This is a genomic window from Pseudomonas sp. ESBL9, from assembly GCF_036668715.1.
Taxonomy (GTDB): Bacteria; Pseudomonadota; Gammaproteobacteria; order Pseudomonadales; family Pseudomonadaceae; genus Aquipseudomonas; species Aquipseudomonas lundensis.
Genome location: NZ_JAZEVV010000007.1, coordinates 112235 through 167456 on the forward strand (window position 1 = coordinate 112235; position 55222 = coordinate 167456).

The window sequence follows — 55222 nt, forward strand, 5'->3', positions numbered from 1 at the left end:
GCCATCCAATGATTGTTGAACTTTTCAAAGGTATCCGTTGGTCTTGGTTGTGTTTCGTTGTGTTCGCTTTCGAGCGTTTGCTTGGTTAAACTTGCGCCCTCAATATTTTTGCAAAAGGTCTCGCCCCATGACGATCGCCGCCAATAAGGCTGTCTCCATCGACTATACCCTGACCAACGACGCTGGTGAGGTCATCGACAGCTCCGCCGGTGGCGCGCCGCTGGTTTACCTGCAAGGCGCAGGTAACATCATTCCAGGTCTGGAAAAGGCCCTGGAAGGCAAAGCAGTCGGTGACGAGCTGGAAATTTCCGTAGAGCCTGAAGACGCGTACGGCGAGTACTCCGCCGAGCTGGTCAGCACGTTGAGCAGCAGCATGTTCGAAGGCGTTGACCAACTGGAAGTGGGCATGCAGTTCCACGCTTCGGCGCCGGACGGCCAGATGCAAATCGTGACCATCCGTGATCTGGACGGCGACGACGTGACGGTTGACGGTAACCACCCGTTGGCTGGCCAGCGTCTGAACTTCAAAGTGAAAGTTGTTGCTGTTCGTGACGCGAGCGAAGAAGAAGTTGCTCACGGCCACGTTCACGGCGAAGGCGGTCATCAGCACTGATGACGGCTGCTACGCTCTGTTGAGCGAGCCAGAGAAGGGCGCCTGCGGGCGCCTTTTTTCATCTGTACAGCCTACGGCGATCGGCATCCGGAGCGATTGCCTGAACCCGATCCCGAGATTTTGGAGTCCGTCATGAGTGCTTTTCACGACCTTACCCTGGACGCCCTCGACGGCAATGAATTGCCCCTGGCCGGCCTTAAGGGCCGCGTCGTGCTGGTGGTGAACGTGGCTTCCAAGTGCGGCTTGACGCCCCAGTACGCAGCGCTGGAAAACCTGTATCAGCAATACCACGAGCAAGGCTTCAGTGTGCTGGGCGTGCCCTGCAATCAGTTTGCCGGGCAGGAGCCGGGCACCGGGGAAGACATTCAGGCGTTCTGCAGCCTGAACTACGGGGTGACTTTCCCGATGAGCAGCAAGCTTGACGTCAATGGCCCGGAACGTCACCAGCTCTATCGCTTGCTGGCAGGCGAAGGCGCCGAGTTCCCGGGCGAGATCACCTGGAACTTCGAAAAATTCCTGATGGGCAAGGACGGTCGGGTGTTGGCGCGGTTTTCCCCGCGTACGCCACCGGATGACCCCACGGTTATTCAGGCGATTGAAAAAGCGCTGGCTTAAGGCTTTTTCACCGCGACGGGAACCGGCACCGCCTGGGTGCCGGTCTGGCCGTGACACGCGCTGTACAGCAACCCCTCAAACTGCCTGATGATGGCGGGCCAGCCCTGACGGCTGGCATGCTGGCGCGCATTCAGGCGCACCGTACGCAGGGTTTCCGGGTTTTCCAGCAGCCAGCACGCGGCTTGCGTCCACGCATGTTCATCCCCGGTCATGGCCAGCACGCCGTTATAGCCCTGGCGGATGTGCAAGCCCGCAGCGGCTTCGTCATACGCCACCACGCCCAGCCCCGATGCCAGGGCTTCGAGTACGACGTTGCCAAAGGTTTCGGTCATGCTCGGAAACAAAAACACATCCCCACTGGCGTAATGTTCGGCCAGCGCCTCCCCGCACTGCATGCCACAAAAGATCGCTTCGGGCAGCGACGCTTCGAGGTGAGCCCGTTTGGGACCGTCTCCGACGATGATCAATTTGAAACGTCGCGAAGGGTATCGCGCTTCCAATGCCTGCAAACCCCGCTTGAGCGCGTCAAGATTCTTTTCCGGGGCCAGCCGTCCCACGTGCAGCAACGCGATGTCGTCCTCACGCAGCCCCCAGCTTTGACGCAAGGCCTGTTGGCGCCTGGACGGGTTGAAGCGTCGGCTGTCGACCCCCCGACTAAGCAGGTGCAGACGCTCAAAGTGCCTGCGCTCCAGCTCAAGACGCTGGCTGGTGCTGGGCACCAGCGTCAGCGCACAACGGTTATGAAACCAGCGTAAATAATGAGTCAGGGCACGCGTGATGAAACCCCAGCCGTACGGATGGGTGTACTGCTGGAAGTTGGTGTGAAAACCGCTGACCACGGCAATTCCCAAACGCCTGGCTACCCGCAACGCACACAGGCCCAACGGCCCTTCCGTGGCGATGTACACCACGTCCGGCCGCTGTAGCTGCCAGCGTTTGCTCAAGCGCCGGGTAGAGGTCATGCCCCATTGCAAGCCGGGGTAGCGAGGGATTGGCCAGCCGCGGCACAGCATCAAATGCTCATTGCTGCGCTGAGTGCCGTCCACGTGTTGCCGCGGGCGTATCAGCTCTACGTGGTGATTCAGCGCCCGTAGCCCTTCATACAGATGGCCAAGGGTATGGGCCACGCCGTTGATTTCGGGTGGGAAGGTTTCAGTGATGAGGGCGATGCGAAGGGCAGTGGTCATGACTCCAGTGTCGGGTGGAGCCATGACGTCGATGTTTCACGGTGATGATGGATTGATGAATCTGTCAGCGGCTCTGGAGCGCATCTTCCCCGCGTTCACGCACCCAGAACAGCGTGGCGCCGGCCACGGCGGCGGGCATCATCAGCAGGTTGACCACCGGGATCAACAACACCAGGTAAACAATCCCGCCAAAACTCATGCTCTGCCAGCGCTTTTCACGCAGCCAGGCCAGCATCTCGTTCCAGCCCAGCTTGTGGTTGTCCGCCGGGTAGTCGATGTATTGGATGGCCATCATCCAGATCCCGAATACCAACCACAGGGGCGCGGCGATCAGGTTCAACACCGGGATAAACGACAGGACCATCAACGCCAGGGCGCGAGGCAGGAAATACCCCAATTTGCGCATTTCACGGGCCAGCGTACGCGGCACCATGGCGATCAGTTCGCCCCAACTGAAGGCCGGAAAATCATCGCTGCCGCGCACCACGACTTCGACTTTTTCAGACAAAAAACCATTGAACGGGGCGGCAATAATGTTCGCCAGCAGGGTGAAAGTAAAAAACACCATCAGCGCCACCAGCACCACGAACAACGGCCAGAGCACGTAATTGAGAAAACTCAGCCAGTCGGGCAGCGAGGGCATCAACGTATCGACCCAGAGGCTGAACTGATGGCCGGCAAAATAGATCAGGCCGACGAACAGCAGCAGATTGATCAGCAGGGGCAACAGCACAAACACGCGCAGGCCAGGGCTAAGTACCAGCGTGAGGCCTTCGCGCAAGTACTGCGGGCCAGAAAGAACAGGGGCGGGCATAGTGGGCTCCGGGCAGTGGGAAACCGGGCGACCTTAGCGGCTTTATAGACGCCGCGAAAGCCTTGGTTCGGGATCGACAATAACTGTTACAAAGGCGCCTTGAGGACGCCGGCGATCTCATTGAGACCTGCTATGAGCTGGATTGTTAAACCGTATTTCCTTAATCTCTGCCACCTCGATACGCTGCACCCACAATTTTTCAGGATCGACGCGTTTCAGGTCTAGCCTGTATACCTTCGCGATCCCTTTTTATTCCAGCCGTTCTAGCGGCGTTCCGACCCGGTGTGATGCGGGCGGTCATAGGAGTGAGTCATGTCTGAAGTACGTCATTCGCGAGTGATTATTCTGGGTTCCGGCCCTGCCGGTTACAGCGCTGCTGTCTATGCGGCCCGCGCCAACCTCAAGCCACTGCTGATTACGGGCATGCAGGCGGGCGGTCAATTGACCACGACCACCGAAGTCGATAACTGGCCAGGTGATGTTCACGGCCTGACCGGCCCGGCGTTGATGGAGCGTATGCGCGAACACGCCGAGCGTTTCGAAACCGAGATCGTGTTCGACCACATCAACGAAGTGGACCTCAAGAACAAACCGTTCACCCTCAAAGGCGACAGCGGCACGTTCACCTGTGACGCCCTGATCATCGCCACCGGCGCCAGCGCCCGTTATCTGGGCCTGCCGTCCGAAGAGGCGTTCATGGGCAAAGGCGTTTCGGCGTGTGCGACCTGCGATGGTTTCTTCTACCGCAACAAGCCGGTCGCCGTGGTGGGCGGTGGTAACACCGCTGTGGAAGAAGCGCTGTACCTGGCCAATATCGCCAGCAAGGTGATACTGATCCACCGTCGTGAAACCTTCCGCGCCGAGAAGATCCTGATCGACAAGCTCAACGCCCGTGTGGCCGAAGGCAAGATCGAACTCAAACTGAACGCGACCCTGGACGAAGTGCTGGGCGACAACATGGGTGTGACCGGCGCGCGCCTGAAAAACAACGATGGCAGCTTTGATGAAATCAAGGTCGACGGCGTGTTCATCGCCATTGGCCACACCCCGAACACCGCGTTGTTCGAAGGTCAGCTGGCACTCAAGGATGGCTACATGGTTGTGCAGGGCGGCCGCGAAGGCAACGCCACCGCGACCAGCATCGAAGGTGTGTTTGCGGCCGGCGACGTGGCGGACCATGTGTACCGCCAGGCCATCACATCGGCCGGTGCGGGCTGCATGGCAGCACTGGACACCGAGCGCTACCTGGACGGCCTGCAGAACGCCGAGTTCTGATAGCCGCCTGAACGACAGGGCTCAGTGGGGCTTTAATCCCCGCTGCCCGGTTTACATCAATGCCCGCCTCTCACGATGCGGGCATTTTTGGTTGTACCCGTTAAGACCAATCGTTCATGTGTTGTCCGACGCCTGCCGCTCGGCCCGATACACCGCAGCGAAAATCTCGGTGATGTCATGCCGCGGGTATTGCTTTCTCAGGGTGCGCACCTTGGCGCTGAGCCGCACCAAGGTGTTGCTGGGCTTGGCCCGTTGCTCCACGGGTAGGGGTTGCGACCAGTCGATCATGGCCTGAGGCAGGGCGCGGCGGCCGGTTTTGTCGATGCGTTTGATTTCCCACTCGACCAGGCGATTGGGCAGGGTCCAGAAGGTCATGACGTGGTAGACGTACCAGAAAAATGCGTACACCCAGCCCACTTCTTTCTCACGCAAACGCCGGTGCAGGCCGGCCCGGGCATTACGGAAAGTGTGCAGTCCTTCATGGGGCGGATCGTTTGGGCCTTGCAGCCCCAGCGGGTCTTGCATGGCCTTGAGGTCATCCAGTTCGTATGCCATATAAGCGCGCACGGCCTCCCAATGGGCGATGCCCAGTTGCGACCCTGCACACTGGAATTCCAGAGTGACCCATTCACCCTCATGTTCAAAACCCATGCCCATGCCGTACTGGCGAGTGGCGCCGTATTGCGTGGCACTGTGCGACTCAATCACCCATGCGCAGAGTGATTCCCAAGGTACAAACAATGGCTCGTTATCCCCTGCGAGCGTAAAACAGACTTCGCGTCGTTGCCGATTGAAGCGGGTAGGGATGACTTCGGTGAAGTGTTTATGGGCTTTGAGCCAGACGTAGAGACACATGGCAGTCATGAAAAGCCACATCATTATGGCTATGGGCCAGCTAAAGTAGAAAACGTCCTCTATCACTTCCCTGATCAAATCGGGAGAAAAGTCGTTCAGGACTGCCAAAAATCCGCTAATCACCGGGAAACCAAAAGCGACGATACAGGCGCACGTAAATGGAGCTCCCAACCATGTTTGATACGAGAACACGTTGGGGTTACCGCCCCCAAAGTCTAAATACACATCGTTGATGTCACTGATATACGGGCAGTACGGATGGGCATCTGTAGGAAGAGGTAACGGTGCCAGGTATGTCTTGCGACCCGTCAGGAAAGGTTCGATATCACCTGCTCGTGGCGGAGTGGGTGTAGGCGAGTCTTTTTTCGCTATGTGTTTTTTGGCCATGTCCCTATTCCTTTCCACCCGACGCTGGCCGCTCGGCGCGATAGACCGCAGCGAAAATCTCGGTGATGTCATGCCGCGGGTATTGCTTTCTCAGGGTGCGCACCTTGGCGCTGAGCCGCACCAAGGTGTTGCTGGGCTTGGCCCGTTGCTCCACTGGCACGGGTTGCGACCAGTCGATCATGACCTGAGGCAGAGCGCGGCGGCCGGTTTTGTCGATGCGCTTGATTTCCCACTCGACCAGGCGATTGGGCAGGGTCCAGAAGGTCATGACGTGGTAGACGTACCAGAAAAATGCGTACACCCAGCCCACCTCTTTCTCACGCAAACGCCGGTGCAGGCCGGCCCGGGCATTGCGGAAAGTATGCAGCCCTTCATGGGGCGGATCGTTTGGGCCTTGCAACCCCTGCGGGTCCTGAATGGCATTGAAGTCATCCAGTTCGTATGCCATATAAGCGCGCACGGCTTCCCAATGGGCGATGCCCAGTTGCGATCCCGCACACTGGAATTCCATGCATAACCATTCGCCCTTATGTTCAAACCCCATGCCCATGCCGTACTGGCGGGTGGCGCCGTATTGCGTGGCACTGTGCGACTGAATCACCCACGCGCAGAGTGATTCCCAAGGCACAAACAACGGCTCCGTTTCCCCTTCGGGCGTAAAACAGACTTCGCGCCGTTGCCGGTTGAAGCGTGTGGGGATGATTTCGGTGAAGAGCTTGTGGGCCTTGAGCCAGACGAAAAGGCACGTGGCACTTGTGAAAAGCCACATCATTACGGCAATGGGCCAGCTAAAGTAGAAAACGTCCTCTATCACTTCCCTGATCAAATCGGGAGAAAAGTCGTTCAGGACTGCCAAAAATCCGCTAATCATCGGGAAACCAAAAGCGATAATACAGGCACACGTAAATGGTGCTCCCAACGACATCTGGTACGAGAACACTTGCGGGTTACCGCCGCCAAAGTCTAAATACACATCGTTGATGTCACTGATATACGGGCAGTACGGATGGGCATCAGTAGGAAGAGGTAACGGTGCCAGGTATGTCTTGCGACCCGTCAGGAAAGGTTCGATATCACCTGCTCGTGGCGGAGTGGGTGTAGGCGAGTCTTTTTTCGCGATGTTTTTTTGGGCCATGTCCCTATTCCTTTCCACCCGACGCTGGCCGCTCGGCCCGATACACGTGCGCGAAAATCTCGGTGATGTCATGCCGCGGGTATTGCTTTATCAAGGTGCGCACCTTGGCGCTGAGCCGCACCAAGGTGTTGCTGGGCTTGGCCCGTTGCTCCACTGGCACGGGTTGCGACCAGTCGATCATGGCCTGAGGCAGGGCGCGGCGGCCGGTTTTGTCGATGCGCTTGATTTCCCATTCGACCAGGCGATTGGGCAGGGTCCAGAAGGTCATGACGTGGTAGACGTACCAGAAAAATGCGTACACCCAGCCCACCTCTTTCTCACGCAAACGCCGGTGCAGGCCGGCCCGGGCATTGCGGAAGGTGTGCAGCCCTTCATGGGGCGGATCGTTTGGGCCTTGCAGCCCCAGCGGGTCCTGAATGGCATTGAAGTCATCCAGTTCGTATGCCATATAAGCGCGCACGGCCTCCCAATGGGCGATGCCCAGTTGCGACCCGGCACACTGGATTTCCTGACAGATCCATTCCCCCTCATGTTCAAAGCCCATGCCCATGCCGTACTGGCGGTTGACGCCGTATTGCGTGGCGCTGTGCGACTGAATCACCCACGCGCAGAGTGATTCCCAAGGCACAAACAACGGCTCGGTAGCTCCGTCGGGCATGAAACAGACTTCGCGCCGTTGCCGGTTGAAGCGGGTGGGGATGATTTCGGTGAAGAGCTTGTGGGCCTTGAGCCAGACGATAAGGCAGATGGCGGTTGAGAAAAGCCAACTCATTATGGCTATGGGCCAGCTAGTGAAGAAAACGTCCTCTATCAGTTCCCTGACCAGCTCGGGAGAAAAGTCGAGTAGTGCTGCTACAAAGCCGCTAATCATCGGGAAACCAAAAGCGACGAAACAGGAGCTCGAAAACGGCGCTCCTAGCCACAACTGATACGAGAACACATTGGGTTTACCGCCCCCAAAGTCTAAATACACATCGTTGATGTCGCTGATATACGGGCAGTACGGATGGGCATCCGTAGGAAGAGGTAATGGTGCCAGGTATGTCTTGCGACCCGTCAGGAAAGGTTCGATATCACCTGCCCGGCGTAACGCTTCAGGCACAGAGCTCAAATGCGGTTTTTTTGGGGATTTACGCATCAGGAATTTCCTTTAATGCCAGAACGTCGACAGCTAACAAGGTCAGCGCAGGGGAGGGTAACGGATGGGCGGCTGAGGGATAGTGGCCTTCCTCAAAGGGGTTAAAGTGGATAAAGTGCGAGCGCACGACCGGTTGGCCCTGTTCATCCAAAGACTTCAGCTGAAGTTCAAGTAACAGCTCTTCATGCAACTTGTCGTTAATGCGTTCAGGAGGATTCGGATAGCTCAGGTTTAACCTTAGCCCCGGCGTATTCTGTGCGCCGGTTTCCACACGAAACAGCCCGGCCTGTACCGGTTCACTGAGTTCTTGCGCGTACTTTTTGGGGCGTCTGCCCCCGTCCAATACCGTGATAAAACGCCGGGCCCCGACCTTTAACCCATGATGAGGCTGCCCACCTAACGGCGCTTCAAAGTCTTGCAGGCTTAAACCCGGCAGATTGATGGTGATCTCCCCGACGTGAGTGGCCGGGAACCAGCCTGCCGAATACGAGCGTTCCGGGCGGCGCTCGACCTGAACAAAGGGCGCTTGCAGCAACGCTTGAAGGTGACTTTGAAAGCCGGCGAGGCTGAGGTTTTTTCGTTTGTCTGTTTCCAGCCCCCACGGTGTGCTTTGTAGCCACTGGTCGTGAGCGCTGGTGTTGTAGCGGTTGAACAGCCAGGTCCCGGCCAGCTCAAGCAGGGTGAATAGTCCTCCTACAAGACTGAAGCGGTAAAACACATGAGAAAGGCGAGCTCCGGATGTTATCCAAGCGGCCGCTCGGGCTGGGCCTTTAGTTGCCCTAGATGCGTCGAGTATCGAGCCAACACTGTTAAAGAGACCATATGCATTAGTGGCGCCTAATCCGCTGGCGCTGATTAGCTGTATCACGGCACCGTTTTGAGCGTCTCGGTTACCGCTTCGTACGGCTTCTACCCAATTGCCTTGGTAAGTCCTGTAACTAATTACTGCTGAGATAAGGCCAAAAATATACGTCCAAGTGCCCAAACCAGCATGAAACTTTCCCAAATTTACTTGTAAGTGACTTGCAGAGGTCATTCTTAAACCGGCTTTCAAGTTTTCAATTTGAGCTTTCAGTGCGGTATCAAAAATCCCTTGAGCAGCAGCAAAGCCACTTGCACCGGTCGCTGCCAGAGAGCTTATAAGTGGCATAAACTTACGATCTTTCCGAGCAACACCCATTGCCTCTTTAGTCACCTGAAGAAAGTTCACCAACTGCGTGAAAAACAACAACAGCGCCGCCCCGTCCCCCAGCACATTCATCACCGGCGCACGGCGAATGCCTTCTTTAAAGTTGCTCATTAAACTTGCGACTTGGCGATGGCCTTCCGGGGCGAAAATGACGGTCATGCCTGCACGCCCGGGTGCCGAGCCGAAGAGCCTGACATGTTCGTCGGGCAGTTCCGGGATGGGGCTGATGCTGGCGGCCAGTCGGGCCTCTCCTTGGGTCAGTTGCCCGCGCAGGGTGTTGATTTCGTGCAGTAGCTGTTGGGATTTGAGCGAGCGATGGCCGTCAACGCGGTTGACCTGCTGACGCTTATGCTTGAGTTTCAACAGCCTTTCGCGCTGGTCCAGCACCTCTTTCAGGGTTTCGCGCAGGCTGTCCCGCTCGGCCGGGGTGGCAAAGTGAAAGGTTGCGCCTTCCGTTTTGGCCGCCTGTAAAATGCGCAGGGTCAATGCCTGGGGCAGGTCGCGAAACAATTGGTCGAGGTCCGGCATGGTGTTGCCTTTGACAATGCCGTCAAAACGGGCAACCAGGGATTCCAGCCCGCGGTTCAGGGCCGGGCTCCAGGCGTGTTGTGCGGCATGGGCCACGTTGCGCGTGCTTTCCGGTAGCTCGTCCAGCGCTGGCAGGCGACCGCGTTCCAGGGTGTCCAGACGCGCCAGTTGCTCGGGCAAGTTGTTGTACACGGCCACGCTGCTGGCAAGTAAAAAGGCGTATTGAACCCACAACGCCGTTTGTTCGCTAATGGGCAGGGTGTAGTACAACCGGAGAACGAATTGCGGGTTGCCTTCGAGGTAGGCCAGCAATTGGTCGCACGCTTCATCGCTGCGGCAAATATCTTTCAGGCAGGCGTATTCAAGCGAGAACGCGTGACCCACTTGCCCCGCCTGTTGGGCATCGAAGTACCAGGCGGCGTTGTGAAAGGCGCCGCGGGTTATCAGGGCCACCCGGTCAGCGGTGATGCTGTCCAGCACACGGTTCCAGCGCTCAAGCCCGTCACGATGTGCCTGCAGCTCGCGATCCATGGCGGGGCGGTCGATGAGTTCGTTCACGCCCCGCTGGCCGAACCGTGCGCCAAACAGGATGTCTTGGGTATCACGGCTGCGTTGTTTACCCAGGGTTATCAACGCGTCGAAATGGGCCTCGACAAACGCAGCAGGTGCTACGCGAAAATGCGCTCGCGTGTAATAACAGCGATCGATATCTTCAACGGCTCGGACCGCGAGCAATTGTAGGTCTGGCACATACGCTTGATACAGCGCTGCCTCCATCTCAGCCTCACGCCTCAGGGCTTCAAGGTCTGTTGGAGTCGATGTTTTGGGGGACGGCGTCATCAGTCCGCCACGATTGAGGTACTCGTGCAGCGCTTTGCCCGTCACCGCGCGCTCAGGCTCAGGCAGTTTTTTGAAATCCTCCAGCAGTGCCTGGATGGCCGGGTCATCGAGGGTGGCCGCGAATGTTTGCCAGTCCGACTCGGCCAACCAGGTGAGGGACTCGATGTAACACCCCAATAGGTAATTCCGCTCGTTGTGACCCTTTTGCGCGCCACCGTTGGCCCAGTCAGTGACCCAGCCTACGACTTCATCCTGATAATTGGCCAAGTCACGTAAAACGCCCAGGGTGTCATCCAGTACTAAATAGAGAATGTCATGGTGGTACTCCGGCGCCACGCTGCTGGCCAGGGTGCCCATGGATACCTGTTGGAAGCGTCGGGGCTGTTCCCACAGATAAGGCTGGCGCTCGTGTTCAGGGGTTGCGGCCAACTGGCGCTGGCGTTCGGCAAAAGCCGCGTGTTCGGCCAGCGTCGCGGTCTGGTCAAGGTGCTGCTGGTGATAGTCCACATATTCAGTGGCCACTTCGGCCAGCCATTGCTCGGCCATTTGCGGGGTCAGCAAGTGCGTACCGCCTGTTTGGCAGTTCGTCAGGCCGGGATGCACCGCTTGCATAAAATGAGTGCGTTCTTCGGCCGAGTTGAGTACTTGCTGGCATTTTCTGGCTGTCCACTGCGTCTCGGCATACGTGACATACAAGGTGCTGTGCCTGGACACAATTAAATGAGGCGGGCCGATTGACGTCTGCCGCTCGTCTTCTGTGACGGTTGTGCTTTTTAGCAGCAACTGCGTGAGCAGGCCGTCAAGCAACCGGTATTCGGATAATTCGCCTGTGGCACTGTCGATCACATACAGCCAGCCGTCACGGGGCAAACGTATCCCGAGCGGGCGGCTGCTCAGGCGGTACGGCATGGACAGGGCAGTGGCCGGGTCCAGCGCCGGGTTGTCTACCAAACCGTAGCGCAGTGGCACCAGTTGCAGGGTGGGCTTGCTAAGCGGACATACGCCGAGCGCGACCTTGGCGTCCAGTCGGCTTCGGTTGATGTTGTTGGGGTTTCGGCGAGGGATGCTATTGGCCATGTCTGAGGCTCCCGCAGGTGTGACGCCCGCGACGGTTAAAAGTCAGCCTCACTCAAGACTTATGCCAGCCTCCCCGCCGCCCTTGTAAACCGGCACTTTGCGCCGCAAGCCCGGTGGATCCCGGTGTTGTATGTCCGTGAATGTGCGCAAGTTGTTGCGCAATGCTGCGCAAGTTGTTGCCCGATATGCCAGAAGGCGTTGTTTGCGCGGGCTGTAGCCTTGAGGTCGGGGCTTATCCGAAAGTCGCTGCGCAGCTTTCTGCGCAAATTGGCCTGTTTTGCCAAAACAGCGCTGGCACGCCGTTTTCTGTCCCTGCGCCGAGCGGTAAACACCCTCATCGGTGTCAGCGAACTTTGGGTGTATCATGTCGCGCAAACGCCCCAGCCGTGACGAATCCTGCCGATGCCCGATGTAACCAGCCCTGTTTTTCCTTCCGAACTGATTGCCCGGTTTGCGGCCGTGCAGCAGCATTTTCGTCAGGTCATCGTGCCGTTGTGGCAAGGCCCCGGCTGGAATGCCGAACTGGCGTTGCCCTATGAAGCGTTGAGCGCCGCCCATCAACCCCTGGCGCCTCAGCGTTACCGCGCCATGGCCTGCGCCCGCCAGTTGTATGTGTTCGCCAGCCTGATCGGTGACCCGGCCTTCCCGGGCGCGGCCGAGCGGGCAGCGGCGCTGTTTCGCTCGTTGCAGCAGCACTTTCATGACGCCGAGCACGGGGGCTGGTTCTACAGCATCGACCCGCACGGCGCGCCGCAGGATCAGCGCAAAGACCTCTACACCCATGCGTTCATCATTTTTGCCTGTGCTCATTACTGGGCCAAGGTGCGTGAGCCGCTGGTTGAATCGGTGCTCAATGCCGCGCTACAGGTCGTGGCCGAGCGGTTCAGCGATGGCGAAGGGTTGTACGAAGCCAGCCTGGACCGGGACTGGTCCTCGCTGGGCAGCGGGCCACTGCAAAATCCGTTGATGCACCTGGCCGAGGGGTTTCTGGCCACGCTCTCGGTGCGTGACGATGCGCCCACCCGCCGTGCATTGCTGGCGCTGGCCGAGGGCATGCAAACACGTTTTATCGCCCCCGAGCACGGTGTGATGCTGGAAAAACCCCGTGGCGCGGCAGACAACTGGTTCGAGCCCGGGCATCAATTCGAATGGTATTTCCTGCTGCACTCGTCGACGTTGCTGCGCACCACGGCGCTGCACGGCTCGCTGGATCGCGCGTTCAGTTATGCCGAACAGGTCGGGGTGGATGCGCAGACAGGCGCGGTGTGCGGCATGTTGGGCAGTGATGGCCAATTGCGAGATGGTACTCAGCGAATCTGGGCACAGGCCGAGTATGTGCGGGCGCTGACATTGCGCAAGAATTGCCTTGAGCGTCTGCCACGCCAGTTGCAGGCGATGCAGCAGCATTTCTTGCACCACGGGGGCTGGTACGAGTGCCTGGATCCGCAAGGGCATGTCAGCCGCGCCGACATGCCGTCAACAACGCCCTATCACCTGGCCACGTGTTACAGCGGCCTGGCGCAGTACTTCGCGTCAGTCGGCCCGATTTAAGCCTTGCGCGTCAGTGGCCGGGCGGTGAATTTCACCCCGGCCAGACCGTGAGCGATCAGCGCGCGAATGTTGCCGTGATCGCTGCCCTCGGGGGTCGCCAGGACTGATCGGTAATGCTCGCCAAACGCCAGCAAAGTCTCCTGATCGCTCAAGCCTTCGAGCAACGCCAGCCCCACTGTTTTGCACGAACCCTCGTTTTGCCCGGCCGCGTTTTCCACGTCGCCGTTGGTGAATGCCTGCGGCTGGTAATCGTAGTGCTCGGCGATGAACGCCAGGGTATCGGCAAAAACGTGTTCGCCGCTGTTCAGGCTGGCGCGCAGGGTGTTCAGGTCAGTCATGCTTTTTTCCTTGGGCAAACGCCGCCGCCTGTTCGGCAGAGGCTTCTTTCTGGTACTGGGCTTTCCACTCGGCGTAGGGCATGCCGTAAACCACTTCACGGGCGTCATCGAGGCTCAGCTCGATCTGGCGCTCATCGGCCGCGGCCTTATACCACTTGGACAGGCAATTGCGGCAAAACCCCGACAGGTTCATCAGGTCAATGTTTTGCACGTCCTTGCGGCTGTCGAGGTGGGCGACGAGGCGGCGAAAGGCGGCGGCTTCGAGTTCAAGGCGTTGCTGGTCAGTCATGTTGGGCTCCGGGCGTAAGGGCAGGGCAGCTTAGCGGCTGGCGGCCAGGGTGATCGATACCGATTCGGCAAAACGCAGGGCGTGCGGTTTGTCGACTTCGACCTCGGCATACAACACCGCCGTATTGGCCATCACCAGATCCAGTAATTCCTGGGTCAGCCGCTCCAGCAGGGCGAAGCGGTTTTCTTCAACGTGGGCAATCACCGCCTTGGTGATGGTGCGGTAGTTGAGCGCGTGATCGATGTCGTTATCGCGCACGGCCTCTTGCGCCGCGTACAGGATGGTGAGGTTGATCAACACATCCTGTTTGTTGCGGATTTCGTCTTCATTGATCCCGATGAAGGTGCGCAGGCACAGGTCTTTGACGCGAATACGGGCCATTCCTGGCTGAAGTTGTGGCATTACGGCTTGCTCCGTCCAATCAGTTGCAAGAACTCCATGCGGGTGCTCGGTTCACGAAACGCGCCTAGCATGACCGACGTGTTCATGGTGGAATTCTGTTTTTCGACGCCGCGCATCATCATGCACATGTGCTTGGCTTCAATGACCACCGCCACGCCCGCTGCCTGGGTGATGCTTTGAATGGCATCGGCGATTTCCCGCGTCAGGTTTTCCTGAATCTGCAGGCGCCTGGCGAACATGTCGACGATGCGGGCGACTTTCGACAGGCCGAGCACCTTGCCGGTCGGGATATACGCCACGTGGGCCTTGCCGATGAAGGGCAGCAAGTGGTGTTCACACAACGAGTACAGCTCGATGTCGGCGACGATCACCATCTCATCGCTGTCAGAGGCGAAAAGGGCACCGTTGACGATTTCCTCAAGGCTCTGGCCATAGCCGTGACACAGGTATTGCATCGCCTTGGCGGCGCGTTTCGGGGTGTCGAGCAAGCCTTCGCGGTCAGGGTTTTCACCGAGACCCACCAGGATCTCGCGGTAATGCTCAGGCAACGATGTGCTCATGAAAATACTTCCTCGCGGACGGCTTATTTAAGATGCCGACCGCCGTTAACGGTCAGGGTGGTGCCGGTGACGTAGGGGTTGTCCAGCAGATAACGCAAGCTTTGGTAGATGACCTGCGGGCCGGGTTCTATGCCCAGCGCAGATTTGGCCAGCGCCTTTGTACGGTATGCCGCGTCGTCGTCCGGGTTGAACATCAACAGCGCCGGTGCGATGCCGTTGACTTTGATGCGTGGCGCCAGTTTAGCCGCGAATGACACGGTCAGGCTGTCGAGACCGGCTTTGGTCGCGCAATAGGCTATGTGCTTGCTGCTGCCCTTGCGCGTGACATCGTCGCTGATATGCACGATGTCCGCCGGATTAGAGCGCTCCAGCAGTTCACTGCAATGCAGGTTGATCAGGTAGGGCGCAAGCATGTGGACGCTGAACATCTGCGTGAAATCACTGGTTTGTGTGTCAGTTTTTTCGGGAAGCCAGGCCGAAGCGTTATGCACGATGGCACGCAGGGTGTCGGTGTGCTGTTTGAGTTGTTCGATAAACCCGAGGATGCCGTGCTCGGTCGAAAAATCCGCCTGAAGTGCCGTCGCCCCCAGATCCCTTAGCGTCTGCACGCCGGGTTTTTCAGTGCGGTAGCTGAAGATGACGTCGTAACCGTCGGCCAGTAATTGCTGCGCGCAGTGCAGGCCAATGCGCTGGCCAGCGCCCGTGATCAAAATGGGGGCAGAGTGAGAAGGCATGGCAGGCTCGGGTCAGAAGAACAGGAGAGTGCAGCGGCGTAATGGCAAAACTATACCAGCGTCCACTGGACCACGGCCATGCCCGGGCGGACTCTCCTGTTTTGAGGGGGCGACTCAGCGGCTCTGCGGTGCGGCGGCGGTGCGCAGGCGTTTCTCAGGCGTGCTGTGCAGCCAGCCCGCCAGCAGGTGGGTCGACAGCGGAATAAACCAATACACCATCAACGGCGTCAGGGCCAATGTGCTGACCAACACGCGAGTCACCAGCCCCAGCTCGCCCAGCCACGGGCTCAGCACAACGTTGAACAGCAGCGATACCGGGAAAAAGGCGAGCCAGATGGCGATCGCTTGCTTCCAGCGGGGCGGACGTTGCCCGGCTGCGCCAAACCAGCCATCGATGCCTTTGACGCGGTGCTCGTGGGGATGGGCAAACAGATCGCTGCCGCGCAGCAACCAGGATTTGCGCGAAACAGAATGTTCCCACGCGTTTAGGGTTGCTTCGTCGACAAAGCGGAAAATGATTTGGAATTCGTCGTCGCCGGGCGGCGGGGCCAGTACGCCCGACCCCAGATAACCGGGGAAGTCCGTGGCCAATTGTTCGCCTTCGTGTAGCCACGCGATCAGTTCCTGATAACGCCCTTGGGCGACACGGCGTGCAACCATCAAGGTGACTGGGGAGGTAGACATTGTGTATCTCCATCAAACGGATGCGGCCCGGGTAGGGCAGGCATTAAGGGCAGCGCCGGGATGGTGGGCTGCAAGGCCATCAAGCAAGGATTGTTCCCAAATCCGGGTCACACGCCATTTTGAACAGCCGTGAATGCGCGTTAGACTCGCTTCTTTACCGTGAACGTGGCCCATTCCATGCCCGTGATTATTGATCGTGCGCCTGCAGTCTTGCCTGCGGCCGAGCCAGACATCGAAGGTCTTTACCCGATCCGCGAGGTCGCCCGCCTGACCGGCATTAACCCGGTCACGCTGCGTGCCTGGGAGCGACGTTATGGCTTGATCGAGCCAAAACGCACCGAAAGTGGGCATCGGCTGTATTCCATGACCGATATTGAGACAGTGCGTCAGGTTCAAGGCTGGATTGAACGGGGCGTTGCTGTCAGCAAAGTGGGTGAGTTGCTGGCCCGTCGGGCCGAGGTTGACCGCCCTGAGTCCACCCCGCAGGCGGATGAATACGCGCAGTGGCAATCACGCATCAGTGAGGCGCTCAGTGCCTTTGATGAGCGCGAGTTAGAGCGACTCTACGGGCAGATTTTTTCCAGCTATCCGCCGCAGATTGTGTTCAACGATGTGTTTATGCCGCTTTGGCAGCTTTTGTTGCGTCAGCAAGACGAGTTTGGTCGTACCAGCGAGTGGCTGCTGCTCGACAGTTTTCTGCGCGGCCGTGTGCTGCAACGTCTGAACATGCAAGGCGCAACCGAGCATGCGCAGTGTGTCGTGCTGGTGGGTTTGCCAGAGCTGTGCCATGAGCTGCAATTACGGGTGACAGGCTTGTTGCTGGCGCGCAGTGACCGGGCGATCCGCGTGTTGGCTGTCGGGCAGCCGCTGAATGAACTGTCGTTGATTTGCGAAAAGGTCAATCCCCAGGCCCTGGTCCTGTTGGGTACACGTGCGCTGAGCCCTTCGCGGATCGAGCGTTTATTGCGTGTGGTACACGGCGTGAGTTGCGCGGTGTGGCTGGCGGGTGAAGCGTGCGAGTTGGCACACGACCATTTGCTGGACTCATCCATCGGTTGTCTGGGGTGTGAACCCGGCGTGATGAGTCAACGACTGGATGCGTATCTCAAAGGCGCCTGAGGCTAGGCATGCAAGGCGGGATGGGCGAGACGATGCTGTTGCAGGATGAACTGGCGCAGGCGTTCTGTTTCACCTGCATCGCGCTGGCTTAAACGGTAAGCGTATTGCCCCAGCTCGGTCTTGCGCTCCAGCGTGCCGCGCACGGCAATGCGCTCATAGCCGGTGGGGCTGAACCATTGGCAAAACTGGCGTGGCGGGCGACTGTCATTGCGCACATCAATCAGCATGCCCTTGAACGACACCTCACTGACCCACAGTTGGCCACTGCGCCCGCGAATATTCTCCAATGCAACCGGTTCAGCGAGCGTGAAACGCCACGGGCGAATCAGCGGCCCCTCTTCAAAAATGCTCGGCGCCCCCAATTGCAAGTGCTGCGCATGGAATTCATCTTCAACCAGACGCAGCGGGAAACTCATTTGCTGATTGGCGATTTGAGCCTGCAGCGTCACTTGCTCATGGGCGGCCAGGCGCGTGAGCAGATCGCGAATTTGTGCAACACCGTTGAGCGTCAGGCTCGACGACGCATCCCGCTGATTGAGCAGCGGGTTTTGATGCATGTTTTGAATGAAATCCAACTCGTCCTGAGTCAGAAGGGCGTCGTGTGACATGGTGAAACTCAGAAGCGGGCCATTAAAAAGTTGTAACTGTTTACAACAGACCATCGATTCTACATTTTGTTGATACCGCTCGTCGCCTTGAGGGTTTGCAGTTCCTGCCGGACCGCCGCTAACTCGGCTTCCAGTTGCGCTACACGCTGCTCAGCTTTTACTTGTTGAGAGACATCCTTCTGCACGCCAATGAAATACGTCAGCTGATCGCTTTCGTTGAAAACCGGGGTGATCGACAGCTCGTTCCAGAAGTGCGTGCCATCTTTGCGGTAATTGCGCAGCCGCTGACGGACCGGCTCGCCACGGGCCATGGCATCGCGGATCACTTGCAGCGCGACCTGGTCCCGATCACCGGCCTGCAAAAACCGGCAATCCTGGTACAAAACCTCGTCACTGCTGTACCCCGTGAGTGTTTCAAAGGCTTTGTTCGCGTAAATCAGGATGGTGTCGTCCCCTTCAAGCTCGGCTACCACAATGCCGTCTTGGGACGCGTCAACCATGCGTTGCAGCAAACGTGCGTTGATCATCAAGCCGCTCTTCTGAAAGTGAGTGAATGGTTTGCGGACAAATGCGCCTGCAGGCCCTATGCATTCTAAGACAAAGGTACGGGCTGTCCACGTGCCATCACCGAAACGTGGCGTCACCTGCTAATATCCCAGCCTTTTAGTCAGTGACAGGATCAGATTGATGAAAGTCGCCATCCTTTGTGGCTCGGTGTATGGCACCGCAGAAGAAGTTGCCCGTCATGCCAAACAATTGCTGACCGATGCCGGGTGCGAGGTTTTGCTCAATCCTCGCGCAACCCTGGCCGATATCCAGGCATTTGCCCCCGAAGCCTTGTTGGCGGTGACCTCGACCACCGGCATGGGCGAGCTGCCGGACAATCTGGCGCCGTTATACAGCACCATCCGTGACCAACTGCCCGCGGCCTGGCGCGGCTTGCCGGGTGGCGTGATCGCGCTCGGTGATGAAAGCTATGGCGATACCTACTGCGGTGGCGGTCAACTGATGAGCGAGTTGTTCGCGGAACTGGGATTGCGTGAAGTGCAGCCGATGTTGCGCCTGGATGCCAGCGAAACCGTGACCCCGGAAAGTGACTGCGAGCCGTGGGTCGAAGCCTTCATCAAAGCACTGACCCAGTAACCGGCCGTTCGCGCAGCAGCTCCAGCCAGGCTTGCGCTGCGCGAGACAAATACGCCCCTTCGCGCCAGATGAACGCAATGTCCCATCGCAGATCTTCAGGCGCGATGAGTTTTAGCCTCACCACGCCGGGGCGAACCAGCCCGCGTGCCACCACACTGGGCAGCAACACCACGCCCTGACCGGCGGCCACCAGCGCCACCAGAAAGTCCGACTGCCCGCTGCGGCCCCCCTCCTTGGGGGTAAAACCCAATTGCTGACAGGCCTGCAGTAACCGATCGTTCAATACAAAACTGCGCTGATACAGCAAGAACGGGGTTTCAGACAGCTGCTCCAGTCGCACGCTGCCGTCTTCAGCCAGCGGATGATCGGCAGGCAACAGCGCGTCCAGTGGCTCATCGCAAAACGGTTGATAGGCAAAGGTCGGGTTTTTCGGCGTCAAACTGCCGCCCAACTCCAGCTCGCCGCTCAACACGGCCTGCTCAACCACCAGGCTGCCGCCTTCGAGCAATTGCACCTGAATATTGGGATACCGACGCCGGTATTCGGCAAACAGGCTGGCGAATAGCGCATCGCTGCCCAACAGCGGCAAGCCCAGGCGCAACTCGCCGCGGGTCAGCTGACTCAAGTCGTCCAGTTCGCTCAACAACTCTTGTTGCAGACGCAACATCCCCTCAGCCCGTTGCAATACCACCGTGCCCGCTGCGGTCAGCCGCACGTGCGAACCGAGGCGGTCAAACAGCGGCGTGCCAAGGTTGTGTTCAAGCTGCGCCACCTGCTTGCTCACTGCCGATTGGCTGATGTGCAAGGTATGGGCAGCCGGTGTGAAGCCTCCGGCGCGCGCAACTTCAACGAATGTGCGCAATTGTTTGAATTCCATTTTTCAAATTCCTGTTTGGAATGGCTGCCAGTCTAACAATTCGTTTTCGGGATGGAAGGGGCGTCTTTACACTGAAAGCCTGTTTGGGATGGACACAAAATGAAACGCTTCGATGTAAAACGCTTGGGCCGTCTAGTCAGCGAAATCGCCGTATTGCTGGCTATTTATTTTCTCGGTTGCCAGATTTCGGTGTGGTTACACCTGCCCATTCCGGGTGGGGTAGTAGGCATGGCGCTGTTGCTGCTGGCGTTTGCGCTGGGTTGGGTCAAACCGGCCGCGCTGCAACTGGGCGCGGGTGTGCTGATGGCTGAAATGCTGCTGTTTTTTATTCCGGCGTTGATGAGCCTGCTCGACTACGGCGCGTTGGTACGGGACGAAGGCTGGCGAATTTTGTTGGTGATCGGGATCAGCACCTTGTTGGTGATGGTCGTCACGGCGTTCACCGTCGAGGCCGTGTGCCGCTGGAGGTTGCGCCATGAAGTTTGAATGGATGCCGATGTTCTGGCTGCTGCTGACCTTGGCGACCTATGGCTTGAGTCGCTGGTTGTATCGGCGCACAGGGCGCTACCTGCTGTCGCCACTGATCCTTGTGCCCGCGTTGCTGCTGGCCGTGGCGGTGCCTCTGCACACGGCGTACGCCGAGTACGCCAGCAACACCCATTGGCTGATGCTCGTGCTGGGGCCGGTCACGGTGGCCTTTGCTGTACCGATCTGGCAACAGCGGCTCTTGCTGGCCAAGCACTGGGTAGCGTTGCTGCTGGGGATGCTGGCGGGGAGTGCGGCGTCCATCGCCAGCTCGTTCTGGCTGGCCAGGGCGCTGGCGCTGGACACCTCGTTGACCCTGTCGCTGGTGCCACGCTCCATCACCACGCCCTTTGCCATGCCACTGGCGCAAGATCTGGGCGGCGTACCTGAGCTGACCGCAGTCTTCGTCATGTTTACCGGCGTATTTGGCGCCTTGCTCGGGGGCATCCTGCTTAAGTGGTTGCCGCTGCACAGCAGTTTGGCGCGCGGTGCGTTGTTCGGGATCGGTGCCCATGGCGCGGGCGTGAGCCGTGCCCGTGAGGTCGGCAGCGAAGAAGGCTCCGTCGCGGGGCTGGTCATGGTGCTGACCGGTATTCTCAATCTCTTTGCGGCACCGCTGTTGGCGATGGTGTTGTAGTCACCACGCTCATTGCCTGCCGGGCACTGCTGCGCCCGCCCCTCAAATCCCGCTCATAAAAAAGGCCGCTGTAAAGACAGCGGCCAAGGAAGACGTTCGATCAAGGAGCTACAAATCAACGTCAAGGTGAACCTGGATTGCCCATGACCTGTAAGGCTTGGGACTGAATTCGGTCGGCAGAATCGTCGCGACTCAATGCCCGTGGGGCTCTGGCAGTGCGCCTGAAACCGGGGGCAAGAATACGGCGTGGGCAGAGCGGGAGTAAGTCTGCTTTCAGACAATCTCTGTTACAACTTCGGCAATAGTGAAATGCCTGATGCGGCTCTCTAGCCCGCATCTCTTGGGACTCTTCGCGACTATCCCGTCAATAACTATGTAGTGCATAGCCCCGTGTCAGATCGCATTTAATAAGCCATCGAAAGGTTTCTGCCTGCTTTCCAATTTCAGCATGAGGCTGAAGGGCGGGTAGTTATAAAAGGAGTTTTACCTTGAACACGATTGATAAAAATACTGCTGACGTCGACTTCACTCTCAAGCCGAGCCCAGAAATCGATGCGCGCGTACGTGAATTTCTGAATGACAGGCTTGAGGCGCACGGTACAGACAGTCAGCAGGTATACATCACCACCGTCAGCAATGCCGCCGAGCCAGTCGTGACGTTTAGCCAGGACCTGAATGCCCTGGGCAATGACACGCTGGAGTGGGGCAACGTCCAGATCCACGACACCGCAGTGACCGGGTGCTTCTCGAAGCATTGGGTCTATGACGACGCTTTTCGCGTGAGCAGCCCGTCTGTCCGTGAAGTGGAAGTGTTTATGCAAGAGCTGTTGGCGCATGCCAAAGAACACTGGAACAGCTGATATTCCCTTTCATAACCCCGCCGTTTGCTGAAACCTGAGGTGTTGGCAGCACATCATGCTGTCAGGAGGAAGGCACTGTGGGAGGTCTTTACAGGAATGACGACGTGAATAACGTTATTGATGACATAAAAGATCCGCAATTGTTGAACGCCTTAAATGATCGCATCCGGACCTTTTTGAACAAGCAGCTTGAAGGGTACGGTCTGGATTGCGGTGAGGTGTACATCAACATCGTGGACGATCCGGTCACGCTTGAACTGGTCTCCAGCGAATCACTGCACGAAGTCGGTTTGGCGTGTTTGATGCAAGACCGTGAGCCCACCTACGTCCAGGGGCTGACTCAGGCTTTCTCCAAGCCCTGGACGTTTGATGAAGCCGATCGCATCCGCAAGCCTTCGTTGTATGACATCGAAAAAATCATGCGCAAACTGCTGGATGAAGCCAAATATCAGTGGAGCAGGTAAGCCCTGCGGGTATCAGCCCTGCTGATAGCCCATACGCCAACTGATGGCCTGGCTGGCAGCCAATACACGGCTGGCAGCTGGGCCTTGTTGATCGGGATGGAACAGCGACGCCGGGCCCACCACCGTCAACACGGCGGCGACCTTGCCGGTCGCATCAAACACCGGCGCCGATAATGCATCGACGCCAGGCATCAACAAACCGTGAACCACGTGCAGGCCGCGTTCACGAATCTTCTCGCACAACTGCTCGTAGGCTTCAGGTGCTTGCAGCGGGTGCAGGTGCTCACTGCTGAGCTCCAGTGCGCGCAACTCTCGGGTTTCGCGGTCGGGCAGGAACGCATTGAACACCAGACCCGTCGACGAGCTTAAAAGCGGCAAGACCGACCCTAATTGCGTCACCACTGTGACGGCGCGCACCGCCGGTTCAATGTGGACGACCGTTGCCCCCTGATTGCCCCATACCGCCAAAAAACAGGTCTCGTTCAAGTCATCGCGCAACTCGGACAAGGGCGCTGCGGCGACCTTCACGACGTCCATGCTGTTCAGCGCGGCCAGACCGACCCGCAAGGCTTCACGCCCCAGACCATAGTGGTTGGTGACGCGATTCTGCTCGGCAAATCCACTGGCAATCAGGGCCTGCAAATAGCGATGCACTTTGCTCGCGGGCATCTGCACGTGCTCAGCCAGACGCGACAGCGAGGTGGAGGGCGACAACTCGGCCAGTGCCTTGAGAATGTCCGTCCCGACTTCAGCGGAACGTACTTTTTGCTTGCCTGTGGTGTCGGCGCTGGGGCTGGGCTTGTCCATGGAATGGCTTACATCTCGGGATGAATGGGCGTCTTTATAGCTTGACGCTAATCGGCAATCAAATTACGTTATGCGTAATTGAATTACGATAAAAATAATGCAGTGGTGCGCGCACTGATTCAGCGCTGAGCGCAGTTAACTGCTTTCTCCACTCTGGAGGCTCCATGACCCTCGAACTGTCCTCGTCGACCCTTGAGTATCAATCCGGGTTCGGCAACGAATTCTGCAGCGAGGCACTGCCCGGCGCCTTGCCGGTTGGCCAGAACTCCCCGCAAAAAGCCCCTTACGGCCTGTACGCCGAATTGTTGTCGGGCACCGCCTTCACCATGACCCGCAGCGAAGCGCGCCGCACGTGGATGTACCGCATCCAGCCGTCGGCCAATCACCCCGCGTTCAGCAAACTTGAGCGGCAACTGGCTGGCGCCACGCTGGGCCCGGTGACACCGAACCGCTTGCGTTGGAACCCGCTACCGATCCCGGATGCGTCGACTGATTTCATCGACGGCCTGGTGGCAATGGCTGCCAACAGCACGGCAGACCAGCCTTCAGGCATCAGCATTTATAACTACTGCGCCAACAGCTCGATGCAGCGGGTGTTTTTTAACGCGGATGGTGAACTGTTGATCGTGCCTGAGCTGGGCCGCCTGCGGATTGCCACTGAGTTGGGGCGTCTGGACCTGGCGCCGCTGGAGATTGCGGTCATTCCGCGCGGCATGAAATTCCGCGTTGAGCTGCTGGATGCGCAGGCGCGCGGTTATGTGGCTGAAAACCACGGCGCGCCGTTGCGCCTCCCGGACCTGGGGCCAATCGGCAGCAATGGCCTGGCCAATCCGCGAGACTTCCTGAGCCCGGTGGCGCACTACGAAGACCGTCAGCAACCGACCCAACTGGTGCAAAAATTCCTTGGCGAACTCTGGGGCTGTGAACTGGATCATTCGCCCCTGAACGTGGTCGCTTGGCACGGTAACAACGTGCCGTACAAATACGACCTGCGCCGTTTCAATACCATTGGCACGGTCAGTTTCGACCATCCCGACCCGTCGATTTTCACGGTATTGACCTCGCCCACCAGTGTTCCGGGCCTGGCCAACCTGGACTTCGTGATCTTCCCGCCCCGCTGGATGGTGGCTGAAAATACGTTCCGGCCACCGTGGTTTCATCGCAACCTGATGAATGAATTCATGGGCTTGATTCAGGGCAGCTACGACGCCAAGGCGCAAGGGTTCCTGCCCGGCGGCGCATCGTTGCACAGTTGCATGAGCGCCCACGGCCCGGATGGCGAAACCTGCAGCAAAGCCATTGCGGTCGACCTGCAACCGAGCAAGATCGACAACACCATGGCCTTCATGTTCGAGACCAGCCAAGTGTTGCGTGCGACCCGGTACGCCCTGGAATGCCCGCAACTGCAAACTCAATACGACGCGTGCTGGGCCTCCTTGCCCGTCACCTTCACCCCGAACCGGAGATAAGCATGACCCAGTCCACTCTTGCCCGTAGCTGGATCGCCTCTGCCAACGGGCACAGCGATTTCCCGTTGCAGAACTTGCCCTTGGGCGTGTTCAGCCTCGCCGGTTCGACACCCCGCAGCGGTGTTGCCATCGGCGACCACATTCTGGATCTGGAAGCGGGGCTGGCGGCCGGTCTGTTCGAAGGCCAGGCCAAGGTGGCTGTCGAAGCGACACTGGGCGGCACATTGAATGCCCTCTTCGCATTGGGCCGCCGTGCCCGGGTCGCGCTGCGCGAGCGTTTGATCGAACTGTTCGTTGAAGGCAGCACGCTGCGCGCAAAGATCGAAGCGCAGAGCACCACCCTGTTACCACTGGCTGCCGATTGCACAATGCACCTGCCAGCCCGAGTCGGTGATTACACCGATTTTTACGTGGGCATCGAACATGCGAAAAACGTCGGCAAGTTGTTCCGTCCCGATAACCCGCTGTTGCCCAACTATAAATACGTACCGATTGGTTACCACGGTCGGGCGTCCACCCTCCGCGCGTCGGGCACCGAGGTGCGTCGCCCTAAAGGTCAGACCCTGCCAGCAGGCCAGACCGAGCCGAGTTTTGGCCCGTGTGCCCGTCTGGACTACGAGTTGGAGCTGGGTATCTGGATCGGCCAGGGCAATGAGATGGGAGATGCCATTCCTGTCAGTGAGGCGGGCGAGCATATTGCCGGTTTTTGTCTGCTTAACGACTGGTCGGCCCGGGACATTCAGGCGTGGGAATATCAACCGCTGGGCCCATTCCTGTCGAAAAGCTTCATTACCTCAATTTCACCCTGGGTGGTGACGGCCGAAGCGCTGGAGCCATTCCGTCGTGCCCAGCCCCAACGCCCGGAGGGAGATCCACAGCCGCTGGCGTACCTGCTGGATGAGCAGGATCAGGCCACTGGCGCGCTCGACATCGAACTGGAAGTGCTGCTGCTGACACAGGCCATGCGCGAACAAAACCTGGAACCTCATCGCCTGGGGCTGAGCAATACCCTGAACATGTACTGGACGGCCGCGCAGTTGGTGACGCACCACAGCGTCAACGGTTGCCAACTGCAAGCCGGTGACCTGTTTGGTTCGGGCACGTTGTCGGGGCCTGAACGCTCGCAATTGGGCAGCCTGCTGGAACTCACCGAGGGCGGAAAACACCCGGTCGAATTGGCCTCCGGCGAAGTGCGTAAATTCCTTGAAGACGGCGACGAAATCATTCTGCGTGCCCGTTGCACCCGTGATGGTTTTGCCCCGATCGGGTTTGGCGAATGCCGTGGCAAGGTGATCGCGGCGCGTTAAGGAGCGAGTCATGGAACTCTTTACCTACTATCGCTCGACGTCCTCGTATCGGGTGCGTATCGCGCTGGCGCTCAAGGGGCTGGATTATCAGTCGGTCGCGGTCAACCTGATCGCGGCCGGGGGCGGTGAGCATCGCCAGCCACACTACCTGAAGCTCAACCCGCAAGGCCGTGTACCGGCTTTGCGAACGGATGATGGCGATGTGCTGACCCAGTCCCCGGCCATCATCGAATACCTCGAAGAGCGTTATCCGCAGCCGCCGCTGCTTTCTGACAACCTGATCACCCGTGCACATGAGCGCGGCGTGGCGAGTGTGATCGGGTGCGATATTCACCCGTTGCACAACGTCAGTGTGCTCAATCAACTGCGTGCCTTGGGGCAGGGCGAAGGCCATGTCACGCAGTGGATCGGCCACTGGATTTCTTCAGGTTTAGCCACCATTGAGCAGTTGATTGGCGACAGCGGTTTTTGTTTTGGCCCGCAGCCGGGCCTGGCAGATGTGTACCTGATTCCTCAGTTGTATGCGGCCGAGCGTTTTAGCGTGTCGCTGGCAGGTTATCCACGCATCGCGCGCGTGGCGCAACTGGCCGCGCAACATCCTGCGTTCATCAACGCGCACCCGTCACGGCAGCCCGATACCCCGGCTTGAGCCCAGCAACATATGCCCGAAACCGCACAGGTGGTTCGGGCTTATGCCTGCGCACTTCAACGACTTTTCAGGCGACGCCTATACTGGCGATTACCTGTCACCTCTCGAGGGCCGGAACATGTTTGCTCTCATGCAAAGCGCTCGTCTGGAGTCGCTTCATCTCAGTGTCGACCCGGTCACCGGGCTCAAAGCGGTGATTGCCATTCACAACAGTCAATTCGGGCCTGCACTGGGCGGTTGCCGTTATCTGGCTTACCCCGATGACGAAAGTGCGATCAATGATGCGATCCGCCTGGCCCAAGACATGAGCTACAAGGCGGTACTGGCCGGACTGGCAGCGGGCGGCGGCCAGGCCGTCATCATGCGCGCCCCGCATGTTGAAAGCCGTGCGGCCCTGTTTGAGGCATTCGGCCGTTGTGTCGAGCAACTGGACGGACGCTACATCACGGCCATCGACAGCGGAACGTCAACGGCCGACATGGACTGCATCGCCCAATACACCCAACACGTCACCAGCACCACTGCGGCGGGCGATCCCTCGCCTCATGCCGCGATGGGGGTGTTCGCGGGCATTCGCAGCACGGCGTCATGGCGACTGGGCAGCGATAACCTGGAAGGGTTGCGGGTAGCGATTCAGGGGTTGGGCAAGGTCGGATTCGCGCTCGCTGAACAACTGCACGCAGCAGGCGCCGAGTTGCTGGTCAGCGACACCGACGCGGGCAAAGTGCGACTGGCGATGGAGCAATTGGGTGCGCACCCCATTGCCCCGGAAGCCTTGCTCAGCACCCCGTGCGACATACTCGCGCCCTGTGGTCTGGGCGGCGTGCTCAACTGGCACAGCGTGGCGCAATTGCGCTGTTCGGCCGTGGCGGGGTGCGCCAACAACCAGCTGACCAACTTGCAGGTGGGCGACCAACTGGAGCGCCGGGGCATTCTGTATGCGCCGGACTACGTGATCAATTCGGGCGGTTTGATCTTCATGGCGTTGACCCATCAAGGGGCGCAACCTGAAGCCATCAACCAGCAACTGCTGCGCATCAGCGAGCGACTGACTGGCATTTATGCCCACGCACAAGCCGAAAAGCGCTCACCGGCAAGGGTGTCGGATGAACTGGCGAAAAAAATGTTGTACGGCGAATAACCTGTAGCGCATGCCTCGGGGCTCGATTGATTGCCCGCATGCCGGTCGGTCACAAGGTCGGGCTCTGCTCGCTGGCCAGAGCCCGGTGACGGCTGCAGGTGTTTACTCGCTGTCAGTCAGCAGCTCAGACAGGGCGTCCGGCTGGCTCTTGAAGGCCTTGGCAAAGATATCGCGATTTTTCGCCATGTAGATGCCTGCTTCTTCGACTTGCTGCTCGTTCAGGGACGGCACAGCTTTTTGCAACACTTCAGCCAGTAACTCTGCCAGCTCCAGCATTTTGTCATGACGGTCAGCTTCGGCTTTATCCATGAACAAACGCTCCAGATCTCGGCTGCTGCGGTATACCACTTCGACGGCCATTTACCACCTCATATGCCTTCACGATAAGTTGTCTTGCTATTACTGTATTTATATACAGCTAAAAGGATAAGCCAATCGCCAGCATTTGAATAGCGGCTTTTTTACTCTAGCTGCAATTGGGGTGTGAAGCGCAGGGCGGACGTGTCTAATGGCGCCCGGCCACCTTCTCATTCGCGGTGCTGGCCTTTTTTCTGCATGCAAAAAGTGTCATGAGCATCGCGGATTATCCGTTCGAGTCGTTTCAAGGAGCTGCATCGTGAGAGTGAACAAAGCCGAAAAACTACGGCGCCAGGTCCATGAACTGGCCGAGTCGATGGGCAACCTGTTTGTCGAAACCTTCCATTATTTGGCGCTGTTCGCCATAGGCGCGGTCACGGCCTGGGCCGCCGTGATGGAATTTTTGCAAATGGTGGAAAAGGGCAATATCAGCATTGACGACATCTTGTTGTTGTTCATCTACCTCGAACTGGGCGCCATGGTCGGGATTTATTTCAAGACCAACCACATGCCGGTGCGCTTCCTGATCTACGTGGCGATCACGGCGTTGACCCGTTTGCTGATTTCCAACGTGTCGCACCACAACCCGCCAGACATGGGCGTTGTGTATTTGACGGGCGCCATTTTGTTGCTGGCGTTTGCGATCCTGGTGGTGCGATATGCGTCTTCGCAGTTCCCGTCCGTGAAGATCGAGAACCCGCATCGCAAGACAGGCGCAGGCTCGGGCGAGCACCCTGAAGTGGAGAAGGGCGAGCTGTAACGCCACGTTCGGCACACAAAAAAGGGCGGGTCTACCGAAGTAGACCCGCCCTTTTTTAGTGCGTCCTTTTGGCTAAATCAGCTGATTTTGTCGAGTTCTTTTTCTTTCTCCAAAAACTCTTCTTCCAGCAAATCGTCAGCGCTTTCTTTGGGTTCTTTTTCTTCAAACCCTTCAACCGCCAGTTTTGGCGAATGCTTGCCACGCAGTTTGCCGAACAGATGTTCCAGCGCGTTCTCCAGTTTTGCTGCAGCGCCTTCCACGGCTTGCGTCAGCGAATCGGCGTCCTGGGAAACGGAAATCGGTTGATGGCCTTTTGGCCGTGCTTCCATCTTGCAGCGTTTGTCCTTAGGACCGGACTTGCCACCATTCTCATCACTCAGATGCACTTCGACCCGAGTCAGGTCCTCCAAGTGGCGTTCGAGCGTAACCTCAACAGTTGCTTGTACCCATTCCTGAGTGCGTTTGTCGCTGTCGATGTGTTTATCGGAAAAGACGTTAATTTGCATAATGCTTCCCTTATTTCAGCTTGCTCGAGTGAGTTGTGACGGCCTCGAGTGGACAAAGGTTCATCGTCATCGCTCAGTGACAGTGTTTGAGCCGATGAGCAAATATTTCAAGCACTATTTTCAGCAAACGTTGCGCACTGTGATCGGCGTCAGTCTTTGGCAGCAATAGAGGCCCGGGCAGCCGGGCCTTTAACGATTTGAATCAAAATGCGACAGATGTCTGCAGGTACACGGTACGCGGTTCTCCCACGTACTTGCCCTTGTTGTTGTCGTCGAACGAGCGGGTGAAATACTCGTGGTTCAGGATGTTTTTGACCCCGACGGCGACGTTGAGGTCCGCCAGTTGTGGACCGAAGTCGTAGCCCACGCGGCTGCTGAACACCATGTAGCCAGGGATCTTTCCGGTGCTGCCGTCAGCGCTTTCAGCGCGTGTATTGGCATTGTCCGCAAACTGATCGGTCTGGTAGCTGCTGTCGAGGTTGGCTTTCCACGGCCCTTGCGTATAACCGATGCCCAAGGTGCCTTTGTTTTTGGAGGAGAAGGGCACACGATTGCCTTTGTTAGGCCCCTCTTCGCGGATAGTCGCATCCACGTAGGCATAGGTGGCATAGACATCAAACCCGCTGAGTATCGGGCTCACGCCCTCCAGCGCGTAATTGAGACTCGCCTCGATGCCCTGATGCCGCGTCTTGCCCCGGGCAATGACGGTGTCGGTGGTCTGGTTGCTGTCGTACTGGTTATTGAAATTGATGAGAAACGCGCCGATCTCCGCCCGCAGGTTGCCATTGTCATAACGGGTGCCGAGTTCCCACGTACGGGCTTTTTCCGGTTTGACCTCGCCGCCGCTGACCCGGTTTGGCATCTGGCTGTATTGCACACTGCCAAACGAGCCTTCGGTGTTGGCGTAAAGATTCCAGCTGTCGTTGACGTGATACAACACGTTCAGTGCGGGCAGCGGCGTGTTGTAGTCGCCTTTGTATTTAACGTGGGTCAGCAGGTTGGTCTGCTGCTGTTCAATCATTTCGTAGCGAATACCGGGTGTGAACGTCCATTTGCCGATGTCGATCTTGTCATCGATGAAAAACGCGTGAGACTCGGTCTCACCCCGTGTGTCACGGTCATTGCGGCTGTTGGTGGTCGGTAATTGATTGGCAGCAATCGGGGTGCGATAGCGCAGTTCATGCCCGGCTTCGTTGATATAGCGATAGCCGACGCCGACTTCATGGGTGGTGTTGCCCAGATCGAACCCCTGGGAGAAGCGTGTTTCGATCCCGCGCACCCAGTACTCACGGGGTGACAGTGACAGGAAGGTGCCCTGGTCCAGATAGCCGCTGCGCAGGGTTTTGGTGAAGAAGCTGTTGACCGTGAATTCGCGACGCGCTTGCTGATAGCGGTAACCGACGTTGACCAGCGTGCGACGGCCCCAGAATTTGTCGTTGGGGCGTGTCGACTGATACGGATCCGCTTTGTAGGCCGCTGTACTCAAACCGCCCGGCATGTCGGCTTCGCCGTCGTAGTATTGCGCCATCGCGTGCAGGCTGTTGGCGTCATCGATTTGGTAATTGCCTTTGAGGATCAGGTCATCGATGCGGGTGTCGCTGTGTTCGCGCCAGTCGCCGCCGCGCGTGCCGGAGTAGAGCAGCGCACCGCCCAAGCCATTGTCGGCCGTGCCGCCCGCCAGCACGTTACCGGTGGTCTTGAAGCCGTCGTGGCTGGACGACGGGCTGGTCTCGGTCTGAAAGCCGGCCTTCACCGTGGGCGCGTCGGGAATGGCGCGGGTCACGAAATTGACGATCCCGCCCACGTTTTGCGGGCCGTAGCGCACTGCGCCGCCACCCCGAACCACGTCGACCGCGTCCATATTGCCCATGCTCACTGGGGCAAACGACAACTGTGGCTGGCCATAGGGCGCGAACGGCACGGGAATGCCGTCCATCAACACGGTGGAGCGGGTGGCCAGACGCGGGTTGAGGCCGCGAATGCCGAAGTTCATGGCCATGTCATGGCTGCCGGTGCCGTTGTTTTCGGGCGCGTTGACGCCCGGGATGCGGTTGAGCACGTCCCGCGCCGAGGTGGCGCCCTGGCGCTCGAAGTCTTCGCGGCGAATCACGTCCCGGGCGCCAGGGTGTTCGAACACATCGGTTTGAGCCGCTTCGCCCAACCAGTCGCCGACCACTGTGGAGGCGCCCAGCTCGATGCTTGCGGGCACTGCGGGCGTGCTTGCCGGTTGCAGGCTGAACGCACCTTCACCCTCCGCGCGGGCTTGCAGGCCAGTGCCTTCGAGCAGGGTGTGCAACCCTTGTTCGGTGCTGAAGTCACCGTCGAGGCCACGGCTTTGCAGGCCGCTGGCAGTGGCCGAACCGAATGAAATCAGCACACCGGCTTCGCGACCAAACTGGTTCAGTGCGGCCTCCAGGGAAGAAGGCGCAATGTGATAGGTCCTGGCGTCGGCCAGCGCAGGGGGCAGTGCGCCCAGGCTGAGGCTGGCGCCCAGCACCAGGCGGGCCAGTGGAGAAAGACGTGAAGGCTGAACAGGCATGACGGGTTTCCGAGAAGGTAAAAGGTTAGGGGGCTTACCTGCTCTGTCACGCGAGATGTGAAATCGGCTCACGGCGGCCCATAAAAAATAGCGGCTTAAACGTTGGACTCAACCGTCACCCAATAACGGGTAAACCGCTTGACCCGCACGGGCAGACTGACGTGCAGCAGATCGAGCACGCGTTCAGTGTCGTCAATCGGGTAGGTGCCGGAAATCAGCAGGTTGGCGACTTTGGGATCGCAATGGAGCTGGCCGCGACGGTATCGGCTCAGTTCGGCGATAAAGTCTTCCAGGCGCATGTGCGCGGCCACCAAAATGCCATCGGCCCACGCGCCGCTGCCCGCGTCGAGTGCGTGTGGGGTGCTCCATGCCTGATGGGTAAAGCTCACCTGCTGGTGCGCTTCGAGTTGCAACGGGCTGCCGGGGTAAGCCTGTGGCGCCAGTTGCACGCGCCCTTCAAACACGGCGATGTGGGTGCGGTCGCGGAATTGGCGCAGGTTGAAACGCGCCTTGTCCGGCTGCAACACACCGTGAGCCGTGTGCACGTGCAAGGGGCGCGCCTCTTGAGCGACGGTCATTTGCACCTCGCCGTCGAGCAAGCGAATCAGCCGTTGTTGTGCATCGAATCTCACGTCCACCGAACTGCCGGTGTTCAGGCGGATCTGGCTGCCGTCGTGCAGGTTCACAGTGCGCCGTTGGCCGATCGGGCTGCTGTAATCGGCCAGCAGCGGGGTCAGCGGCAGTTGCTCGCGCAGGCCGTAGGTCATGGCCGCCCCGGCGCCCAACAGCAGCAACAGTTTCAGGGCCTGACGCCGGGTACGGGTCTGCGGGGCGTTCAAGGCCGCGTGGGCGAGGGGCGACGATAACCCGCGCAGGCGCTGGTTGACTCGCTGAATGTGGTCCCACGCCCGCTGGTGTTCAGCATGGGCGTCGAGCCACTGTTGCCACGCGCGCTGGCGCCGCGGGCTCAGCGCGCCGCCTTGCATTTCCACCAGCCAGCTCACGGCCTGTTCAGCGACCTGTGGTGCGATCTCTGGCGGGGTGTTGAAGACGCCGTTCATAGCGCGAAATAGCAGCGCATGGCGGCTTTGTTCAAATGACGTTTGACGGTCGCAATCGAAATGCCCAGTTGCGCAGCGATGTCGGCGTAGCTGAGGCCATCGACTTGTGCGAGTAAAAAGGCACGCTTGACCGGGGACGGCAGGCCGTCGAGCAATTGGTCCAGCTCCATCAGGGTTTGCAGGATGATGGCGCGCTCTTCTTCACTGGGCGCCAGCGCTTGCGGTTGCTCGGCCAGGGCCAGCAGATAAGCACGCTCAAGGTCTTGGCGACGGTAATGATTGAACAGCACGCGCTTGGCGACGGTGGTCAAAAACGCCCGTGGCTGCGCGATGTCCGGCGTCTCCCGTGCCGTGAGCAATCGCATGAACGTGTCTTGTGCCAGGTCGGCGGCGCCTTGCGGGCAGCCGAGCTTGTGCCGCAGCCATCCCGTGAGCCAGCGGTGGTGGTCCAGATACAGGCCTTCAATGGTATTTGACTGCGACAACCACCACCCCGAGTGCACCGAACGCGCTTTAGAGAACAAGAATTGTTCGCATTGTAGGGGTGAGCCCTTGTCTTGAGCAATCACTGACGATCTTCAGGCAGATGCGCAGGCCGTCATCTGCTTTTGCATATGAGAATATTTATCATTAGTATCGCTTTTCTTTAGCCCACCTTCGACGCCCATGAATCCTCCCCAACATCAGGAAGGCCCTGACAGCGAATCGCGCCATGGACGTGCGCATTTCCTTCAGGTGTTTCTCTCCCAGCGCCCGCAAATGGAAGCCTTGGTCAGTCGTCGCGTGGGCTGTCGGGCCACGGCGGCGGATCTGGTGCAGGATTTGTTCGTGCGGTTTTGGCGTCGTCCGCTGGTGCAGGTCGAAGAATTGGGCACCTATTTATTGCGTTGCGCGGGCAATATCGCCATTGACCATTTGCGCAGCGAAGGCTCGCGCGGGCGGATCAATCAGCACTGGCAGCAAGACGCTGACACCCACGGCTGCGAGCCGCAGGCTGCGTTGGAGGCGGGCAATGATTTGCGTCAAGTCGAGGCTGCCTTGCGCGGTTTGCCGGAACGCACGCGGCATATCTTTTTGCTCAACCGCATTCATGGCCGCACCTATGCCGAGATCGCCAAGGTCATGGGCGTGTCCCAAAGCGCCGTGGAAAAACATATGATGCGCGCCCTTGAGGCCTGCAAGGCCAGCTTGCGTGAGCCGCCGACCGGGAAAGCACCGTGATGAACCGTTCGACGATTGAGGTAACGCCCGAGCAAGAGCGCACCGCGCTGGCATGGTTGAGCGTATTGCACGACCAGCCCGACAGCGGCGATCAGGCCACCTTCAGCCGCTGGCTGCACGCCGACCCCGCCCATGCCGAGGCCTACGCACACGCCCAGGTGGTGTGGGAGTTGAGCGAAGTGGCGGGCAGCCGGTTGGCCGAAGAAGAGGCGCTGGTTATGCAGCGCTACCTGTCGGCCATGAACGTCTCGAAACGCAACCGCGTTTGGCAATGGTCCAGTGGCATGGCCGTCGCGGCGTGCCTGCTGCTGATGCTCGGGGTGTTCGCCGGGTGGCAACCGGCGCGCTGGATCGACGACCTGGGCGCCGATTATGTCAGTGCGCCAGGTCAGGTTCGGACCCTGACACTGGCGGACCAATCCCGGGTCACGCTGGATGCCGACAGTGCCATTGCGGTGAACTTCAGCGGCGGCGAGCGGCATGTGCAATTGCGACGTGGCGTGGCGTTTTTTCAGGTCAGCCACACGGGCGAGCCTTTTGTCGTGGACGCCCAGAACGGCGAAGCGCGAGTGCTGGGCACCGAATTTGAAGTGCGCAGACACCCTCAAGGCGCGCAAGTGACGGTGCTGTCCGGGCGCGTCGGCGTGAAGGCCGATCCGCACGCGCCGCAGCAGATTCTCAGCGCCGATCAGCAAGTGGCGTATGACGGCGGGGTGTCGGGTGCTGTGCAAGGGGTCGACAGCAATGCTCGGCTGGGCTGGCGATCAGGCTGGCTGACCTATTCGAAAACCCCGCTGGTGGACGTGGTGGCCGATCTCAAGCGCTACTTCCCGGGCCAGATCGTACTGTTGAATACCGAGTTGGGGCAGCGACGTATCAGCGGCAGCTTCCCCAGCCATGACCCCCAGGCCGTGCTCAATTCGCTGCAAGGTGTGCTGGGGTTTGAACAGCACACCGTGTTCGGTCGATTGATCGTGTTGCGATGACACGGCCCTCCCCTTGGCCCTCTCCCCGTCAGAGGGCCAGGGGGAGGAGAAAACGGCGCAATTATTTTTCTGTCCGGGGGTGAGGTAAACCCCGCGCCCATCCGTGTAGTGCTTGAAAATGCGAAAAATTCGCATTACGTAACAGGTCGGTACACAGGTCATGAGCATGAAGTCCCAGGCAAGGTCAGCGCATCGCGGTTCGATTACACAGGGGTTGGGCGCTTCGGCGCTGTTGATGGTCGGTCTGGCCTTAACCCCATTGAGTGTGGCCAACGCGGCTGACACCCCGGTGCAGCACAGCGCGACGCAATTTGCGTTCAACCTGCCCGCAGAACCCTTGCCGCAAGCCTTGAATGACTTCAGCCGCGTGACCGGCCTGAGCGTGGTGTACACCGACGAAGCGCCCTATGGCCTGCAAGCGCCCGCCATCAACGGCCGCATGAGTGCCGAGCAGGCGCTGCAACAATTGCTCGCCCAGTCGGGCTTCAATGCGCGTCGCACCGACGCCAATACCTTCGCCCTTGAGCCTGCGCCCACGGCCGGGGCCTTGAATCTGGGGGCGACCAGCATCACGTCGCTGGCCATGGACGACTCCAGTTACCAGCCGCCAGCCGTGACCTCGGTCATGCGCGGGCAGGGCGACAGCATGGAGATCCCGCAAACCGTCAACGTGGTGGCCGCGCAGGTGATCCGCGACCAGGCGCCGCGCAATCTGGATGACGCGCTGAACAACATAAGCGGTATCACCCAGGGCAACACGCTGGGCAGCACTCAGGACTCGGTGATGAAACGCGGGTTTGGCGACAATCGCGACGGCTCGATCATGCGCGACGGCATGCCGCTGGTGCAGGGCCGGGCGCTCAATGCCACGGCTGAGCGGGTCGAAGTGCTCAAGGGCCCGGCGTCGTTGCTGTATGGCATTCAAGACCCCGGCGGTGTGGTCAACGTGGTGAGCAAAAAGCCGCAACTGGCGCAGTTCAACGCGCTGACCGTGCGCGGCTCGACCTACGGTTCGGGCAAAAACGGCAGCGGCGGCCGTTTTGACAGCACCGGCGCACTGGGCGAGTCGGGGCTGGCGTATCGGATGATCGTTGACCACGAAGACGAAGATTACTGGCGCAATTTCGGCACTCACCGTGAAACGCTGATCGCGCCTTCGCTGGCGTGGTATGGGGACACCACGCAGGTGTTGCTGGCGTACGAGCACCGCGAATTCCTGTCGCCGTTTGACCGTGGAACGGCCATCAACCCGGCCACCAACCACCCGTTGGACATCCCCGCCACCCGCCGTCTGGATGAGCCTTTCAACAACATGGAAGGGCGCTCGGACCTGTACCGGCTGGAAGTCGACCACACCCTCAACGACAACTGGAGCGCCCATGTTGGCTACAGCTGGAACCGCGAAACCTACGACGCCAGTCAGGTGCGGGTCACGGCGGTTAACCCGAAGACCGGTACGCTGACGCGCAAAATGGACGGCACCCAGGGCGCAATCACCACCGACCGCTTTGCCACGGTCAGCCTGCAAGGCAAGGTGCAGGCGGCGGGCATGCAGCACGATCTGGTAGCCGGGCTGGACGACGAGTACCGCAAAATTTATCGCGCCGACCTGATCCGCCAGAACAGCCAGTACCCTTTCAGCTACCTCAACCCGGTATACGGCAAGGAGGTGGCGGGCACTACCGTCAGCGACAGCGACAGCAATCAGACCGATTTGCTGCGCAGCGACTCGCTGTTCCTGCAGGACTCGATTCACCTCACCGATCAATGGATTTTCGTCGCGGGCGGGCGCTTCCAGAAATACGACCAACTGGCAGGCAAGGGTCGCCCCTTCACCGCCAACACCGACACCAACGGCCAGACCTGGGTTCCGCGTGCCGGGCTGGTGTACCGCTACACCGATGAGCTGTCGTTTTATGGCAGCTATACCGAGTCGTTCAAACCCAACTCCACCATTGCCCCGCTGACCGGTGGCGTGGTGCTGGACTCGGCCATAGCCCCCGAACAGGCCAAGTCCTGGGAAGTGGGCGCCAAACTGGACATGCCGGGGCGCATCACGGGCACGCTGGCGCTGTATGACATCAAAAAACGCAACGTACTGGTGTCTACCACCGTGGGCGACGACACGGTGTATTCGGCGGCGGGCGAAGTCAGCTCGCGCGGGTTGGAACTGGACGTCAGTGGCCAGCTCAGCGAGCAGTGGAGCCTGATCGGCAGCTATGCCTACACCGATGCGCAAGTGACCAAGGACCCGATCTACAAGGGCATGCGCCTGCAAAACGTGGCGAAAAACAGTGGCTCGTTGTCGGCGGTGTATGACTTTGGCACGGTCGTGGGCGGCGATAAATTGCGCGTGGGGGCGGGTGCCCGGTATGTGGGCGAGCGAGCCGGGGATGCGCTCAATGACTTTGACCTGCCCGGTTACACCGTGGCCGATGCCTTCGCCACTTACGACACCCGGGTCGAAGGGCAAAAGGTCACACTGCAACTCAACCTCAAAAATCTGTTCGACCGCACCTACTACACCTCGGCAGCCAGCCGCACCTTCGTCTCCATGGGGGATTCTCGGCAAGTCTCGGTGGCGAGCACGCTGGAATTTTGAGCCGTCAGGGCCTGAACGCCGCGCGGTATTCGCCCGGCGTCGCGCCCAGGGTTTGCCTGAACCGGTTGGTGAAGTGACTGGCGCTGGCAAAACCGCAGGCCAGTGCGATCTCGCCCAACGCCAGTGAACTGTGGCGCAACAACTCCCGCGCCCGGTTCAGGCGTCTGGCCAAGACGTATTGATGCGGCGCCAGACCAAAACTTTCGCGAAACATCCGGGCGAAGTGATAGGGCGACAACGCGCACTGCGCCGCCAGTTGGCCGATGCTCAATGGCTCGGCCAGTTGCTGCTCGATGGTCTCGACCAACTGCCGACGCTGATACGCCGCCAACCCGCCTTTCAGTGGCAATCCGTCGCGTTTGCCGACCTGACTGAGCACGGCATGATCGAGCAATTCATTGGCCAGGCTGCTGGTGAGCAGGCGCTCGCCCGGTTCGGCCCAGTTGAGTTTCAACAATTGATGAAAGCGCCGGGTCTGCTGTGCGTCGTCCAGGAACGTGAACTCGCGCAGTTGCAGGGTGCGCGGTTCTTTATCCAGCAAATGAATGCAGCCCAGCGCGAATTGCTCCTGACTCACGTACACGTGGGCCAGGCGAATCGCGCCATTAATCACCCAGGCCGACGCATGCTCGGCGGGCAATACGCAGAGTTTGCCCGGCGCGCCTTTGGTGCCCGGTTGTTCCCGGCGAAACGTGCCGGTGCCGCCCGAGATGTAGCACGACAACGTGTGGTGGGTCGGGGCTTGGTAGTCCCGGGCGTCGTGATGGTTGCTCCAAAGGGCTGCGGCCATGCCGTCACCGAGCTCGGCACTGTGCTCAAGGCGAGCATTGGGCGAGCGGCTCATGGATTGAAACACTTGCAGGGTATCGAAAGCAGGCATGGTCAGTTCTCCAACGTTTTGCATCCTACTCCTGCGTGTGCGCACTGCCAGCCCTGCGCCCAACAAAAGCGCAAGAATCTGCAAGTGCGCCCACGGGCGCGGATTCACACTGGGTCCACCTTCAGGAGCGCGCCATGAACCTATCGTTATATGTGTTGACCGTGTTGATTTGGGGCACCACCTGGATCGCCCTCAAGTTGCAACTGGGTGTGGTGGCGATTGCGGTGTCCATCGTGTATCGCTTTGGGCTGGCGGCACTGGTGCTGTTTGCGCTGTTGTTGCTCAGCCGCACATTGCAGGTCATGAACCGGCGCGGGCACCTGATTTGCCTGGCTCAGGGGCTGTGCCTGTTTTGCGTGAACTTCATGTGTTTTTTAACCGCCAGCCAATGGGTGACCACCGGTTTGATCGCGGTGGTGTTTTCCACCGCCACGCTGTGGAACGCGTTGAACGCGCGGATCTTCTTCAAGCAGAAAATCGCCCGCAACGTGCTGCTGGGCGGTGGTTTGGGGTTGACCGGACTGGGCTTTCTGTTCTGGCCCGAGGTGAGTGCACACACCGCAACCCCTGAGACGATGTTGGGCCTGGGGTTGGCCTTGCTGGGTACGATGTGTTTTTCGGCAGGCAACTTGCTGTCGAGCCTGCAACAAAAGGCCGGCCTCAAACCCCTGACCACCAACGCCTGGGGCATGCTGTATGGCGCCAGCCTGCTGGCGCTGTACTGCGTGATAAGGGGCATCCCGTTCGACATGGAATGGAACACCCGTTATATCGGCTCGTTGCTGTACCTGGTGCTCCCCGGATCGGTGATCGGCTTTACCGCGTACTTGACGCTGGTGGGGCGCATGGGCCCGGAACGCGCCGCCTATTGCACGGTGCTGTTCCCATTGGTGGCGCTCAACGTGTCGGCCTTCGCCGAGGGGTATCAGTGGACAGCACCGGCCTTGATGGGGCTGGTGCTGGTGATGCTTGGCAACGTGCTGGTGTTTCGCAATCCCGCCCGGCCGGTGTTGCAGGCCAAAGTGGCTTGAGGTTGCCCGGCGTCAGCCTTTGAACACCTGCGGGTTGACCAGATCCTGCGGCCGCTCGCCGAGCAGCGCGCTGCGCAAGTTAGCCAGCGCGCGCTCGGCCATGGCTTCGCGGGTTTCATGGGTCGCGGAGCCGATATGGGGCAGGGTGACGGCGTTCTTGAGCTGAAACAGGGGCGAGTCGCTGAGCGGCTCTTTTTCGTACACATCCAGCCCGGCCCCGCGAATCGTGCCATGTTGCAGGGCTTGGACCAGCGCAGCTTCGTCCACCACGGGGCCACGGGAAATATTCACTAAAATGGCGCTGGGCTTCATCAGCTTCAACTCACGCTGACCGATCAGGTGACGGGTGTTCTCGCTCAACGGCACCACCAGGCACACGAAGTCAGCTTCGGCCAGCAACTGCTCAAGGCTGCGGTATTGCGCGCCCAGCTCGTGCTCAAGGTCGGTCTTGCGGCTGTTGCCGCTGTAGAGGATCGGCATGTTGAACCCCAAACGGCCCCGGCGTGCCACCGCCGCGCCGATATTGCCCAGGCCGACGATGCCCAGCGTTTTGCCATGCACATCGCACCCGAACAGCGCAGGCGGCACACTGGCCTGCCATTGACCGGCTTTGGTCCAGGCGTCCAGTTCTGCGACACGCCGGGCGCTGCTCATGATCAGCGCGAAGGCCAAGTCCGCCGTGCTTTCGGTGAGCACGTCCGGGGTGTTAGTGAGCATGATCCCGCGTTCGTTGAAGTAGTCGACGTCGTAATTGTCGTAACCCACTGAGACGCTGGACACCACTTCCAACTGCGTGGCGTTTTCCAGCTGCTGGCGGCCCAATTTGCGCCCGACGCCGATCAAACCGTGGGCGTGGGGCAGGGCCTGATTGAACTGTTCATTGATGTCGCCCAGCTTGGGGTTGGGCGCGATGACGTTGAAGTCCTGTTGCAGGCGCTCGATCATCTCGGGGGTGACGCGGCTGAAGGCGAGAACGGTTTTCTTTGTGCTGGAAAGGCTCATCGGAACAAGGCTCATCGGCTGGCGGGAATGTGAGCACGCTAACATTCATGGCCGAAGATTGCAGCGTTTCAAGCCCTTCCCGATCCTCCCTCGCGGGGGAGAAGATCAGGAGGGGCTGGCTGCGGGTCAGCTGTACGTCGCCAACTCTGTCTGATGCGCGGTCAAAATTTCCGGCAGCGAGCCGCGCAGGTATTCCACCCAGGTTTTGATCTTCGCATCCAGGTACTGGCGCGACGGGTAGATGGCGTACAGGTTCAGCTCCTGCGAGCGGTATTGGGGCAGCATGCGCACCAGGGTGCCGTTGCGCAGGCCGTCGATGGCCGCATACACCGGTAACACGCCCACCCCCATGCCACTGGTGATCGCGGTTTTCATCGCGTCAGCCGAGTTGACCAAAAACGGCGAGGTATTAATCAGCACCATTTCCTGGCCATCAGGACCGTCGAACACCCATTTATCCAGCGGAATGACCGGGCTGACCAGCCGCAGACAGGCGTGGTTGAGCAGGTCGCTGGGTTTAGTCGCGGTGCCGTTGGCTTTCACGTAGCCCGGCGAGGCACACACAATGCTGTAGGTAATGCCCAGGCGCTGGGACACAAACCCCGAATCCGGCAGCTCGCTGGCCAGCACGATGGACACGTCATAGCCTTCGTTGAGCAAGTCCGGGACGCGGTTGGCCAGGGTCAGGTCGAAGGTCACGTCCGGGTGGGTCTTGCGATAACGCGCAATGGCATCGATCACAAAATGCTGGCCGATGCCGGTCATGGTGTGCACTTTCAATTGCCCGGCAGGGCGCGAGTGGGCGTCGCTGGCCTCGGCTTCGGCTTCTTCAACATAGTTCAGGATTTGCTCGCAGCGCAGCAAGTAGCGTTTACCGGCTTCGGTCAGGGCGATGCGTCGGGTGGTGCGGTTCAGTAAGCGGGTTTGCAGGTGGGCCTCAAGGTTCGAGACCGCGCGCGACACGTTAGCGGTAGTGGTATCCAGCATGGCGGCTGCAGCCGTAAAACTTCCGGCGTCAGCCACGCAACTGAACGCGCGCATGTTTTGCAAGGTGTCCATGGGGTGCTCTCAGAGGGCAATAAAAGGGACAACAACGTAGACAGCAACAAATTGTGACATGAAGTTTCAGTGTTTACCGAGGCTTATGCATTCGACCAACGGATTATCCTGATAACGGTAATAAAGATTCACAGTTATGCCAGCTTATCGTTGCGTGTGCCAAGCCATAGACTTATCCGACTCAGCCTTCTCCCCTCATGCAGGAATTTGCAGCAGTGCCGCGTCGCATCAGCAGAGAGCTTAAAGCCCTCAGTGTTCTGGCTTTAACGTTAGCATTAAACGGCTGTATCGGTTTCGGTGGCATCGGCCCCAAAAGCCAGATGATGTCCGCCAATACCCTGGCCACGGACGAAGCGATTCAAGACGCCGCTAAAGACGCAAACTGGCCCAAGGCCCAGTGGTGGCACGCCTATGGCGACCCCCAACTGGATGCCTGGATCAGCCTCGCGGTGCAGGGCAGCCCCACCATGGCCATGGCCGCCGCCCGTGTGCGTCAGGCCAAAGCCATGGCGGGTGTGGCCGAGTCTGCCGAGTCGCTGCAAATCAATGGTGAATCGACGCTCAAACGTCATAACTGGCCGTCCGACCCCTTCTATGGGCCGGGCGCCCTGGATAACGCCACCACCTGGGACAACAACGCGGCCCTGGGCTTCAGTTTTGCCCTCGACCTGTGGGGCCGCGAAAGCAATGCCACCGAACAGGCCGTGGACATGGCGCACATGAGTGCCGCCGAAGCCCGCCAGGCCCAGCTCGAATTGCAGAACAACGTGATCCGCGCCTACATCCAGTTGTCGCTGCATTACGCCCAGCTCGACATCATCGAGTCGACCCTGCACCAGCAGGAGCAAATTCTCGACCTGGCGCAAAAACGCCTGGATGGCGGCATCGGCACGCATTTTGAAGTGAGTCAGGCGCAAGCCCCGCTGCCGGAGATTCACCGTCAGATCGATGCGCAGGAAGAAGAAATTGCCTTGACCCGAAACCAGTTGGCCGCATTGGCCGGTAAAGGTCCGGGCGAGGGCGCCCGATTGAAACGCCCGACACTGGCATTGGGCACCGCCCTCAAATTGCCGTCTGCCTTGCCTGCCGAGTTGCTCGGCCAACGGCCTGACGTGGTCGCCAGCCGTTGGGAAGTCGCCGCTCAAGCACGCGGCATTGACGTCGCCCATGCCGGTTTTTACCCCAACGTCGATCTGGTGGGCAGCATCGGTTTCATGGCCACCGGCGGCGGGGCGTTGGAGTTCCTGACCGGTAAAAAGCTCACTTACAACGTGGGCCCGGCCATCACGTTACCGATCTTCGATGGTGGCCGATTGCGCTCCGAATTGGGGGTGGCTTCAGGCGGGTATGACATGGCCGTGGCCAAGTACAACCAGACCCTGGTCACTGCGCTCAAGGGCATTTCCGATCAACTGATCAAACGTGAGTCGATGGAAAAACAACAAGCATTCGCCGCCGAGTCGGTTGAAGCGGCGCAGAAAACCTACGACATCGCCATGGTCGCCTTCCAGCGCGGCCTGACCGACTACCTCAACGTGCTCAACGCACAAACCCTGCTGTTCAAACAGCAGCAGATTCAGCAGCAGGTTCAGGCCGCGCGCCTGAGTGCCCATGCCGAGCTGGTGACGGCGCTGGGTGGCGGCCTGGGGGCGGGCAACGACGTGCCCAAGGACGACCGCTATGTCCCGGACAAACCGCCAGCGGTGATGGCGATTTTCAACCATTGATCTTCGTCCGCCTTTCATGACTTCCAAACCCCTGATGGCTAACGCTGAGAGCCTATAGATGAACCATTTGCCCGCCCCGGTACGCTGGCTGTATTCGCTGGAATGGCGCCGAGGCTTTTTTGACTGGGCACGCAGCGATGGCGTGACCTGGGTGCATATCTTCAAAGTACTGGTCGCGGCGTTTCTGACCCTGTGGCTGGCCATGCGCCTGGAGTTGCCGCAGCCGCGTACCGCGATGATCACCGTGTTCATCGTGATGCAACCGCAGAGCGGTCAAGTGTTCGCCAAAAGCTTTTATCGCTTTTTGGGCACCCTGACCGGGTCGGCCGTGATGGTGGCGCTGATCGCGCTGTTCGCGCAAAACACCGCCTTGTTTCTCGGCGCCATGGCGATCTGGGTCGGCATTTGCTCGGCCGGTGCCGCGCGCTGCCGTAACTTCCGCGCCTATGGCTTTGTACTGGCCGGGTACACCGCCGCGATGGTGGGCTTGCCCGCGCTTGCGCACCCCGATGGCGCGTTCATGGCCGCCGTGTGGCGGGTGCTGGAAATCTCGCTCGGCATCCTCTGCTCCACCGTGATCAGTGCCGCGATCTTGCCGAAAACCGCAGGCACGGCGATGCACAACGCCTTGTACCAGCGCTTCGGTGTGTTCGCCGGATTCGTGGCCCAGGGCTTGCGCGGCCAGTCGACCCAGGAAGACTACGAAGCCAGCAACGTGCGTTTCATTGGCGAAAGTGTCGGGCTCGAAGGCATGCGCAGCGTGACCGTCTTCGAAGACCCGCACATGCGCCGCCGCAGCGGTCGCCTCAGCCGCCTGAACAGCGAGTTCATGGCCATCACCACGCGCTTCAATGCGCTGCACCAATTGCTGGCCCGTCTGCGCAGCCGTGGCGTGGTGCAAGTGGTGGGCGCCATTGAGCCGGAGCTGGAGCTGCTGGCGCAGTTGCTCGACACCTACAGCGGCCGTTCGCTGACCGACAAGGACGCCGCCGTGCTGGCCGAACAACTGGCGGCGTTCAAGGCCGGTTTGCCGGAGCACGTGCGCAACCTGCGGGTCCAGTTTCTGGAAACCGACCCCAGCCCTGCGGACTTTCTGGACTTCAACACCGCTTATGAGCTGTTGTACCGGTTTGTCGACGACATGCTCAGCTACGCACTGACCCACGCTTCGCTGGCCGATCACACCCACGAGCGCGAGCGCTGGGATCAGCCGTTCATCTCGCAAACCAACTGGTGGTCGGCGGCGGCCTCGGGCATACGGGCCTCGTTCATTCTGGTGGTGCTGGGCACGTACTGGGTGATGACGGCCTGGCCCAGCGGCGCCACCATGACCCTGATTGCCGCTGCCACGGTGGGCCTCTCGGCGGCGACGCCCAACCCCAAACGCATGGCTTTTCAAATGGCCTGCGGGACGTTCATCGGTGCGGTGGTGGGTTTTTTCGAGATGTTCTTCGTGCTGCCCCACATCGACGGTTTCCCGTTGCTGTGCCTGGTGCTGACCCCGGTGATCATGCTCGGCTCATTCCTGACATCGCGTGCCAATTACGCCGGGGTCGGGCTGGGGTTGTTGATCTTTTTCAGCACCGGCTCAGTGCCCGACAACCTGACCGTTTACAACCCGTACCAGTTCATCAACGACTACATCGCCATGGTCATCGGCATGCTGGTCTGCGCCGCTGCTGGCGCAATCATCCTGCCGCCTAACAGCCGCTGGTTATGGAGCCGTCTGGAGCAAGACCTGCGCGAGCAAGTGGTGTACGCCATCAGCGGCAAGTTGAAAGGCTTGAGCTCCAGCCTCGAAAGCCGCACCCGCGACCTGATGAATCAGGCCTACGGTCTGGCCGCCGGTCAGCCGCAGGTGCAACGCACCTTGTTGCGCTGGATGTTCGTGGTGCTGGAAGTGGGCCACGCGATTATCGAATTGCGCAAAGAACAAGCGATTTTGCCGATTCACCCGGCCTACGCCGAATCTCAGCCCTGGCGCCAGGCGATCCGCGTCATGGGCCGGGCCTTGGTGCGCCTGTTTATCAGCCCCGGCGAAAGCAACCTGGAACGCGCCCTGATCGCCGTGGACCACGCCATCAGCCGGGTGCAGGCCACCGACGAACCGTTTGCCCGCAACTTCGACACCTCGGCGTTGGTCCGGGTGCAAAGCTACCTGCACTTCATTCGTACCTCACTGCTGGATCCGCAATCGCCGCTGGCCGCCTACGCGCAGCCGCAAGGACTTGAACATGCCTCGTGAAATCGCCTTCCACGGCGTCTATATGCCCACCATGACCCTGATGTTTTTTATCGCGGCGGGGTTGGCGTGGGGCTTTGACCGACTGTTTTCCGGCTACGACCTGTACCGCTTCTTCTGGCACCCGGCGCTGCTGCGCCTGAGCCTGTTTGCTTGTCTTTTTGGCGCCATGGCGCTCACTGTTTACCGTTGAGACCGATCCGATGAAAAAGTTCTTCAGCCTGCTTGCCACCTTGCTGGTTTTGGCCCTTGCAATATGGATCGGCCGAACCCTGTGGGTGCATTACATGAACACCCCCTGGACCCGCGACGGCCGCGTGCGCGCCGACATCATCAACGTCGCGGCGGACGTCAACGGTTACGTGGTCAACGTGCCGGTCAAGGACAACCAGTTGGTGAAAAAGGGCGACGTGTTGCTGGAAATCGACCCCGAGCACTACGAAATTGCCGTCAAACAGGCCCAGTCGCTGGTGGCTTCGCGCAAGGCCACCTGGGAGATGCGCAAGCTCAACGCCCATCGCCGGGCGGACATGGACAACCTGGTGATCTCAAAAGAAAACCGTGACGACGCCACCAACATCGCGGACTCGGCCCTGGCCGATTACCAGCACGCGCTGGCCCAGCTCGATGCCGCGCTGCTGAACCTCAAACGCACCAAAGTACTGGCCACGGTCGATGGTTACGTCACCAACCTGAATGTGCACCGGGGCGACTACGCCCGGGTCGGTGACCCGAAAATGGCGGTGGTCGATAAAGACTCGTTCTGGGTGTATGGCTTCTTCGAAGAAACCAAACTGCCGCACATCCGCGTGGGCGATAAAGCCGAGCTGCAAATGATGAGTGGCGAAGTGCTCAAAGGTCACGTCGAGAGCATTTCGCGCGGCATCTACGACCGGGACAACCCCGAAAGCCGCGAGCTGGTGGCCGATGTCAACCCGACATTCAACTGGGTGCGTCTGGCCCAGCGGGTGCCCGTGCGTATCCACCTCGACGAAATCCCCGAGGGGTTCCTGCTCGCTGCCGGCACCACCTGTACCGTGATCGTGCAACAGGATGACGTGGACACGCATCCCGAGCACTAAGGGGCTGTGTGCCTACCACCTGTAGCCAGCGACGCGGGTTGCCATGACGCGGGTTAACCCGCGACAAACGTCTCATGCAGATGACGCCACAGCAACGTGCCGTGAGCGTCTTGCTCAAACACAGCGGTGGCCCGCCGATCGGTTCGGTTGCCGTTGTGTTCTTCCTGCACTTCGCGGTAACCGATGACTGCCCCCCCTGCGTACAAGGCGATGCCTTGAAATTCGCTGAGGGTGATGACCAGCCCCGGGCGTGCCCCGCGCAACTGTTCAAACAGGGCTTCCATGCTGCTTAAATTGAGCGTATTGCCGCTGGGCGTGATCATCGAAAACTGTGCTGAGAAGCGGGCCAGCAACGTGGGCAGTACGCCCGGTTCCAGCCCGCAAAACCAGCCTTCAATCTCGACGTGGGTTTCTTGGACCAGGACGAAGTAGCGCGAGTAGTCAGTCATCACATTCTCTTGAGTCAGGGCGCCAGCAAGGCCAGCACGCGTGGAGTATTGAGGCGTAAAGCGGGAATGAGCGGCACCAGCGTCATGCCAGCGCCGATGGCAAAGCATAGGGCAAAGGCGTGGGACGTCGAGGTGATGCTGCTCAAGGCACTGAACAGGCCCATCATCAGCGCTGGGCCCAGCAAAAAGCTCAACTGCCGGTTGAGGTTCCAGAGCGCGCTGGCGGGTGCCATGTGTTCAGCGGGTACGTCAATGAAGGCGGTGTTCTGTGCTGTGCTGCTGCACAGGCTGGCGCCAAACCCCATCAGCGCGTAAAGCGCCATGGGCAACCAGAGGGGGCCGTCCTGCAGCTGGATCAACAAGGCGATGCCGAGTGCCTGCGCGCTCATGCCTGCCAGCAACAAGGGTTTGGGCCCCCACCGATTGAACCGGTAGCGGCTCAGGGCAATACCCAGTGCGGACGCCAGCGCCCAGGGCAGCATCAGCGCACCGGTCTGTGCCGGGCCGTAACCCAACTGATGCACATACAAAATGCTCACCAGCTGTGTGCCAATGAAAATCCCCGGAATGCACAGGTACGTCAGCATCGCGACGCGCAGCAGCGGGCTTTTGAGCAGGTGCGCCAGGGTCGCCAGCCGCACCGGCGCGGGCCGTGCCGATTGAGTGACGGGCCGGACCCAGCACTGCGTCAGTATCAGTGCAATCAGCGCCAGCGGCAGGTTGGCATAAAACACCCAGCGCCATGACGTGGCCTCTACCACCCAGCCGCCCAGTACCGGTGACAGGGCCGGCACCATCAGGGCCACCAGCAGGATGACCGATGTCAGCCGCGCCCGCTCATGGGGGCGAAATTCGCGATACACCATGGCTTGCCCCACCGGGATCAACAACCCGCCGCCCAGCCCTTGCAGCAGGCGCCAGCCGATCAGCGTTTCAATCGAGGTCGCTTGCGCCACCCCCCAGGTCGCCGTCGTAAACACCCCCAGTGAAATCAGCAGCAGGCGCTTTTCGCCCACCACGGCTGCCAGCCACACACTGGGCAGAATAATCAGGGTCAGGCCCAACATGTAGGCATTACCGATCCAGGCCAGTTGCGATACCGATGCCTGCAGATCCACACCGATTTGCGGGTAGGCAATCGACACGGCAAACATGTTCACCAGATCCAGCGCAAAGCTCAGCAGGTACACCGCGGCGATTTTAGTGCGATAGGCCATGACCGCCTCCTTGATCCGAGGCCGCACAGTAGGCGTCTTTTACGGCTGGAGGAACGGCGTATGCGCTGCTAGATTGTCAAAATAATTTTGACAATAGGTGGCATTTGGCGTGGTCAGTCTCGATCGTTTCGACACTTTCAAAGCCGTGGTGGAAGCTGGTTCCCTGACCGCGGCGGCTGATTTGCTGGGGCAGACTCGGGCCGTGGTCAGCTTCACCATCAAGCACCTAGAGGCTGAACTGGGCGTCACCTTGCTCACCCGCAACACGCGGCGGCTGGCGCTGACAGAAGCGGGCGAACGTTTTTATGTGCGCTGTTTGAGCATGCTGGAAGCGGCGCAACTGGCCATCGACGAAGCCCGTGGCGAACACACCGGGCTCAAGGGCACGCTGCGCGTGACCACCACGGTGGAGTATGCGCTGGCCAAAGTGGTGCCTGCGCTGGAAGTGTTTGGCGCGTTGCACCCCGATCTCACGGTGCACCTGTCGACGTCATCGACCCACGCTGACCTGATCTCCGAGCGCTTCGATGTGGCCCTGCGCCTGGGCCGCATCCTCGACTCCAGCCACCGCGCCGTGCAATTGAGTACCTTCGAGATTTTACCGGTGGCGTCACCGGGGTTCGTGCGGACTCAGCCGCCCATCGACAGCGTGCGGGCACTGGAACACACCCCGTGGCTGGCGCATGGTCGGGTGGGGGAATTGAATGTGACGGAACGCAGCACGGGTGCGGTTCGGCCCTACGCGCCCGACCCCGACAAGGTGCGCCTCAAGGCCGATCACGCCTCGGTGCTGCGGGCATTTGCACTGAGCGGGCAGGGCGTGGCGATTCTGCCCGACTGGTTGATTGACGATGACTTGCGAAGCGGCCGCTTGGTGCACGTGTTGCCGCAGTGGCAGTTCACCCCTCAAGGCGTGTATGCGTTGTACCCCGACACCCGCCACTTACCCCTCAAGGTGCGGGCGTTTATCGACTTTATGAAAAACCGCGAGGCGGTTTCAGACCGAAACGTTTCATAAGGATGTTTTGCAGCAGCCAGCGCGGCATCAATGCGGCCAGCAGCGGCAGGGCGCGGCTGCCGTTGCCGTAACGCAACAAGGCCGGTGGCCGGGGCTTGCGGCTGGCCTTGAAAACCACCTGCGCCAATGCCGCGACCGGGGTCGGGTTGTCTTGCGATGCCGTGGCGCGGGCGCGAATCCCCTCACGCATCGGCCACCAGGGCGAGTCCTCGGCGATCAACACTTCAGCGCAGGCGCTGGCGTTTTTTGCAAAGTGGGTGTCGATGGCGCCGGGCTGCACTTCCATCACCCGCACCCCCAGCGGTGCGAGTTCCATGCGCATGGCCTCGCTCAAGGCGTGCACGGCCGCTTTCGACGCGCAGTACGCCCCGGCAAACGGCGTGACCAGCACCCCTGAAACGCTGCCGATATTGACCACCAGCCCGCGGTTGCTGCGCAACGGCTCCAGCAGGGATTGGGTCATGCCCACAATCGAGAACACATTGGTTTCAAATTGCAATTGCAGTGCCTCAACACCACCGTCGAGCACGGGGCCCATGGCGCCATAGCCGGCGTTGTTGATTAACACATCCAGGCCTTGGCCGTGCTGCTTGATGCGCTTGCTCAGCCGGTCGACATCAAGGCTGTCGTTGACATCCAGTTGCACAGCGACAAAGCCATCGGCCTTTAATTGCGTCACATCGGCCGTTTTGCGGGCCGTGGCCCACACCTCATAACCGGCGTGTTTATAGGCATCCGCCAGGGCGCGGCCAATGCCGCTGGAACAGCCAGTGATTAAAACGAGGGGCATCAAGACGTCCTTGAGAGCGGCTAAAAAAGATCAGTTGGAAAAACTGCCTTGCAGGCGTTCAGCCCGAAATTCCAGGGTTTGCGCACGGTAACCGGCACGCAACGGCGGCAAGGGCAAGCAATCGTGCCACACCGCGCCTGCTTGCAGTTCACCCGGCCCACGGTAACGCGGGGCAGTGTAGAGGTTGTCGGCCAGGTTGACCGTATCGCCCGGCGCATAAGCCGCCACGCGCCAGCCCAGTTCAAGCAAGGGCACATCGTTGCCATTACGCAGGGTCAGGCTCAGGGGACGGTCGGCCGGGCACTGCTCGGGCGCATACACCATGCGCAGTTCCAGGCGGGCCAATTGTTGGGCTTCACGGTGATCGAGCCAGGCGACCGAAGCGGCCACCACCGCCAGCCCCGCCACGGCTGCCAGTGAAACCGGCAAGGCTTTGGACGGGTAGCGCAGCAGCAGGACCAACCAGGTGATGATCAGTAGAACGCCGATAAGCATGACGCTCGCCTCGCAGAGAGTGGAGGGACATCCTACTGAAGCTTAGGTGGGAATGGCGAATCAGACAGGTAAATGACCGTTTCACAAAGCCGTTGCCACAGGCTGCGTCAGGCAGTACAGCGGTGCCTGAACGCAGCCCTGGGCACGGGCTACAGATGACGGGTGCAGGAGAGTGGCTTACTGCGCAATCGTCTTGACTGACACGCCACGTTCAACGGGCGTCGAGCGACCGTACACGTCTTCAAACCGCTCGATGTCGTCTTCACCCAAATAGCTGCCGGACTGCACTTCGATAATTTCCAGCGGGATTTTCCCCGGGTTGCGCAGGCGGTGTACCGAGGCAATCGGGATGTAGGTGGACTGGTTTTCGGTCAGCAGGAATACGTTTTCGTCACACGTTACTTCCGCTGTGCCCGATACCACAATCCAGTGTTCTGCGCGGTGGTGGTGCATTTGCAACGACAGGCAGGCCCCCGGCTTGACCGAGATGTGCTTGACCTGGAAGCGCCCGCCCATGTCCACCGAGTCGTACGAACCCCACGGACGATAAACTTCGCAGTGGTTCTGGGTTTCGCTGCGACCCTGTTCGTTCAGGGTGTTGACCATCTGTTTGACACCCTGAACCTTGTCTTTGTGGGCAATCATCATCGCGTCTTTGGTTTCCACCACCACGATGTTGTCCAGGCCGATCACCGATACCAGTTTGCCGTTGCCATGGATCATGCAGTTGGTGCTGTCCTGAATCACCACGTCGCCTTTGCTCACGTTGCCATTGGCGTCTTTCTCATTGACATCCCACAGCGACGACCAGCAGCCCACATCGCTCCAACCGGCCGTCAACGGCACGACGCAGGCGCGCTGGGTTTTTTCCATCACGGCGTAGTCAATCGAGTTGTCCGGGCAGCAGGCGAATGTGGCGTCGTCGATGTCCACGGTGTCGGCGTCTTGCTGGCTGCGTTCCAGGGTCAGCAGGCAGGTGTCGTAGATGTCCGGATCGTGTTTTTTCAGTTCCTCCAGAAAGCGGCTGGCGCGGAACATGAACATGCCGCTGTTCCAGAAATAGCCGCCACTTTTGACGAATTCGGCAGCCCGCTTGGCGTCGGGTTTTTCAACAAAGGAGGCAACACGGCTCACGCCTTCGGGCAGCAGGGCGTCGGCGGTGGACTTGATGTAGCCATAGCCGGTCTCAGGTTTGAGCGCAGGAACCCCAAACAGCACCATTTCGCCGCGTTCGGCAGCGACGGTGGCCAGCGCGAGGGCGCGTTGCAGGGCTTTCTGGTCTTCCAGCACGTGGTCGGCCGGCAGCACCAGCATCAACTCGTCGCGGCCTTCGTTAATCAGCATCATCGCGGTCAGGGCAACAGCGGGCGCCGTGTTGCGGCCGAATGGCTCCATCAGGATGCGTTGGGTGTCCAGCTGGCGAGCCGCCAACTGTTCGTTGACGATGAAACGGTGCTCCTTGTTGCACACCACAATCGGCGCGTCCATGCCTTCAAACACCAGGCGCTCAAGGGTTTGCTGAAACAGGGTCTGCTCGCCGGTCAGGGCCAGAAACTGCTTGGGGAACTGCTTGCGCGACAAAGGCCACAGACGCGAACCGCTACCACCTGAAAGAATTACCGGAATCATGTTGTCTCTCCAAAAACTGAAATAGTTGTGTCTGATGGCGCGAGGCTCGCTCGCGCCTGCACAGAGCAAAAAATTGAATTAACGGGTAGAAACCGGGCGCTTGACCCACGTCGGCGACACGCTGCTGCCGTTGCCGGTGACGTACAGCACCGCGGCTTCACCGCGTTCCAGGGCGACAGGCTTGAGGTCGCTGACTTTCTTGTCGCCCTCAAACAGCGCGAAGCTGACTTTCACCGGATTGATTTCACGTTCGCCACGGCCCTTGGCAGCCACGGCCTTGACCACGTCTGTCTTGCCGTCAGCGGTTTTGAGCGTCAGCGCCTTGTCCGTCAGGTTCTGTACGCGGACCAGGGATTTTTGCTTGTTCTTGAACGGCGGCTCTTCGATCAGTTGCGGTTGGCCGCTGCCGGTATTGACCAGGGTGTAGTAGTGGTCGGCGCTCAGTTTGACCGGCAGGTTGTGGCTGCCGACTTTGGCGCTGTAGTCACCTTGTGGCAGAAAGCTGAAATCGCTGCTGCCCTGTGCCGCAACGTCGTTGAGCGCGGTATTGCCAACGGTGGCGCTGACGGGCTGGTTGCTGGCGTTGAACATGCGCACAAAGCTGGAGCCCTTGGGCGCGGTCGGGCCGTAGAGGGCGGCATCGCCACCGGCCCAGGCGTGTAACGACAGCAGGCTCATGCCTGCGATCAAGGCAAATGATTTGGCGAGACGACGTGGAGCAGGTGTGAACGGCATGGTTTTAATAGTCATCAGTCGAACCTCTCTTTCAGTGTTGCGCCCGGTTGGGCGTCTCGGATTTCGGCGTGTTTTGTGCCAGTTGCGGTTGGCGTGCGCCCGCTTCTTTCAAGGTCGCGACCCACTGCGGGTCGGCATCACCGATCTCGTTGTCCACCGGCAGGTAACGCTCGGGGAACTCCCAAATCAGCACCTGTGGCGGTGTGTTCTTGAAGGCATCGCTTTTGAGGTAAGCGAGCATCGGCAGGATCGGACCGTGGCCGTCCTTGGAGTCGTTGATCACGTCGCTGCGCAGTGCCTGTTTCAGGGCGCCGACGAAGTTCCAGTTGGGGTTGGCGCTGTAGCTGGTACCCACCAGCGTGACGGGCACTTCGCTGTCAGCGAACAACGCGTCTTCGCTGTCTGCCTCGGCATTGGCCGCGCGGGTGCTGCGTTTTTCCAACGGCTCGGAAGGCGGCATCAGGTTGCTGAACAGCGGGTCCATGGGCAGGAAGCGCTCAAGGTCGCCATTGTGCTGTTCGGTTTTTTCGGCTTCGGTCACAAACGGTTGCGGTTCACCGCTCAGGGGGAACTGGCTGCCAATCGCAGCGGCCAGTTGCTGGGCCGCGACCTGTGCGCCATCGGGTGTCCAGTGCGTATCGGTGCGCAGGAAGACTTGCGCGCCGCCTTGTTTGGCCTGTTGCAGCGGGCCCAGCAAGTCGGGGGCAATGATCTGGCTGGCCGCCAGTTGCGCATGGAAGTCACGGTACAGATCGGCGTGAATGCTGGCAGGTCGCTCGTCACCCATGTGCTCGGGGTACAGGCGCACCTTGGACGGCACCACCGCCATTACCAGCTTCACCCCGTGGGCTTTCAAGGTGTGGCGCACGCCTTCGACCAGCGCGTAGTTGCCAGCCACGTTTTGCTCGGCGTTGGGCCACGGCTTGAACTCTTCATCGCTGAACAACCAGTGGTTGCGGCCCAGCACCACGCCGGGGCGGCCTTCATTGAACAGGGTGAAATCCAGCGCTGCCCACAGGTTGGTGCCCAACCGCTTGATCGGGAACTCGTCGTCATAGTGGGTCTCGACGGCTTTGCTCCAGCGACCGTTCAGCACGGTGGCGTCGTCGGTGGTGTTAAAGCCCATAAAGCTGCGCAATGAAATCAGCCCCAGGCCCAGCAGCAAGGCGCAGAAAAAGGCGACGTAGACGATGCGTAATGTTCGATTCATGGTCGGCTCCCCTTAGAACTGGAAGTACAGGAACGGCGAGAAGCTTTGCGCCGAGAGTTTGAGAATCGAGGCGATGAACAGCAGCACGATCAGGGTGCGCATTGCGTAGCGCGGCCAGTCGGCCACCCAGAACGCCGGTTGCACGCTGGCTTCTGTGCCCACGGTGTAGCCCGGCAGGTGCAGGCTGCCGGGGGCGTCGCCCGGTACGGCTTTGATCAAGCCCGGTTGCGCGGTGGCCGGGCCATCGGCCTCGGTTTTGCGCGGGGCGTTGGGCGTGCTGTACAAGTCGCGCAGGCCGAAGAACGCCAGCGTCAGGTAAGCCACCACCAGCGTGGCGACTTGCAGGCCGGTGAGGTTGGCGCGGTTGAGTTCCGACAGCGACCATTCCCCGAAGCTGAACATGGCGCCGTACATGCGACCGGCCACGTGCAGGTTTTCGGCCCGGAAGATCACCCAACCCATGACCACCAGCAGGAAGGTCAGCGCCCAGCGGATCGGGTTCAGCGCACGCGGCGTGGTGTTGATGCCCAGCGCTTTTTCAATCGCCAGCCACATGCCGTGCCAGGCGCCCCACACGATGTAGGTGATGTTTGCGCCATGCCACAGACCGCCCAGCAACATGGTCAGGAACAGGTTGCGGTAGGTGATGAGCGTGCCTTTGCGGTTGCCGCCCAGGGTGATGTAGAGGTAGTCACGCAGCCAGGTGGAGAGGCTGATGTGCCAGCGACGCCAGAACTCGGTGATCGACTGACTGATGTACGGCTGTTTGAAGTTCTCCATGAAGCGGAAACCCATCATCAAGCCCAG

The 55222-nt window shown here is 59.8% G+C and carries 56 protein-coding genes and 1 pseudogene (2 of these 57 cut by a window edge); 24 read left to right on the forward strand and 33 right to left on the reverse strand.

Annotated elements, in window-relative coordinates; translation table 11 throughout:
• A pseudogene (locus tag V6F78_RS18970) lies at positions 1-129 on the reverse strand (DUF3565 domain-containing protein) (it extends 188 nt beyond the left edge of the window).
• Between V6F78_RS18970 and V6F78_RS18975 the strand changes: the two are divergent.
• Together V6F78_RS18975 and V6F78_RS18980 are read left to right on the forward strand one after the other, a co-directional pair.
• Positions 128-613 (forward strand): FKBP-type peptidyl-prolyl cis-trans isomerase, encoded by a 486-nt coding sequence (locus tag V6F78_RS18975; RefSeq protein ID WP_047273386.1) that lies wholly within the window; start codon positions 128-130, stop codon positions 611-613. The pseudogene V6F78_RS18970 and the gene V6F78_RS18975 sit on opposite strands and share 2 nt — an antisense overlap.
• Before the next feature lie 132 nt (positions 614-745).
• Positions 746-1228, forward strand: coding sequence for a glutathione peroxidase (locus tag V6F78_RS18980; protein WP_047282081.1), 483 nt, complete (start codon positions 746-748; stop codon positions 1226-1228).
• Here the strand turns inward: V6F78_RS18980 and V6F78_RS18985 are convergent.
• Together V6F78_RS18985 and cysZ are read right to left on the reverse strand one after the other, a co-directional pair.
• The gene (locus V6F78_RS18985; RefSeq protein ID WP_094990538.1) at positions 1225-2439 is read right to left on the reverse strand and encodes a glycosyltransferase family 4 protein; all 1215 of its coding nucleotides are present in this window, start codon (positions 2437-2439) and stop codon (positions 1225-1227) included. The genes V6F78_RS18980 and V6F78_RS18985 overlap by 4 nt on opposite strands.
• 40 nt (positions 2440-2479) lie before the next feature.
• Positions 2480-3229 (reverse strand): sulfate transporter CysZ, encoded by a 750-nt coding sequence (gene cysZ / locus V6F78_RS18990; protein WP_047292307.1) that lies wholly within the window; start codon positions 3227-3229, stop codon positions 2480-2482.
• A gap of 312 nt (positions 3230-3541) precedes the next feature.
• On the opposite strand from cysZ, the gene trxB reads away from it, so the two are divergent.
• On the forward strand, positions 3542-4504 hold the full coding sequence (gene trxB, locus V6F78_RS18995; RefSeq protein WP_047292308.1) for a thioredoxin-disulfide reductase: 963 nt from the start codon (positions 3542-3544) through the stop codon (positions 4502-4504).
• Positions 4505-4618: 114 nt separating this feature from the next.
• On the opposite strand, the gene V6F78_RS19000 is transcribed toward trxB, so the two are convergent.
• From V6F78_RS19000 to V6F78_RS19015, 4 genes are all read right to left on the reverse strand, one after another.
• A complete protein-coding gene (locus tag V6F78_RS19000) occupies positions 4619-5368 on the reverse strand; it encodes a hypothetical protein (protein ID WP_332728002.1) in 750 nt (249 codons plus the stop codon).
• A 382-nt stretch (positions 5369-5750) separates the two neighbouring features.
• Positions 5751-6881 (reverse strand): hypothetical protein, encoded by a 1131-nt coding sequence (locus V6F78_RS19005; protein ID WP_332728003.1) that lies wholly within the window; start codon positions 6879-6881, stop codon positions 5751-5753.
• 4 nt (positions 6882-6885) lie between these two features.
• The gene (locus V6F78_RS19010) at positions 6886-7653 is read right to left on the reverse strand and encodes a hypothetical protein (protein ID WP_332728004.1); all 768 of its coding nucleotides are present in this window, start codon (positions 7651-7653) and stop codon (positions 6886-6888) included.
• A gap of 358 nt (positions 7654-8011) precedes the next feature.
• Entirely contained in the window at positions 8012-11653 is a 3642-nt protein-coding gene (locus V6F78_RS19015; protein ID WP_332728005.1) for a toxin VasX, read from the reverse strand.
• Positions 11654-12055: 402 nt separating this feature from the next.
• On the opposite strand from V6F78_RS19015, the gene V6F78_RS19020 reads away from it, so the two are divergent.
• A complete protein-coding gene (locus V6F78_RS19020) occupies positions 12056-13204 on the forward strand; it encodes an AGE family epimerase/isomerase (RefSeq protein WP_332728006.1) in 1149 nt (382 codons plus the stop codon).
• Here the strand turns inward: V6F78_RS19020 and V6F78_RS19025 are convergent.
• The 6 genes from V6F78_RS19025 to V6F78_RS19050 all read right to left on the reverse strand — a co-directional run bounded on the left by V6F78_RS19025 (position 13201) and on the right by V6F78_RS19050 (position 16211).
• On the reverse strand, positions 13201-13542 hold the full coding sequence (locus V6F78_RS19025) for a HopJ type III effector protein (protein WP_047275461.1): 342 nt from the start codon (positions 13540-13542) through the stop codon (positions 13201-13203). The genes V6F78_RS19020 and V6F78_RS19025 overlap by 4 nt on opposite strands.
• Positions 13535-13831 carry a DUF1244 domain-containing protein gene (locus V6F78_RS19030; RefSeq protein WP_047273395.1) on the reverse strand — a complete coding sequence of 99 codons (297 nt, stop codon included), beginning with the start codon at positions 13829-13831 and terminating at the stop codon, positions 13535-13537. The genes V6F78_RS19025 and V6F78_RS19030 overlap by 8 nt, the downstream gene beginning before the upstream one ends.
• A gap of 30 nt (positions 13832-13861) precedes the next feature.
• A complete protein-coding gene (gene folX, locus V6F78_RS19035) occupies positions 13862-14233 on the reverse strand; it encodes a dihydroneopterin triphosphate 2'-epimerase (RefSeq protein WP_047273396.1) in 372 nt (123 codons plus the stop codon).
• On the reverse strand, positions 14233-14793 hold the full coding sequence (gene folE, locus V6F78_RS19040) for a GTP cyclohydrolase I FolE (protein ID WP_047292315.1): 561 nt from the start codon (positions 14791-14793) through the stop codon (positions 14233-14235). Before folE ends, folX begins: the two co-directional genes overlap by 1 nt.
• A 23-nt stretch (positions 14794-14816) precedes the next feature.
• A complete protein-coding gene (folM, locus tag V6F78_RS19045; protein WP_070414302.1) occupies positions 14817-15527 on the reverse strand; it encodes a dihydromonapterin reductase in 711 nt (236 codons plus the stop codon).
• Positions 15528-15641: 114 nt separating this feature from the next.
• Entirely contained in the window at positions 15642-16211 is a 570-nt protein-coding gene (locus tag V6F78_RS19050) for an antibiotic biosynthesis monooxygenase (protein WP_094990535.1), read from the reverse strand.
• Between the two features lie 177 nt (positions 16212-16388).
• On the opposite strand from V6F78_RS19050, the gene V6F78_RS19055 reads away from it, so the two are divergent.
• Positions 16389-17330, forward strand: a complete 942-nt coding sequence (locus V6F78_RS19055; RefSeq protein ID WP_047292320.1) for a MerR family transcriptional regulator — start codon at positions 16389-16391, stop codon at positions 17328-17330.
• A gap of 2 nt (positions 17331-17332) precedes the next feature.
• Here the strand turns inward: V6F78_RS19055 and V6F78_RS19060 are convergent, their stop codons facing one another.
• Both V6F78_RS19060 and V6F78_RS19065 read right to left on the reverse strand, forming a co-directional pair.
• Complete coding sequence (locus V6F78_RS19060; protein ID WP_047292322.1) at positions 17333-17938, reverse strand: hypothetical protein; 606 nt, start codon at positions 17936-17938, stop codon at positions 17333-17335.
• 59 nt (positions 17939-17997) lie between these two features.
• Positions 17998-18465 (reverse strand): PAS domain-containing protein, encoded by a 468-nt coding sequence (locus V6F78_RS19065; protein WP_047292324.1) that lies wholly within the window; start codon positions 18463-18465, stop codon positions 17998-18000.
• A gap of 160 nt (positions 18466-18625) precedes the next feature.
• On the opposite strand from V6F78_RS19065, the gene V6F78_RS19070 reads away from it, so the two are divergent.
• On the forward strand, positions 18626-19081 hold the full coding sequence (locus V6F78_RS19070; RefSeq protein WP_047275468.1) for a flavodoxin: 456 nt from the start codon (positions 18626-18628) through the stop codon (positions 19079-19081).
• On the opposite strand, the gene V6F78_RS19075 is transcribed toward V6F78_RS19070, so the two are convergent.
• Complete coding sequence (locus tag V6F78_RS19075) at positions 19062-19958, reverse strand: LysR family transcriptional regulator (protein WP_047273404.1); 897 nt, start codon at positions 19956-19958, stop codon at positions 19062-19064. The genes V6F78_RS19070 and V6F78_RS19075 overlap by 20 nt on opposite strands.
• A gap of 99 nt (positions 19959-20057) precedes the next feature.
• Between V6F78_RS19075 and V6F78_RS19080 the strand changes: the two genes are divergently transcribed.
• The 4 genes from V6F78_RS19080 (at position 20058) to V6F78_RS19095 (ending at position 22444) form a co-directional block, all read left to right on the forward strand.
• Complete coding sequence (locus V6F78_RS19080; RefSeq protein WP_047275470.1) at positions 20058-20444, forward strand: CidA/LrgA family protein; 387 nt, start codon at positions 20058-20060, stop codon at positions 20442-20444.
• Positions 20434-21120 (forward strand): LrgB family protein, encoded by a 687-nt coding sequence (locus V6F78_RS19085; RefSeq protein ID WP_047273406.1) that lies wholly within the window; start codon positions 20434-20436, stop codon positions 21118-21120. The genes V6F78_RS19080 and V6F78_RS19085 overlap by 11 nt, the downstream gene beginning before the upstream one ends.
• Before the next feature lie 488 nt (positions 21121-21608).
• Positions 21609-21980: a hypothetical protein gene (locus V6F78_RS19090; protein WP_094990532.1), complete on the forward strand. Its 372-nt coding sequence runs from the start codon at positions 21609-21611 to the stop codon at positions 21978-21980.
• 104 nt (positions 21981-22084) lie between these two features.
• The gene (locus tag V6F78_RS19095) at positions 22085-22444 is read left to right on the forward strand and encodes a hypothetical protein (RefSeq protein WP_332728007.1); all 360 of its coding nucleotides are present in this window, start codon (positions 22085-22087) and stop codon (positions 22442-22444) included.
• Positions 22445-22456: 12 nt separating this feature from the next.
• Here V6F78_RS19095 and V6F78_RS19100 read toward each other — a convergent pair whose 3' ends face one another.
• Entirely contained in the window at positions 22457-23251 is a 795-nt protein-coding gene (locus V6F78_RS19100) for an IclR family transcriptional regulator (RefSeq protein WP_169839941.1), read from the reverse strand.
• Positions 23252-23415: 164 nt separating this feature from the next.
• Between V6F78_RS19100 and hmgA the strand changes: the two genes are divergently transcribed.
• The 4 genes from hmgA to V6F78_RS19120 all read left to right on the forward strand — a co-directional run bounded on the left by hmgA (position 23416) and on the right by V6F78_RS19120 (position 27817).
• Positions 23416-24720, forward strand: a complete 1305-nt coding sequence (gene hmgA / locus V6F78_RS19105) for a homogentisate 1,2-dioxygenase (RefSeq protein ID WP_047292333.1) — start codon at positions 23416-23418, stop codon at positions 24718-24720.
• A gap of 2 nt (positions 24721-24722) precedes the next feature.
• Positions 24723-26027, forward strand: a complete 1305-nt coding sequence (gene fahA, locus V6F78_RS19110) for a fumarylacetoacetase (protein WP_047292334.1) — start codon at positions 24723-24725, stop codon at positions 26025-26027.
• Between the two features lie 10 nt (positions 26028-26037).
• The gene (maiA, locus tag V6F78_RS19115; protein WP_047292336.1) at positions 26038-26676 is read left to right on the forward strand and encodes a maleylacetoacetate isomerase; all 639 of its coding nucleotides are present in this window, start codon (positions 26038-26040) and stop codon (positions 26674-26676) included.
• A 118-nt stretch (positions 26677-26794) separates the two neighbouring features.
• Complete coding sequence (locus V6F78_RS19120; RefSeq protein WP_047275527.1) at positions 26795-27817, forward strand: Glu/Leu/Phe/Val dehydrogenase family protein; 1023 nt, start codon at positions 26795-26797, stop codon at positions 27815-27817.
• A 102-nt stretch (positions 27818-27919) separates the two neighbouring features.
• Here the strand turns inward: V6F78_RS19120 and V6F78_RS19125 are convergent, their stop codons facing one another.
• Positions 27920-28177 carry a YebG family protein gene (locus V6F78_RS19125; protein ID WP_047273413.1) on the reverse strand — a complete coding sequence of 86 codons (258 nt, stop codon included), beginning with the start codon at positions 28175-28177 and terminating at the stop codon, positions 27920-27922.
• 256 nt (positions 28178-28433) lie between these two features.
• On the opposite strand from V6F78_RS19125, the gene V6F78_RS19130 reads away from it, so the two are divergent.
• On the forward strand, positions 28434-28934 hold the full coding sequence (locus V6F78_RS19130) for a phosphate-starvation-inducible protein PsiE (protein ID WP_047273414.1): 501 nt from the start codon (positions 28434-28436) through the stop codon (positions 28932-28934).
• A gap of 77 nt (positions 28935-29011) precedes the next feature.
• Here the strand turns inward: V6F78_RS19130 and V6F78_RS19135 are convergent, their stop codons facing one another.
• The 4 genes from V6F78_RS19135 to V6F78_RS19150 form a co-directional block, all read right to left on the reverse strand.
• Positions 29012-29440: an HPF/RaiA family ribosome-associated protein gene (locus tag V6F78_RS19135; protein WP_047273415.1), complete on the reverse strand. Its 429-nt coding sequence runs from the start codon at positions 29438-29440 to the stop codon at positions 29012-29014.
• A gap of 202 nt (positions 29441-29642) precedes the next feature.
• A complete protein-coding gene (gene fecA / locus V6F78_RS19140; RefSeq protein WP_332728008.1) occupies positions 29643-31979 on the reverse strand; it encodes a TonB-dependent Fe(3+) dicitrate receptor FecA in 2337 nt (778 codons plus the stop codon).
• A gap of 95 nt (positions 31980-32074) precedes the next feature.
• The gene (locus V6F78_RS19145) at positions 32075-33040 is read right to left on the reverse strand and encodes a FecR domain-containing protein (protein ID WP_047292339.1); all 966 of its coding nucleotides are present in this window, start codon (positions 33038-33040) and stop codon (positions 32075-32077) included.
• Complete coding sequence (locus V6F78_RS19150; protein ID WP_047280069.1) at positions 33037-33525, reverse strand: sigma-70 family RNA polymerase sigma factor; 489 nt, start codon at positions 33523-33525, stop codon at positions 33037-33039. Before V6F78_RS19150 ends, V6F78_RS19145 begins: the two co-directional genes overlap by 4 nt.
• 181 nt (positions 33526-33706) lie before the next feature.
• Here V6F78_RS19150 and V6F78_RS19155 point away from each other — a divergent pair, with 181 nt between their 5' ends.
• The 3 genes from V6F78_RS19155 (at position 33707) to V6F78_RS19165 (ending at position 37849) form a co-directional block, all read left to right on the forward strand.
• The gene (locus V6F78_RS19155; protein WP_080960300.1) at positions 33707-34261 is read left to right on the forward strand and encodes an RNA polymerase sigma factor; all 555 of its coding nucleotides are present in this window, start codon (positions 33707-33709) and stop codon (positions 34259-34261) included.
• Positions 34261-35247 carry a FecR family protein gene (locus V6F78_RS19160; protein ID WP_332728009.1) on the forward strand — a complete coding sequence of 329 codons (987 nt, stop codon included), beginning with the start codon at positions 34261-34263 and terminating at the stop codon, positions 35245-35247. Before V6F78_RS19155 ends, V6F78_RS19160 begins: the two co-directional genes overlap by 1 nt.
• A 166-nt stretch (positions 35248-35413) precedes the next feature.
• Positions 35414-37849 carry a TonB-dependent siderophore receptor gene (locus V6F78_RS19165; protein WP_332728017.1) on the forward strand — a complete coding sequence of 812 codons (2436 nt, stop codon included), beginning with the start codon at positions 35414-35416 and terminating at the stop codon, positions 37847-37849.
• A 4-nt stretch (positions 37850-37853) separates the two neighbouring features.
• Here the strand turns inward: V6F78_RS19165 and V6F78_RS19170 are convergent, their stop codons facing one another.
• Positions 37854-38729: a helix-turn-helix domain-containing protein gene (locus V6F78_RS19170; RefSeq protein WP_047292395.1), complete on the reverse strand. Its 876-nt coding sequence runs from the start codon at positions 38727-38729 to the stop codon at positions 37854-37856.
• 134 nt (positions 38730-38863) lie between these two features.
• On the opposite strand from V6F78_RS19170, the gene V6F78_RS19175 reads away from it, so the two are divergent.
• Positions 38864-39760: a DMT family transporter gene (locus V6F78_RS19175; RefSeq protein ID WP_332728010.1), complete on the forward strand. Its 897-nt coding sequence runs from the start codon at positions 38864-38866 to the stop codon at positions 39758-39760.
• A 12-nt stretch (positions 39761-39772) separates the two neighbouring features.
• Here V6F78_RS19175 and V6F78_RS19180 read toward each other — a convergent pair whose 3' ends face one another.
• Together V6F78_RS19180 and V6F78_RS19185 are read right to left on the reverse strand one after the other, a co-directional pair.
• Positions 39773-40762 carry a 2-hydroxyacid dehydrogenase gene (locus tag V6F78_RS19180; protein ID WP_070415063.1) on the reverse strand — a complete coding sequence of 330 codons (990 nt, stop codon included), beginning with the start codon at positions 40760-40762 and terminating at the stop codon, positions 39773-39775.
• Between the two features lie 126 nt (positions 40763-40888).
• A complete protein-coding gene (locus V6F78_RS19185) occupies positions 40889-41821 on the reverse strand; it encodes a LysR family transcriptional regulator (protein ID WP_047292348.1) in 933 nt (310 codons plus the stop codon).
• Positions 41822-42036: 215 nt separating this feature from the next.
• Here V6F78_RS19185 and V6F78_RS19190 point away from each other — a divergent pair, with 215 nt between their 5' ends.
• The 4 genes from V6F78_RS19190 to V6F78_RS19205 are packed head-to-tail and all read left to right on the forward strand — an operon-like array spanning position 42037 to position 46872.
• The gene (locus V6F78_RS19190) at positions 42037-43548 is read left to right on the forward strand and encodes an efflux transporter outer membrane subunit (protein WP_193076978.1); all 1512 of its coding nucleotides are present in this window, start codon (positions 42037-42039) and stop codon (positions 43546-43548) included.
• A gap of 58 nt (positions 43549-43606) precedes the next feature.
• Positions 43607-45793 carry an FUSC family protein gene (locus V6F78_RS19195; RefSeq protein WP_047292352.1) on the forward strand — a complete coding sequence of 729 codons (2187 nt, stop codon included), beginning with the start codon at positions 43607-43609 and terminating at the stop codon, positions 45791-45793.
• The gene (locus V6F78_RS19200) at positions 45783-45983 is read left to right on the forward strand and encodes a DUF1656 domain-containing protein (protein WP_016781859.1); all 201 of its coding nucleotides are present in this window, start codon (positions 45783-45785) and stop codon (positions 45981-45983) included. Before V6F78_RS19195 ends, V6F78_RS19200 begins: the two co-directional genes overlap by 11 nt.
• A 10-nt stretch (positions 45984-45993) precedes the next feature.
• Complete coding sequence (locus V6F78_RS19205; protein WP_047292354.1) at positions 45994-46872, forward strand: efflux RND transporter periplasmic adaptor subunit; 879 nt, start codon at positions 45994-45996, stop codon at positions 46870-46872.
• A gap of 53 nt (positions 46873-46925) precedes the next feature.
• On the opposite strand, the gene V6F78_RS19210 is transcribed toward V6F78_RS19205, so the two are convergent.
• Together V6F78_RS19210 and V6F78_RS19215 are read right to left on the reverse strand one after the other, a co-directional pair.
• On the reverse strand, positions 46926-47321 hold the full coding sequence (locus tag V6F78_RS19210) for a DUF4440 domain-containing protein (protein WP_094990524.1): 396 nt from the start codon (positions 47319-47321) through the stop codon (positions 46926-46928).
• A 14-nt stretch (positions 47322-47335) separates the two neighbouring features.
• Positions 47336-48538, reverse strand: a complete 1203-nt coding sequence (locus V6F78_RS19215) for an MFS transporter (RefSeq protein WP_047292358.1) — start codon at positions 48536-48538, stop codon at positions 47336-47338.
• A 109-nt stretch (positions 48539-48647) separates the two neighbouring features.
• Here V6F78_RS19215 and V6F78_RS19220 point away from each other — a divergent pair, with 109 nt between their 5' ends.
• A complete protein-coding gene (locus tag V6F78_RS19220) occupies positions 48648-49556 on the forward strand; it encodes a LysR family transcriptional regulator (protein WP_332728011.1) in 909 nt (302 codons plus the stop codon).
• Here the strand turns inward: V6F78_RS19220 and V6F78_RS19225 are convergent.
• From V6F78_RS19225 to V6F78_RS19250, 6 genes are all read right to left on the reverse strand, one after another.
• Positions 49513-50346: an SDR family oxidoreductase gene (locus tag V6F78_RS19225; RefSeq protein ID WP_332728012.1), complete on the reverse strand. Its 834-nt coding sequence runs from the start codon at positions 50344-50346 to the stop codon at positions 49513-49515. The genes V6F78_RS19220 and V6F78_RS19225 overlap by 44 nt on opposite strands.
• A 30-nt stretch (positions 50347-50376) precedes the next feature.
• Positions 50377-50841 carry a hypothetical protein gene (locus V6F78_RS19230; protein ID WP_047273431.1) on the reverse strand — a complete coding sequence of 155 codons (465 nt, stop codon included), beginning with the start codon at positions 50839-50841 and terminating at the stop codon, positions 50377-50379.
• Between the two features lie 177 nt (positions 50842-51018).
• Positions 51019-52470 carry a mannose-1-phosphate guanylyltransferase/mannose-6-phosphate isomerase gene (locus tag V6F78_RS19235; RefSeq protein ID WP_047273432.1) on the reverse strand — a complete coding sequence of 484 codons (1452 nt, stop codon included), beginning with the start codon at positions 52468-52470 and terminating at the stop codon, positions 51019-51021.
• A 78-nt stretch (positions 52471-52548) separates the two neighbouring features.
• Entirely contained in the window at positions 52549-53205 is a 657-nt protein-coding gene (locus V6F78_RS19240; protein ID WP_047273463.1) for an alginate O-acetyltransferase AlgF, read from the reverse strand.
• Between the two features lie 31 nt (positions 53206-53236).
• On the reverse strand, positions 53237-54415 hold the full coding sequence (locus V6F78_RS19245) for an alginate O-acetyltransferase (protein WP_332728013.1): 1179 nt from the start codon (positions 54413-54415) through the stop codon (positions 53237-53239).
• A 12-nt stretch (positions 54416-54427) separates the two neighbouring features.
• On the reverse strand, positions 54428-55222 hold the 3' portion of the coding sequence (locus tag V6F78_RS19250; protein ID WP_047275500.1) for an MBOAT family O-acyltransferase. The gene runs 756 nt beyond the window's last position; the window shows 795 of its 1551 coding nt (coding positions 757-1551); its start codon lies off the right edge, out of view; it ends in the stop codon at positions 54428-54430.

Bases quoted from the DNA above. Each gene is read 5' to 3' on its own strand.
- V6F78_RS18975 (WP_047273386.1), top strand. From the start codon at position 128: ATGACGATCGCCGCCAATAAGGCTGTCTCCATCGACTATACCCTGACC.
- V6F78_RS18980 (WP_047282081.1), top strand. From the start codon at position 746: ATGAGTGCTTTTCACGACCTTACCCTGGACGCCCTCGACGGCAATGAA.
- V6F78_RS18985 (WP_094990538.1), bottom strand. From the start codon at position 2,439: ATGGCTCCACCCGACACTGGAGTCATGACCACTGCCCTTCGCATCGCC.
- cysZ (WP_047292307.1), bottom strand. From the start codon at position 3,229: ATGCCCGCCCCTGTTCTTTCTGGCCCGCAGTACTTGCGCGAAGGCCTC.
- trxB (WP_047292308.1), top strand. From the start codon at position 3,542: ATGTCTGAAGTACGTCATTCGCGAGTGATTATTCTGGGTTCCGGCCCT.
- V6F78_RS19000 (WP_332728002.1), bottom strand. From the start codon at position 5,368: ATGACTGCCATGTGTCTCTACGTCTGGCTCAAAGCCCATAAACACTTC.
- V6F78_RS19005 (WP_332728003.1), bottom strand. From the start codon at position 6,881: ATGGCCCAAAAAAACATCGCGAAAAAAGACTCGCCTACACCCACTCCG.
- V6F78_RS19010 (WP_332728004.1), bottom strand. From the start codon at position 7,653: ATGAGTTGGCTTTTCTCAACCGCCATCTGCCTTATCGTCTGGCTCAAG.
- V6F78_RS19015 (WP_332728005.1), bottom strand. From the start codon at position 11,653: ATGGCCAATAGCATCCCTCGCCGAAACCCCAACAACATCAACCGAAGC.
- V6F78_RS19020 (WP_332728006.1), top strand. From the start codon at position 12,056: ATGCCCGATGTAACCAGCCCTGTTTTTCCTTCCGAACTGATTGCCCGG.
- V6F78_RS19025 (WP_047275461.1), bottom strand. From the start codon at position 13,542: ATGACTGACCTGAACACCCTGCGCGCCAGCCTGAACAGCGGCGAACAC.
- V6F78_RS19030 (WP_047273395.1), bottom strand. From the start codon at position 13,831: ATGACTGACCAGCAACGCCTTGAACTCGAAGCCGCCGCCTTTCGCCGC.
- folX (WP_047273396.1), bottom strand. From the start codon at position 14,233: ATGCCACAACTTCAGCCAGGAATGGCCCGTATTCGCGTCAAAGACCTG.
- folE (WP_047292315.1), bottom strand. From the start codon at position 14,793: ATGAGCACATCGTTGCCTGAGCATTACCGCGAGATCCTGGTGGGTCTC.
- folM (WP_070414302.1), bottom strand. From the start codon at position 15,527: ATGCCTTCTCACTCTGCCCCCATTTTGATCACGGGCGCTGGCCAGCGC.
- V6F78_RS19050 (WP_094990535.1), bottom strand. From the start codon at position 16,211: ATGTCTACCTCCCCAGTCACCTTGATGGTTGCACGCCGTGTCGCCCAA.
- V6F78_RS19055 (WP_047292320.1), top strand. From the start codon at position 16,389: ATGCCCGTGATTATTGATCGTGCGCCTGCAGTCTTGCCTGCGGCCGAG.
- V6F78_RS19060 (WP_047292322.1), bottom strand. From the start codon at position 17,938: ATGTCACACGACGCCCTTCTGACTCAGGACGAGTTGGATTTCATTCAA.
- V6F78_RS19065 (WP_047292324.1), bottom strand. From the start codon at position 18,465: ATGATCAACGCACGTTTGCTGCAACGCATGGTTGACGCGTCCCAAGAC.
- V6F78_RS19070 (WP_047275468.1), top strand. From the start codon at position 18,626: ATGAAAGTCGCCATCCTTTGTGGCTCGGTGTATGGCACCGCAGAAGAA.
- V6F78_RS19075 (WP_047273404.1), bottom strand. From the start codon at position 19,958: ATGGAATTCAAACAATTGCGCACATTCGTTGAAGTTGCGCGCGCCGGA.
- V6F78_RS19080 (WP_047275470.1), top strand. From the start codon at position 20,058: ATGAAACGCTTCGATGTAAAACGCTTGGGCCGTCTAGTCAGCGAAATC.
- V6F78_RS19085 (WP_047273406.1), top strand. From the start codon at position 20,434: ATGAAGTTTGAATGGATGCCGATGTTCTGGCTGCTGCTGACCTTGGCG.
- V6F78_RS19100 (WP_169839941.1), bottom strand. From the start codon at position 23,251: ATGGACAAGCCCAGCCCCAGCGCCGACACCACAGGCAAGCAAAAAGTA.
- hmgA (WP_047292333.1), top strand. From the start codon at position 23,416: ATGACCCTCGAACTGTCCTCGTCGACCCTTGAGTATCAATCCGGGTTC.
- fahA (WP_047292334.1), top strand. From the start codon at position 24,723: ATGACCCAGTCCACTCTTGCCCGTAGCTGGATCGCCTCTGCCAACGGG.
- maiA (WP_047292336.1), top strand. From the start codon at position 26,038: ATGGAACTCTTTACCTACTATCGCTCGACGTCCTCGTATCGGGTGCGT.
- V6F78_RS19120 (WP_047275527.1), top strand. From the start codon at position 26,795: ATGTTTGCTCTCATGCAAAGCGCTCGTCTGGAGTCGCTTCATCTCAGT.
- V6F78_RS19125 (WP_047273413.1), bottom strand. From the start codon at position 28,177: ATGGCCGTCGAAGTGGTATACCGCAGCAGCCGAGATCTGGAGCGTTTG.
- V6F78_RS19135 (WP_047273415.1), bottom strand. From the start codon at position 29,440: ATGCAAATTAACGTCTTTTCCGATAAACACATCGACAGCGACAAACGC.
- fecA (WP_332728008.1), bottom strand. From the start codon at position 31,979: ATGCCTGTTCAGCCTTCACGTCTTTCTCCACTGGCCCGCCTGGTGCTG.
- V6F78_RS19145 (WP_047292339.1), bottom strand. From the start codon at position 33,040: ATGAACGGCGTCTTCAACACCCCGCCAGAGATCGCACCACAGGTCGCT.
- V6F78_RS19155 (WP_080960300.1), top strand. From the start codon at position 33,707: ATGAATCCTCCCCAACATCAGGAAGGCCCTGACAGCGAATCGCGCCAT.
- V6F78_RS19160 (WP_332728009.1), top strand. From the start codon at position 34,261: ATGAACCGTTCGACGATTGAGGTAACGCCCGAGCAAGAGCGCACCGCG.
- V6F78_RS19165 (WP_332728017.1), top strand. From the start codon at position 35,414: ATGAAGTCCCAGGCAAGGTCAGCGCATCGCGGTTCGATTACACAGGGG.
- V6F78_RS19170 (WP_047292395.1), bottom strand. From the start codon at position 38,729: ATGCCTGCTTTCGATACCCTGCAAGTGTTTCAATCCATGAGCCGCTCG.
- V6F78_RS19175 (WP_332728010.1), top strand. From the start codon at position 38,864: ATGAACCTATCGTTATATGTGTTGACCGTGTTGATTTGGGGCACCACC.
- V6F78_RS19180 (WP_070415063.1), bottom strand. From the start codon at position 40,762: ATGAGCCTTTCCAGCACAAAGAAAACCGTTCTCGCCTTCAGCCGCGTC.
- V6F78_RS19185 (WP_047292348.1), bottom strand. From the start codon at position 41,821: ATGGACACCTTGCAAAACATGCGCGCGTTCAGTTGCGTGGCTGACGCC.
- V6F78_RS19195 (WP_047292352.1), top strand. From the start codon at position 43,607: ATGAACCATTTGCCCGCCCCGGTACGCTGGCTGTATTCGCTGGAATGG.
- V6F78_RS19200 (WP_016781859.1), top strand. From the start codon at position 45,783: ATGCCTCGTGAAATCGCCTTCCACGGCGTCTATATGCCCACCATGACC.
- V6F78_RS19205 (WP_047292354.1), top strand. From the start codon at position 45,994: ATGAAAAAGTTCTTCAGCCTGCTTGCCACCTTGCTGGTTTTGGCCCTT.
- V6F78_RS19210 (WP_094990524.1), bottom strand. From the start codon at position 47,321: ATGACTGACTACTCGCGCTACTTCGTCCTGGTCCAAGAAACCCACGTC.
- V6F78_RS19215 (WP_047292358.1), bottom strand. From the start codon at position 48,538: ATGGCCTATCGCACTAAAATCGCCGCGGTGTACCTGCTGAGCTTTGCG.
- V6F78_RS19225 (WP_332728012.1), bottom strand. From the start codon at position 50,346: ATGCCCCTCGTTTTAATCACTGGCTGTTCCAGCGGCATTGGCCGCGCC.
- V6F78_RS19230 (WP_047273431.1), bottom strand. From the start codon at position 50,841: ATGCTTATCGGCGTTCTACTGATCATCACCTGGTTGGTCCTGCTGCTG.
- V6F78_RS19235 (WP_047273432.1), bottom strand. From the start codon at position 52,470: ATGATTCCGGTAATTCTTTCAGGTGGTAGCGGTTCGCGTCTGTGGCCT.
- V6F78_RS19240 (WP_047273463.1), bottom strand. From the start codon at position 53,205: ATGCCGTTCACACCTGCTCCACGTCGTCTCGCCAAATCATTTGCCTTG.
- V6F78_RS19245 (WP_332728013.1), bottom strand. From the start codon at position 54,415: ATGAATCGAACATTACGCATCGTCTACGTCGCCTTTTTCTGCGCCTTG.